Consider the following 54,872-nt stretch of genomic DNA (forward strand, 5'->3'; position numbering starts at 1 on the left):
CCTGGTCGGCGAGGAACGAGATCCAACTCGGCAGGTACGAGTACTGGCTGGCGACAAGAGCAGTGTCGCCGTCATGCACAAGTTCGATTGCCTGTGCCGCAGTGGGATTGACCCACCCCGTACCCGTCGTCGGAATGACCACGAGGACCTTGCGTTGGAAGGCGCCGGTTCGCTCCAGCTCCTTGATGACCAGATCCATACGCTCTTCGGGATCTTCGGCGCTTTCAAGTCCGGCATATACGCGAATCGGATCCATCGCAGGCTTACCGGTTGCCGCTTCGAGTTCCTGCGCGTCGAGTCCGCGCGAGACGAAGTTTCGTCCCTCGAACCCCAATGTGTCCCAGGGAGCGGCTGATTCGGGGCTACCCGATTTCATCGGATCCTGCGGTTCGACGACGCCGTCGCGAGTGGTCGAGTTCTGCAGACTGAAGATCGAGTTGGTCGCTGCATAGATTCCGCGGACCAGGACGCCGTCGACCAGCATGAAGAACAGGACGGTGACAACCAGGACACCGACGCCATTGGCCACCGACCGTGACCAGTGGAACCGCCGCATCAGCTGTCGGGCAATCAGTTTCACCAGATCGTGGAGGACCCGCCAGATCGAGATGAGCAGGCCACCGACGAGCAGGCTCAGTCCGAGGGTTCGGATGTAGCCGGAAGTGGTCGTGCCTTCGGCATCGGTCAGTGCCGCGATTTCACGTTGCCACCCGGCCGCGTAGACCAGCATGATGATCGCCGCGACGATGGACGCGACCGGAACGAAGACCTTGATCGCGGAAGGCACCGGCTCGGGCAGTGGCCACCACCGTCGCCCGCTGAGCAGGTATCGCTCGACAGCCCAACCGATCGCAGTACCGACGCCGTAGCCGATGGCCGAGTTGATTCCGCCGATCAGACCTTGGAAAAGCCAATCACGCGGCAACAGCGAAGGGGTCAACGACCAGCAGAAGAAGAACGCGGCAAACGCGATGCCGGTGAAGTCGAGTTTGAGGAGCCCCCACGCCCACTCGGTGAAGCGGTTGTCGAGCTTCTCGAGGGGTGCGGGAACAGCCAGCCGCAGGTGGTGTTCCTGCGGCTGGCTGTCAGAAGAAGTCAGTTCTCCGGAATCGACCATCTATCACCCGAACAGTGCGGGCAGCGTTCCCTCGAAGGCCTCACGGAGCTTGGCCATCGTGACGGAGAAGTGTCCCTGGACCTCGACGGAGTCGCTGCCCTCGTCGACGACCCCGATACGCGTCCACGGCAAGCCGCGGGCGGTGCACATACCGGTGAAGCGAGTCTCCTCGGTACGCGGAACTGCAACGAGGACGCGTCCCGACGATTCCGAGAACAAGGTCACGAACGGATCGGCGCCCTCGGGAATCAGGATGCGGCAACCGGTTTCGCCGGCCAGCGCGGCTTCGACGACAGCCTGGGCCAGTCCACCCTCGGAGAGGTCGTGGGCTGCGGTGACGAGACCGTCACGCGAAGAGGCGAGCAGAATGTCGGCGAGCAGTTGCTCACGGGCGAGGTCGACCTTCGGCGGCACGCCACCGAGGTGACCGTGCTCGACCTGCGACCAGATGGAGCCGTCGAACTCGTCGTGGGTGTCGCCGAGCAGGATCAGCGTCTCGCCGGGCTCGAGTCCGAGGCCCGTCGGGATGCGGCGGTGAACGTCGTCGATCACACCGAGGACGGCAACCACCGGCGTCGGCAGGATTGCCGTGGATCCGGTCTGGTTGTAGAAGCTGACGTTGCCGCCGGTGACGGGGATTCCGAGGGTGGCGCAGCCGTCGGCAAGGCCGCGAACGGCCTGCTGGAACTGCCACATGACACCCGGGTCCTCGGGAGAACCGAAGTTCAGGCAGTTGGAGACGGCCTTGGGCGTTGCGCCCGTGACTGCCACGTTGCGGAAAGCCTCGGCCAACGCGAGCTGCGCACCGGTGTACGGGTCGAGCGCGGTGTAGCGGCCCGAAGCGTCGGTGGACAGTGCGATTCCGCGTCCGGTCTTCTCGTCGATGCGGATGACACCGCCGTCGGCGTTCTCGGCCAGGACGGTGTTTCCGCGGACGTAGCGGTCGTACTGCTCGGTGATCCACTTGCGGCTGCACAGGGCAGGCGAGGCGATCATCTTCAGCAGGGTCGCTTCGAGCTCGGCGTCGGTTTCGGGACGCTTCAGTCCGGCAGTCGTATTCGCGATCAAGGCATCCTGCGTTGCCGGACGCTCGACGGGGCGGTGGTAAACCGGACCCTCGTGCGCGACGGTGCGCGGGGGAACGTCGACGACGGTCTCGCCGTGCCAGGAGATGGTGAGGTGCTCACCGTCGGTGACCTCGCCGATGTCGGTGGCCAGGACGTCCCACTTCTTGCAGACCTCCATGAACGCATCGACGTTCTCGGGCGTGACCACGGCGCACATGCGCTCCTGCGATTCGCTCGAGAGCACCTCGGCCGGGGTCATTCCGGTGGCGCGCATCGGAACCTTCTCGAGGTTGATGTGCATGCCGCCGTCGCCGGCCGCGGCCAGCTCGGAGGTGGCGCAGGACAGCCCGGCGCCGCCGAGGTCCTGGATGCCGACGACGAGGCCGGCCTTGTAGAGGTCGAGACAGCACTCGATGAGCACTTTCTCGGTGAACGGGTCGCCGACCTGAACCGCGGGCAGCTTCTTACGTCCGCCGGTGTCTCCACCCTCGTCGTCGAACGTCGCCGACGCGAGGACCGAGACGCCGCCGATTCCGTCGAGACCGGTGCGTGCGCCGAACAGGATGATCTTGTTGCCCGCGCCCGAAGCGAAGGCCAGATGCAGATCCTCGACGCGCATGACGCCGGCAGCGAGGGCGTTGACCAGCGGGTTACCTGCATAGGACTCGTCGAAGACCGTCTCGCCGCCGATGTTCGGCAGGCCGAGGGAGTTTCCGTATCCACCGACACCGCGCACGACACCGTCGACGACGCGACGGGTATCGGGGGCGTCAGCAGCACCGAACCGAAGCTGATCCATGACGGCGATCGGACGAGCACCCATGGCCATGATGTCGCGGACGATGCCGCCGACACCGGTCGCCGCACCCTGGTAAGGCTCGACGTACGACGGGTGGTTGTGGCTCTCGACCTTGAACGTGACTGCCCAGCCGTCACCGATGTCGACGACGCCGGCGTTCTCACCGATACCGGCCAGCATGTTGGCGCGCATCTCGTCGGTGGTGGTCTTGCCGAAGTATCCGAGGTGGACCTTCGAGGACTTGTACGAGCAGTGCTCGCTCCACATCACCGAGTACATCGCCAGTTCGGCGTCCGTGGGACGGCGGCCCAGGATCTCCTTGATGCGTGCGTATTCGTCGTCCTTGAGACCGAGCTCCTTGAACGGCTGAGCGGCATCGGGATCAGCCGATGCGTGCGTGACGGTATCGACCTGGTGAGCAGACACTGGAGAGTGGTCCCTTCCCTACGGGAGTCAAGAGGCAAGCCGGCGCGGAGCGGGACACCACGAATGTGCCCAACGAAAGAACGTGCCGGGGGACAGTCTATCGGTGTGGGCCGACGACTTCCGCAGACGGCAGCACCCGCAACACCTCCGGGCCTGCGAAGTATCGCCGGTCACACCCGCCCCGGTTGGGTGATCCGGTCGGTTTTCCTAAAGTCAGGGCCGGCCCACTCTCTCCCTCGAAAGGTCTCGCATGCCCCAGGATGTTCGTCAGTCCGACCTCACGGCACAGTCCCAGTCGGTGACCACTCCCCTCACTCCGGCTGCAATTTTCCTGGTCGCGACCGTAAATCCGGGTGGTGAGAACACCACACGAGAACTACTCGCCGACGTCGCCGGCCTGCAGCGCGCCGTGGGGCTGCGCGTCCCCGGATCAGGTTTGGATGTGGTGACAAGCATCGGTTCGTCGGTTTGGGATCGACTGTTCGCCGGTCCGCGCCCCGCGCTACTGCACCCGTTCGCCGCTCTACAGGGTGACGTTCACTCGGCGCCGTCGACTCCCGGCGATCTGCTCTTCCACATCCGCGCGATGAGCATGGATGCGTGTTTCGAGGTGGCTCGGCAGATCACGAAGCGACTGCACGGCGCAGCCACGGTGGTCGACGAGGTTCACGGCTTCCAGTACTTCGAGAACCGAGACCTCATCGGCTTCGTCGACGGCACCGAAAATCCGGTGGGCCGCGACGCCGTCGCCGCCGTGACTGTCGGAGACGAAGATCCTGCGTTCACCGGAGGAAGCTACGTCCATATCCAGCGCTACGTCCACAAGATGCGGGACTGGGAAGCAATCACCGTCGACGAGCAGGAACGTGTGATCGGACGCAGCAAGCTCGAGGACATCGAGATGACGTCCGAAGTGAAGCCGGCCAACTCGCACGTAGCCCTCAACGCAATCAAGGACGAGAACGGCAAGGCTCTCGAGATCCTGCGTGCCAACATGCCGTACGGGCGCCTCGGCGACGACGAGATCGGCACCTTTTTCATCGGCTACTGCCGCACGCCGGCGATCACCGAACGGATGCTCGAGAACATGTTTCTCGGCAACCCTCGCGGCAATTACGACCGTCTGCTCGATTTCTCGACGGCCGTGACGGGCTCGATGTTCTTCACTCCGAGCGCCGACTTCTTCGAGGATCTACCGGCTGCGCCCTCTACGCCCACTGGGCTCCCTGCACTTTGACTACGCGCCCTCTAACTACGCGGCGTGAGGAACGCACCGAGCGCGTCGGCATACATGCGGACATCTGCCGCGCCCATCAGCTCGCGGGCAGAGTGCATCGCGAGCTGAGGCGCGCCGACGTCGACGGTGGACAGTCCGGTGCGTGATGCCGTGATCGGTCCGATGGTGGAGCCGCACGGCAAATCGGCGCGGTGGACGTAGCGCTGCATCGGCACTCCCGCCTGATCGCACGCGAGCGCGAATTCGCCGGCACCGGCCGCATCGGTGGCGTAGCGCAGGTTCTGGTTCACCTTGAGTACCGGCCCACCGTTGATCTCGATCCGATGAGCGGGCTCGTGGCGGTCCGGGTAATTGGGGTGCGTCGCGTGTGCCATGTCGCCCGACGCGCATACCGAGCCGGCCATCGCCTGCAGGAATTCTTCGCGGCCACCACCGCGTCCCAACACGATCCGCTCGAGCACGGTGTTCAGCAGGTCCGAGAAAGCTCCGCGATCGGACATGCTGCCGACCTCTTCATGATCGAAGAGAGCAAGCACTGGGACCTGCTGACCGGGCGACTCAGCCGCGGCCAAAAGTGCTTGTGTCCCTGCATAACACGTGCCCTGATTGTCGAGCCTGGGGGCGCTGACCAATTCCTTGTCCACCCCCACGACTGCGCTGGGCGCAAGGTCGTGTGTCATCAATTCCCAGCCGAGAACCGACGACGCGGCTACACCCGCACGCTCGGCGACAAAGCCGATGAACGACTTGGGCTTCGAACCCACGCCCCAGATTCCGTTGACGTGCCTCTGCGGATCCAGCGTCACACCCTTGCGATCTTCGGACAGGTGGATAGCCAGCTGCGGAACACGAAGAATCGGGTCGTCGATGCGAACCAGCTTCTGCTCCACAGTGTTTCCCACCCGGACACTCAATCGTCCGGAGATACCGAGATCGCGGTCGAGCCAGGAGTTCAGCCACGCACCGCCATACGGTTCGAGGCCCACCATCTGCCACCCGGCCGAAGTGAGGTCGGGATGCTGTTTGACCCGCAGGTTGGGGCTGTCGGTATGACCTCCGACAATCCGGAACGGAGCGGTACTTCCCACGCCCTCGGTGCTCCAGGCGATCAGCGAACCGCCTCGCATGAGGAAGTACCGTCCGGGCTCGGCTGGCCACGACTGCGTTTCGTGGACTTCGACGAACCCGCCGGCCGTCAGCTCGGTCGCCACCGTCGCGCACACATGGAACGGCGACGGTGACGAATCGACGAAGCTGCACAAGCCGTCTGCGTCGGCCCCGGTCGGAGAAGCCGCCCCGGCCCGAGCCGTCCGAGAAGTCTGAGAAGTCATGCCTCTCATCATGCCCGAACAGGTGTCCGGGATATCAGTGGCCACGAATCAGGTGGGCACAGAATCGGTTAGCTCAGGCGTGAGGACCGGATACGCAGAACTGATTCCCATCAGGATCGAGGAGCGTCACCCAGCGGAAACCGTCCATGTTCTCGCGGTGGTGCTCGGTAGCTCCGGCCTCGACGAGCCGCGCCACCTCGGCGTCGAGATCCGGACTCCCCAAATCGAGATGGATGCGATTCTTGCCGGCGGTGGGGTCCGGGACCTTCTGGAATGCGAAGTTGGTGGCGCTGTCAGGGACCGCGACGATGTAGAACCAACCGTCGTTTTCCTCGACGATGTTTCCGCCCAACTGCGCTGCCCACCACGTTGCGAGCGGACCGGGATCGAGACTGTCGAAGGTGATCATGCCGAGTGTGAGAGTCATGCGCACACGCTAATGGAAGCCACCGACAAAGACTCTCGATCTCGGGCTGAGATGAGACGATCGTCGAATGCGACTCACAACGCTGCGCGACCGTGTTGCAGAACTACTCTTCGCAGTTTTCATCGCGACCGGCTTGCTCCTGAGCATCCTCGGAGTGCTCGCCTGGCGATTTGCCACGCCATCCACGCGAACAGAACATGTCGGAATCCAACCCCCACCACCGCCGCCGATGGAGGACGGCAAGACCGGATACATGTGGGTGATCGACGGCTACAGCTACTCTGACGCGCCACATTGGTTCCCCGCAACTGCGTGGTTTCTGACAGTCGGAACCGCTGTCGCCGTTGCCGTCTCGGCGATACTGAACGCGACGGGATGGCGGCTGGCCCGTGACACACGCGGTAGAAAATTTGCTCTTCCGTTTGCACTTTCAGCTTTCGGCACAGCCTACGGACTCGCGGTCGCCGTTGTCGGAAAAATCTGGCCGCCCACCTTCTATTCGGTGGTCCTTCCCGAACCTCGTGACCCGCAGAAGCCCTACCCCGAATCGGCCATCATCCACTTCGACCTCGAGCCGAACCTGATCACCTTCACCGCAACAGGTCTTGCCGTCGGCCTTCTCGCGGCCGCCCTGCTTTATGTCCGGAACTACTCGCTCACACGAACGAACTAGCGGGCGCGGAGATCACTCGACCGCTTCGAGTTCCGCGACACTCCCGTCCGAGATCACCCGGACGTGGCGGGTGATCTTCTCGATCGGCCAGTCCCACCATGCAATTCGCACCAACTTCTCGATGTCTTCGGCACTGAAGCGGCGCTTGATCTCCGTTGCCGGGTTGCCGCCGACAATTGCGTAGTCCGGGACGTCGCGCGTTACGACGGCGCCAGTGGACACGATCGCCCCGTGACCGATCCGGACACCGGGCATGACTGTCACGTTCCCGCCGAACCACACGTCGTTCCCGACGACGGTGTCACCGCGTGACGGCAGATCCTGCACCAAATCCATGTGCCTGGCCCAATCACCGCCCATGATCGGAAACGGGTAGGTGGAGACACCGTTCATACGATGGTTCGCGCCGTTCATGATGAAGGTGACACCGGTGGCCAGGGCGCAGAACTTTCCGATCACCAGTTTGTCGGGACCGTAGTGATGCAACACGTTTCGAGTCTCGAACTCTTCGGCGAACTCCGGATCATCGTAGTAGGTGTACTCCCCTACCTCGATCAACGGGTTGTCGATCAACGGCCTCAGCAACACCACACGCGGTTGCCCGGCCATCGGATGAACATTTGTGGGATCCGGCGCGTTCACTGCTTACTCCGATCCGTCGGCGCGGTGTCGCCGACCGCAGCAAGACTATCTGGTTCCTGCTGCGATCGACCGACAAGCGAAAACGTACCGGTGTCAGCCCAGGAGGCCCTTGGCGATATGGGTGACCTGAATTTCGTTGCTGCCCGCATAGATCATGAGCGACTTGGCATCACGCGCCAACTGCTCGACTCGGTACTCGGCCATGTAGCCGTTTCCACCGAACAGCTGCACGGCTTCCATCGCGACCTCGGTCGCTGCGCGCGAGGAGTACAGCTTCATCGCCGACGCCTCCGCCAGGCTCACTTTGTCTCCGGCTGCGGTGCGCTCGATCGCATTGAAGACCATGTTCTGCACGTTGATTCGAGCGACCTCCATCTCGGCGAGCTTGAGCTGGATGAGCTGGAACTGCCCGATCTCGCGTCCCCACAGTTTGCGGGACTTCGCGTATTCGATACTCAGACGGTGGCATTCGTTGATGATGCCGAGAGACAGGGACGCGATGCCGATGCGTTCGGCGGCAAAGCTCTCCTTGGCGCTGGATTTGCCGTCCGACTTTCCGCTGTCCTCGGTCTCGCCGAGCAGACGGTCCTTGGTGATGCGGACGTTGTCGAAGAACAGCTCACCTGTGGGTGAGGAGTTCATGCCCATCTTCTTGAACGGCGGGCTCTGGGTGAGACCCTCCATGCCCTTGTCGAGGATGAAGGCGAGCACCTTGCGATCGCGACGATCAACCGACGCATCGCCCTCGTCGAGCTTTGCGTACACGATCATCACGTCGGCGTACGGACCGTTGGTGATGAAGGTCTTGTTGCCGTTGAGAATGTAGTCGTCGCCGTCGCGGCGTACGTAGGACTTCATGCCGCCGAAGGCATCCGAGCCGGAGTCCGGTTCGGTGATCGCCCAGGCGCCGACGGTCTCGAATGTCACCAGGCCGGGGAGCCAGCGTTCCTTCTGCGCGAGTGTGCCGCGGCTGCGGATAGTTCCGGCGGCCAATCCGAGGCTGACACCCAACGATGCGACCAGGCCGAGGCTGACTCCGGCCAATTCGCTGTTGAGCACGACGCCCATGCTGCCGGCGCCGCTGAAGGCGCTCGACTTCTCACCGTCACCGGAGGGCGCATCGCCGCGCTCGCGTGCCAGCGACTTCTCGAGGCCCTCGCGTGCCATGTCCGCCAGACCGAAGGTCGAGTACAGCTTGCGAATGATGTCGAACGGCGGCAGCGCACCGCTTTCGAGCTCGTCGACGTGAGGTCGCACCTCTTTGTCGATAAAGCCCCGCAAGGCGTCGCGGAACATCAGGTCGGTGTCGGACCACTCGTACATGTGCCTGAACTCCAGTCGGTGAACGATCGAGAGACTGCCGAACGACAGCCACACACCGAATATAGAACACGTTCCAAAACCGGAACAGGATTCAGCTGATCAGTCCCATTCGCTGCGAGATCCACGTCAGCTCCTGCTCGACGCCGGCCGACCACACCGAAAAGCTGTGACCACCGGGAAGCTCGAGATACCTGGCGTCCATTCCGGCCGCTTTGGCCGCTTCGTACACCTTTTGCTGACCGGGCTTGAACTCATTGTCATCTGTTCCGACGACGAACACTCCGCCCGAGTTCGGGAACTTCCGAGTCGCCAGCAGGTCCATCGGATTCACCTTCACGAACGCCGCTTCGTCGCCGCCGAATATCTCGTCGACGGTTCGCTGTCGGTCACCGAGCGAAGGCTCCAATTGACCGGACAGATCGAGGAATGTCGGGTACACCTCGGGGTAATTGGTCGCCATCTGCAGTGAGCAGGTGCCACCGTAGGAGAGCCCGCCGATTGCCCACGCTCGCGGATTCGTGTCGATCTGGAACGCATTCGCCACCGCAGCGGGCAAGTCCTTTGCCAGATACGTGCCGACCTTGCCCTGTGACGAGTCGGTGCACAGCGGATTGGCCATCTGCGACCCTGTTCCATCGGCTATCACGACGACTGGAGCCAACCCCTCGTGATCTCGTGCAAAGGCATCCATTGTCGCGGTCAGCTTTCCGCCCTGGAGCCAGTCCTCGGGCTTGCCAGGCTGACCTGCCATGAGCACGAGCACGGGAAGAAGCGGACGCGGATTGGTGAAGTACGACGGCGGCAGATACACCTGCGCGTCGCGCGCGGAGAATCCTGAAATCGTCCCGGGGACAGGCAAAGTCGTGACCCGTCCGCGAATCGGCATGCCCTCCGGCGCTTTCCACACAGTGTCGGTGGGATCGCCGGTGACAACAGGATCGGTCGGACCGGGAACTTCACTGAGTGAGATGCGGTCGAAATCGTCGTGTCCGAACGCAATTCCCACAGTCGGATACGCGGCGAAAACCAGATTGATCTGCGTCGCGGCAGTGATGACGACCAGAACCGTCGCGATCACGGACAGGAGCGCTTTCGCGACGGTTCCGCCCGCCTTGATTCGCGGCCCGAGAAGTAGCAGCGCGTAGATACCGAGACCGATCCACACGTAGATCGACATCTCGATGGGATCGGGGAACGGCACGATCACCTTTTCGACGGTGATCCACACGGCGATCATGATCACCAGCGCAATCAGCCCCGCGATCGGCACCGCTCTGCGGTAGTACCAGCGCACGTTCGAACCGAGCAGCCACACGCCACCCAGGACCCCAAGGACAGTCAGGATCACCGGCAGCGGTCCCGAGATCAAACTGATTCGGTAGAGCCAGTCCACGTCAAACCTCTCGCGCGTAGAAATGTCGCACGCACGAGGCTAGACGACGACGCTAGTACTCTGTATCAGGTGACATTCATCAAGGTCTGTGGCCTACGCGACGTTGACACGGTCGACCTCACGGTGGGCCTGGGCGTCGACGCCATCGGTTTCGTCTTCGCCGAGAGCGTCCGCAAAGTCGACCCCACACTCGCAGTCGCTCTGCTCGCGCGAGTTCCCGATCACATCCGTGCAATCGGAGTCTTTCTCGGCAACCCGATCGGACAGATCCTCGAGATCGCGAAGATCACCGGGCTTCGCACCGTACAGGTTCACGATCTTGTCGACGCCGAGCAAGTGCAGCGGCTGCACGATGCCGGCCTCACCGTCATCCGCGCGGTCGTCTCCAGCAACGTCCGCGACGGTTACAATCTCGACCTCGGCGAGGACGAACTCCTGATCGACGGCGCAGACGCCGGATCAGGGGTGCCGTGGAACTGGGCCCAACAGCAATCGCGCCCGCAAGGCAAGTGGATCCTGGCGGGCGGACTGTCCCCGGACAACGTTCGCGACGCACTCGATGCCACCGGAGCCTGGGGCGTCGACGTCTCCAGCGGCGTCGAATCCTCCCGCGGCGTCAAGGACCACGCGTTGATCGAGAAGTTCGTGAGCGCTGTCCGGCAGACCGATCACTCGAAATAGGACGCGTAGTCACTGAAAGCGACTTGACCGGTGGGACTCGCTTTCACGGCGTCGGCAACGGCAGGCGGAATGGGAGCCCAGTGCGCAGGCATGGCCGCCGCCAGTGACGGCTTCAAGATGTAGAGCAGTGCGAAGTTCACTATCCAGAGCGGCGGTGCCATCGACATGCCGACTTCCGAATTCACATCGCCTTTGGTGTTGGCCACCAGCTGCGCTGCTCCCGAAATCTGTTGCGCTGCAAATCCGTAGACTGCCTGCACCGTGTATGCCGACTGATAGAGCGCAATCAGAGTGTGCGTTGCACCGTTGTTGCGCAACCAGGTGCCCACGAAACCGCCAGGGGCGATCAGCGTATTCACCTGTCGCGTCGGCGCATCCGCGTTGGCCGGACTCTCCAGCAATCCGTCGGGATTCACGTACAACCCGTAACTGGCCAGAACCGACGGCGTAGTGCCGGAATAGAGGGGCCGCCCGTTCGTATTGGTGAGAATCCGGGCGCATTCGTCGATCACCTCGGCATCCTCGAGATTGCCACCGACCCCACCACCGGCCATGAGGTCGCGATACTGCTCCTCGGTCAAAGCGTCGGCTGGCTCGAGTCCGATCTGCGCGGCAATCTCTTCCGCAGTCTGCTGACCGAGTGGCTGGTTGAGTTGATCCGGAGTAGTCATCTGCGTGGGCGCGACGCTCTCGTAGACCGGTGCCCCGGCAAAAGGGATCACGAACCCGGTATCGACATTCTCTGCAACCGGTTGCGCGCCGGCCATCTGAGTGGTGGCAAACGAAAGTACGCACACCCCAACCAAAGCCAGAACCGAGACGGTCCCGCGATGAGACCGTGCTCCACGTCTACAGCCCTCGCCTGAGAAAGCCTTGCCTGCAATTCCATTGCCGCGCATAGGTCAACCTCCCGGAACGCAGTCGGGCGAATCAACTCGAGCTTGCATCTCAGTCAAACGCTGTGAACAGCGCCGTGTCAAGACACAGGTCAGGTCGAGGCACGGCGACAGCTCGCTCGATACAGGCGACAGCTCGCCCGCTACAGTGATGCTTCCATCTGAAGTGACCTCACCCCATTTGAATTGCAGGACATCTCTGGAGGCGAGCAGTGTCTGACAAGCGCGGGACCGTATTGATCACCGGTGTCGGTCGGAGCAAGTCGATCGGAGCGGGCCTCGCATTGGGCCTTGCCGAGGATGGTTGGGATCTGGCTATCGGCTACTGGGAGCCTTACGACGAACGCGTCGGGTTCGGGCGCGGAGCGCACGATCCGCAAGACATTGCCGAGAAGTGTCGCGCACTCGGAAGCCGTGTCGACCTCGTTCCCGGAGATCTGGCCTCGCCCGACGTGGCCGATCAGCTCGTTGACGCTGCCGCAGCGCGGAACGACCTCCGTGGGCTGGTGCTCTCACATTGCGAAAGCGTCGACAGCTCGATCCTCGATACCACCGTCGAGAGCTGGGAACGACATTTCGCCGTCAACACTCGCGCCTCCTGGCTGCTGATCAAAGCGTTCGCTGAACGGCTTCCGGAACAGCGCGACGTCAGTCAGGTGGCCGGGCGGATCATCGCACTCACCAGCGACCATGCGGCCCACAATCTTCCGTACGGGGCCAGCAAGGGCGCTCTCGATCGCATCGTCATCGCCGCCGCAGTCGAACTTGGATCACGCGGCATACGAGCCAACGTCGTCAACCCAGGACCTATCGACACAGGATGGATGACACCCGAGATCAGACAGGCCACAACCCTCCAGACTCCTGCCGGCCGGCTGGGTACTCCCGGCGACACTGCAAACCTCGTTCGGTTTCTGATGTCCGACGCCGGAGGCTGGATTACGGGACAACTCCTTCACTCCAACGGCGGATTCAGTACGAACTGAGCCTTGGCCGGACTCAGTTCAGGCTTTGTAGGTCGGTAGCGTCTGCCCGAGCCTCTTACCCATTTCGGCAGCCAAAGCCGCGAGCCCGCTGGCCGGACGCACCATGACCTCGAAATCGACGATCTTGCCGTCCTCGTCGAATTCGACCATGTCGATTCCCTTGAGACTCTTGTCGCCGATGTTCGCACTGAATTCGAGCACGACCTGTCGACCGTTGGCTCCGGCGAACTGACGGTGGTACTCGAAGTTCTCGAACACCTGGATCACCGTATTGAGAATGAGCACAACGGCATCCGCGGACTGGTACGGCTTGAATCCCGTGGGCGATCGGAACTGCGCGTCGGGCGCGACGATCGTCGGTAGCGCCGACAGATCGCCGGTTTCGATCATGGTGTGCCACAACTTCAGTGCAGCTTCGACTTTCGGTTCGAGCGTCAATTCCGTGCTCATGCTTCTACCCTTCCCTCGACGTTACCTGCCGCTTGATCTACCGGCACTTGACTTGCGACGGACCACGCACTCAACACAGTTCGCACCCCGGTCACGAGTTGCAACGGCTGATCGATCATGACGTGATGTCCGGCTTCGGGAATCTCCGCCACGATGGCCTCCGTTCCGAACAATCCGCGCATGTGCTCCATGAGTCGATCGGACACGATGCCGTTCTCGGCTCGGAAATAGGCTACGCGGCAACGTGGTTCGCTGTCGAGGACATCTTCGGCGCCTACTCGGAGAAAGAAATTCGGATCGAACTTCCACGACCAACCGCCCTCGACTTCCTCCATCGACGTGGCCGCCACATGGTCACGCACCGCAGGCAGACCCGAATCCTGCGGCGGAACGAAGCGGAAACGGCCCATCGCGTCTTCCCTGGTGGGATAAACCTTCTTGGGGCCGAACGCATTCTGGCGTCGAGCCGCCTCCTCTTCGGGCGTACGCGCCTTGAGCGGAGAATCGATGATGACAACCCCGTCCAACAGTTCGCCATGCAGATGCGAGGCCACGAAAGAAACAATCCCACCCATACTGTGCCCCACCAGAATCGGCTTGCCGTCGATTCCCCCGGCCTCGGCCGCCGCCAGCACCTCGCGAGCCCACTGGGACATCGCGTAGGCGTCGCGAGTGTCACTGTCGCCGTGGCCCGTCAAGTCGAGAGCGACGACGCGGCGCCCCTCGGCGAACTGCGGCGCAATGTGATCCCACCAGCGACTGTGGGCTGCGCCGCCGTGAATCAGCACGATTCCCGGCCCCGCCGGCCCCCAAGCCCGAAAGTGCACCGAGGCACCCTCGACCTCCACCGACCCCGTCTCGACCGGCGCTGCCAACGCCCGAGTGAACCAACCAGGCGCGTCTTCGACCACATTGCTCATCGATCGAACATACATAGTCGTCAATCGGTTCATCCAACTCTTCCCAGTTCGTGATCCATCACCTATATTGAATCCGGCCTCAAGTTCAATTCGTTTCGCCGAAGGGGAGAGATGACCAACCGCCAAGTACGCCTCGCCGCCCGCCCGACAGGACTTCCCGACGCTTCCACCTGGGAATACGTCGATGCCGAGATCCCGTCCGCCGGACCGGGCGAGTTTGTCGTCAAGGTCGAATACCTCTCCCTCGACCCCGCGATGCGCGGTTGGCTCAACGACGTCAAGTCGTACGTTCCGCCGGTCAAGCTCGGTTCCGTCATGCGCGCCCACGGCGTCGGACGCATCACCGAATCACAGCACCCCGATTACCAGGTCGGGGACATCGTGGCCGGATCCTTCGGCGCTTCCGAGTACGGCGTTTCCGACGGTACAGACGTCACTCGGGTCGACGAATCGATCGCTCCCCTACCGACCTGGCTCGGCGCTCTCGGTTTCCCCGGCGTCACTGCGTATTTCGGATTACTCGACGTCGGAAAGCTGAAAGACGGTGACACCGTCGTCGTGTCCGGTGCCGCGGGTGCGGTCGGCAGTCTGGTCGGCCAGATCGCAAAGCTTCACGGATGCAAGGTCATCGGCATCGCCGGCGGTCCGGAGAAGTGCGCGTGGCTCACCGAGGACCTCGGCTTCGATGTCGCCATCGACTACAAGAACGAATCCGTATACAAGGCGCTCAAGTCCAACGCTCCCGACGGTATCGACGTGTACTTCGACAACGTCGGCGGAGAAATTCTCGACGCCGCTCTCTCCCGTCTGCGCCTCGGAGCTCGGGTGGTCATCTGCGGCGCCATCGCGGGCTACAACGCCACCGAACCTCAGCCAGGCCCTGCTCACTACCTGTCACTTCTCGTCAACCGCGCCACGATGGCCGGCTTCGTGGTCTTCGACTACCTCGATCGCTACGCAGAAGCACAAGAGCAGATCGGAAAGTGGATCAAGAGTGGCGAATTGACTGCTCGCGAGCACGTCGTCGACGGCGGTATCGACGCGTTCGGCGACAGCCTCAATCTTCTCTTCGCCGGAGCGAACACCGGAAAGCTGGTCTTGAAGGTCAGCTGAGTCGGCCACACACGCAGATCGGCCACCGGTATTCCGGTGGCCGATTCGCTTGGGTCAACTGACTCCGGACGGAGTGGGAACGCTGTCCTCCCCCAACCGCGGCGGGGCCGACCGATAGGTTGCCGGCGTGCCGCTCATCCGAATCGGATTGGCTACCTGCCGAGTCGGTGCATCGCGACGCGGGTCGTCGATGGACACCACCGGATCGAGATTCAGCCGTTCCGCCAGCGCTATCGCGTCGGCGATGTCGTTGAGAGGCCCACACGGAACACCTCGCTCGGTCAGTGCCTCGAACCACGAGTCCGCAGAGCCCTTGGCCAATGCAGCAGTGACGGCGTCGAACAGTTCTTCTCGATGCGCAACCCTGTCGCTGTTGGACGCGAAACGCGCATCAGCGGCAAGTTCGGAAACTCCGAGAACCTCTGTCAACGAACTGAATTGCCGATCATTGCCGACCGCGAGGACCAGCGGACGGTCCGCGGTGTCGAATACCTCGTATGGTGCGATGCTCGGATGCCGGTTGCCCATTGCCTGCGGCACCACGCCCGCGGCCACGTAGCCGGACGACTGGTTGGCCAGTGCGGACAGCAACGAGGACAACAGATTGACCTCGACGTGCTGCCCTTCGCCTGTGCGATCGCGATGGCGCAGCGCTGCAAGGATTCCCACGCTGGCATGCAGGCCGGTGATGACGTCGACCACCGCGACACCGACCTTGGTGGGAGTCTTGGGATCGGGTCCGGTGATACTCATCAATCCGCCGACCGCCTGAATCAACAGGTCGTATCCCGGCAGAGAGTTGTTGCCACCGAAGCCGCTGATCGCGCAGTAGACCGCACGCGGATTCATTTCTCGGACAGCGTCGTAGCCCAGCCCCAGACGGTCCATCGTTCCCGGCAGGAAGTTCTGCACCACGACGTCCGCATTGCGAACCAGCTCGCGTGCACTCTCCAGATCCTCGCGCTCGCGCAGGTCCAGAGTGACCGACTTCTTGTTGCGGTTCACCGACAGAAAGTAGCTCGACTCGTCCCCCACCCACGGTGGGCCCCAGCTGCGAGTGTCGTCACCGACACCCGGCCGCTCGATCTTGACGACCTCGGCACCCAGGTCGGCGAGAATCATCGTGGCGTACGGACCGGCGAGGACGCGGCCGAAATCAGCGATCACCAACCCGTCGAGCGCTCCGACAGCGTCTGCCGTCACCGGAAAGCTTCTTCACCGGTGAGAGCGCGGCCGATCACGAGCTGGTGAACCTCGGACGTGCCCTCGTAGGTGAGAACGGATTCGAGGTTGTTGGCGTGCCGAATCACGGGGTACTCGAGCGTGATGCCGTTGGCGCCCAGAATGGTTCGGCATTCACGGGCGATCTTGATGGCCTCGCGGACATTGTTGAGCTTGCCGGTGCTGACCTGCTCGGGGCGAACCGTCCCGGCGTCCTTGAGGCGCCCGAGGTGGATGGCGAGCAACTGCCCCTTGCCCAATTCGACTGCCATGTCGGCGATCTTGGCCTGGGTGATCTGATACGCGGCGAGCAACTTGTCGAAGACCTTGCGATCACGTGCATATGAGATCGCAGTCTCGAGGCAGTCACGTGCTGCACCCATTGCCCCGAAGATGATGCCGAAGCGTGCCTCGTTGAGGCAGCCGAGCGGGCCGGACAGTCCGCGAGCCTTGGGCAGCATCGCCGAGGCAGGCAGACGCACGTCCTCGAGCACCAGTTCCGAGGTGACCGACGCCCGGAGCGACATCTTGTTCTTGATCTCGGGGGCGGAGAATCCCGGAGTGTCGGTGGGAACGACAAATCCGCGCACGCCGTCGTCGGTTCGAGCCCAGACCACGGCGACGTCCGCGATGGAGCCGTTGGTGATCCACATCTTGGTGCCGTTGAGGATCCAGTCGTCGCCGTCGCGCTTGGCGTTGGTTCGCATACCGCCGGGGTTGGATCCGAAATCGGGTTCCGTGAGACCGAAGCAGCCGATGGCTTCACCCGCCGCCATTCGCGGGAGCCATTCTTCCTTCTGCTCTTCACTTCCGTTGTGGTGGATCGCGAACATGGCGAGCGAGCCCTGGACCGAGACGAGGCTGCGAATGCCCGAATCGACAGCTTCGAGTTCCTGGCAGGCCAACCCGTACGCCGTGGCGCTCATCCCGGCACAGCCGTAGCCCTCGAGGTGCATGCCCAGTACGCCGAGCGCGCCCAGTTCCTTGGCCAGCTCACGAGCCGGCAGTGCTGCCGCTTCGAACCATTCACCTACGTGCGGGCGAATGCGATCGTCGACCATCTTGCGGACCGTGTCGCGGATCGCGATCTCCTCTGCGTCCAGCAGGGTGTCGATGGCAAAAAGCTCGGACAGGGACTGCGGCGTGGTCACGGGGCCTCCAGTGTTCTCGGGCGCAATCCTTTGCGAGAACGATTGCGCAATCGTTTGCATCGCCTAGAGTAGAGCCCGGTTGCGCACCCGTCAATCCCCGAACTGCCGACCGACACCGAATCAACTCAGGACCGACGCACACCAGGAGCCACGACGCAGATGACGCCCGATCCGTCGAACCGCAGCAACGGCCGTCCGCCGACGTTGCGCGAAATCGCCGACCAGGCCGGGGTCCACATCTCGACGGCGTCGCGGGTCCTCCGTCAGCCCGAGCCCGCCGACGGCTGGTCCGACTCCGCACTCCGGGTTCGTCAGGTTGCCGAGGAACTCGGTTACCAACCGAACCTGTGGGCAGCCAGCCTGCGTACCCGCAAGACCACCACCATCGGCGTCGTGATGCCGAGACTGACAGACGTTGTAGTAGCCACCATGTTCCAAGGCATCGAGGAAGCCGCCACCGCAGCCGGGTACTCCGTCTTGCTCTCCAGCCCGCCCGACGATCTGGAAGCGCAACGCAAAGCGGTCGAGTTCCTGGTGAGCCGACAGGTCGACGGTCTCATGCTGAGCAGCATCCACCTGCCGGGTACCGATTTCGTCGACTCGCTCCCCCTGCGCTCACTGCCGATCCTGCTGCTGAACCGGCACATCGACTCGGCGACGTCATCCGTCAACCGAAGCCTTCCCTTTGTCAGCGGCGACGACCGCCTCGGCGGCTACCTCGCCGGGAAGCATCTACTGGACTGCGGCTATCGCGATCTCGGAGTGATCGCGGGGCCGGACCACGCCAGCACGTCGAGGGAACGCGTCGCGGGTTTCCGCGATGCCCTGGCCGAAGCCGGTCTGGAACTGCCGCCGAACCGAATAGTGGCGTCCGAGTTCGAAGTTCAAGGGGGTGTCGATGCGGCGGCCACACTGCTCAGCGGGAACACGCGCCCTGACGCCGTTTTCACGGTGAGCGACACCATCGCGATCGGCGTACTCGGTGTGGCCCGTGATCTCGGGTTGAGCGTTCCCGACGATCTTGCGTTGGTCGGCTACAACGACATTCCGGTTGTCTCCCAACTCCCGGTGCCCCTGACGACGGTCAGGTCCCCCGCCCGAAAGATCGGTGCGACCGGGCTCGAGCACCTACTCGCACTGATCTCCGGCAAGAGCGTCGAATCCGTGAAGCTTCCCGTCGAACTGATCGCGCGAGCCTCCACCAGAAAGCCTGCCAGTCGCAAACTCTGAGCAGCTACCAGACCTGAGATTCGTCGATGCCCAACTGTCGCGCGTAACCGGAGTTGAGTGCGTCCCAGCCGTACTCGCGCGCCCGTTCACCCACGATCGGCCCGAAGGGCTCGCCTGCCAGAAGGGCATCGAGTACGTCGAAGCACAGATGCCACCCCGCAGCGAGCGCCGACGCCATCCCCTCGGCGCGCGACCTCTGCGTCAGCACGACGCGGGTACCGCCTTCGATCGGGGTCAGGTCCCACACCAATTCGTCCGGGCCCCACTCGTGTTCGAGCCGCCGAGTGGTCTCCACGACGTGAACGGTGACCGGCAGCGACATTTCGGGGGCGCCGTCCTCGGTGAGCATGGTGATCACCGCGTCACCGGTACGGCTCAGGTTCCGATCGGCGGTGTACGGCGTCCATTGCGCCAACATCTCAGGGTCGGTGATCGCCTCCCACACCTTCTCGACGGAATACGGCAGAACCCGAGGAAAGCTGACGACTGTGTCGTCACCGTCGACGCTCACCGTGACGTCGGACAGGGCACTGGGCTGATACGGCTGAGCACTCATGGTTCGATCTCACCAGGAACCACCGACACGGGCAACCGCCCGCTGGGCGTTCAGAACGCAAACACCGCCGATGCGGCCGCGACTGTCTCCTCCACCACCGGAAATTTCACCACGGACAAGTCGTGTCGAGCTCCTTCGAACTCCACCAGACGCGCCGCGGCGGGAATCAAGGCGAGTGCTGCCCGCATCTCCTCCGTTGTCGCGAACTCGTCCTTCGAACCGTGGACGACAACGGTCGGTGTGTTCAGGTCGGGCAGGTGTTCGGTTCTGAGCTTCTCGGGCTTCTTCGGTGGATGCAGTGGATAGGAGAGAAGGACCAGGCCGTCGACAAGTCCCGGGTTCTCCGCCGCAAGCATCGACGCCTGCCGACCGCCGTACGAATGTCCGCCGAGCAGAACGGGTCCGGGCACCGAGTAGTCCTTGCGAAGAGCAGCAATCACCTCGGCAATGCCCGCGCGATCCTCTGCAGCACGCGACGGATGCGGAGGCCCCGAAGCTCGACGCACCCGAAACGCGAGATCGAAGCGCAGAACTTGCACTCCTGCAGCAGCAAAGCCGTCGGCAACAGCACGCAACAGCACGGTGTCGCAGTTACTTCCTGCGCCGTGAGTCAGTGCAAGCGTGGCGACGGGCGACGCGAAGGACACAGAAGCAGGTCGATGAAGGAAACCGTGCACCGCACCTTCGTCGACCGTTTCGACAGTAGTCATGGACGCATCCTTGTCCGACCTGCTCGGGCCTGTTCGACCGCGGCAGTCATGCTGCCCTCGTAAACCGGACCGTGTCCGGGAAACAGCACGCCGGCAGGTGCAGCGGCGATATTGTCCAACGCCTGGTCGGTCGCTTCACGATCATGATTGAAGGGGCACACCAGAAACTGTGGTCCGGCGACGCTCGACGTCGCGTGTCCGGTCACCAGAGCGTCACCCGACGCGATCACTCCTGCGTCGGGAACAAGGTAAGCGCTGTGGCCGTCGGTATGCCCATGAGTGGGAATCGGCACGATCCGACCGGGAACGTCCAGCGCACCACCGGACGCAAAGGACTGTGCCCGAGGCAGTTCCGCACCTTTCAACGCGCCGACTCCGATCACGTCGCGAAGCCATTTCGGAGCACCTCGCCGCCACAACAGCAACGGAACTCCGGCCGGCGACAACTGTTGCAGATACTCCCTCTTCGCATGCGGCACTTCCAACGGATCCATCAGGACCGGAACCTCGAGCCGAGTCACGATGTCCGCGATCCCACCGATGTGATCGATGTGCGCGTGAGTGACGAGAATTGCCCGAACATCCCCGAGCTGGTGACCGATCTGTTCGATCGAGCGTTCGACGTCGGTGCCGTTGGCCGGATATCCGCCGTCGATCAAGGTCAGATCGGACCCCTCTTCGACCAGGACCCAATTGGCGTGACCGCACCGAACCAGATGTGTGTTCTCGATCTGCGTGATCGACAGTGCCGCAGTAGTCATGCTTGGTAGTCTGCGCCACGTGTCGGAATCCGTGAAGCAGGCCAGCAGCCGCAGCATTCGAGATCGCGCCGAAGCATCCTTGGTGGCAGCCGCATTCGCACTGCCCAGCGCGGTGAAACGTCGAATCACCGGACCACCCGTCGTCATCGAGGGCAACACGCTCGACGCCGACGCACACCTTCTGCTCACGCTCGCGAAGACGCGGCCACTCCCCTCGCATTCAACCGATCCCCAGTCACTCGCCGCTGCTCGCGCCAATCTCACCCGAACCGCGATCATGATGGGCGGCAGGCCCACGCCCGTCCACACCGAGGAGATCTCCGTTTCGGGTGCCGACGGCCCGCTTCGCGCCCGGCTCTACGTCCCGACAGCCGACACCGGCGCTCTGCTCGTCTACTTCCACGGCGGCGGGTGGGTACAGGGCAGCATCGAATCCCACGATGCCCCGTGCCGCCTGTTGGCCGAAACCTCCGGCGCACGGGTCATCTCGGTCGACTACCGGCTCTCACCCGAATTCGCTTTCCCCACACCGGTACACGATGCCTACGCCGCCTACCTCGATATCGTCGACCGCGCCGACGAGTTCTGCGCAGACCCGACGCGCATCGCTGTCGGGGGCGACAGCGCGGGCGGGCATCTTTCCGCAACGGTCGCGCTGCGTGCCCGCGACGACGGCAAGACCCCACCGGCGGCGCAGCTGTTGATCTACCCCGCGACCGACTTTCACGAGAAGGCCCCCTCGCGAACGACGTTCGGTAAAGGTTTCTTCCTGACCGAGGCCAACATGAACTTCTACGAGTCCAGCTTCCTCGGCAGCAATGCCGATCGACTCGATCCGATGGTGTCGCCGCTACGCGCCCCCGACGCGACCGGACTGCCGCCGGCCATCGTGATCACGGCGGGATTCGATCCACTCCGGGACGAAGGCGAAGCCTACGCAGCTCGATTGCGCGACAACGGTGTTCACGTGACCGATCGACGCTATCGCGGGTTCATCCACGGCTTCGTCAACGTTCTGGGACCGAGCGTGGGTTCGCGCACCGCCGTCGCCGAGATCGGCGGAATGCTCCGCGTTCTACTCACCCACCCAGCAAAATCTCCCGCAACGTATCCACCAGCGGATCAACCGGCAGCTCAGGGCTGATCGCACGCTGTAGCCCCAAACCGATTCCGACGCTGAGTATGCGCAGTGCCGCGGCGTTCGGGTCCAGTGCCGGCGTCACGCCGTTGGACTCGGCAAGATGTTGCACCACTCCGGCAATCAATCCGCGCACCTGATCGGCACCCGTCGCGATCTTTTCGCGGATCTCTTCGCTGTGCCGCGATCGCACCGAGAACTCGACTTCGAGCAACGTCCATCTCTTGTCCCCGATGGTTCGCTCGGCCCATCGCGCGAACTCGGCCACCGCGTCGTCGAGCGTCGAATTGGCTCCGAGCTGTGAGGTGATCTCGCCGACCTTGGTCAACCTGATTCGGCCGAGCACCTCGGCGCACAACTCGTCCTTGTTCTTGAAGTTCGAGTACACCGCACCTTTGGAATAACCGGCATCCTCAGCGATCTGATCGAGCGACGCGGCGGCGTACCCGCGATCGAGGAAATGTTCGACGGCCGTCGCCAACAAGGTCTCGCGGGTCATCGCCTGCGCTTCCTGCCTGGTCAATCGCGCCATCGGAACCTCCTCGCGGTTCTGAGTATCGAGATTCCAACGGTAGCCGAATACCGGAAGCGCACCGCAGGCGCACTCCCGAAACCCCAATTTGGGGTACCCACGTTATTCAGATACTGATAGTCTCCGAAATATGACTTCAGAAGTGACCGGCACCACCGCGCCCGGGTCCGGACGACACAGCGCGCCTAGACGGGGATTGGCAATCGGATGCGGCGGCACCCTCGGCTTCGCCTGGACCGTTGCTGCCCTCGCCTCGGTTCGGGACGCCCTCGACTGGGATCCCCGCGAAGCCACCGCCATCATCGGCACGTCCGCCGGAGCCGAGTTCGTGACAATGCTCGGCAGCGGAGTCGGCGTCGACGAGTTGGTAGCCATGCAACTCGGAGAGCCCGCCGCACGTCCCGAACTCCTCGCCCACACAGCATCGGCGCCCGGAAGAATCCCGCCACTTCCGAGTTTGGGGATCGGCAATCCACGACTGGTGACGCGTCGAGATCTTCCCGTTCTGAGCCGGATGAGCGGTATCGCACCGCGTGGTGGCGGCGACCCGTCCTGGCTCACCACGCTCGCCGAATCTCTTGCCCCTGGCGATTCGTGGCTCCCACATCCGTGCGCGTACATGGTATCCATGGACTACAGAACCGGGCGACGGGTCGCGTTCGGGGCACAGGGGGCTCCGAAAGCGACAGTCGGTGAAGCGCTTCGAGCGTCTTGGGCGATTCCCGGCTGGTTCCCACCTGTCACCATCGACGGCGTCAGGTACATCGACGGCGGCGCGGCGTCCACGGCATCGGTAGACCTCCTGCTCCCCCTCGAACTCGACGAGCTGGTTGTACTGGCGCCCATGGCATCTCGAACACTGAAGCCGGCGCGCGGCGCCGCCCGTATCGAACGCGGCGCCCTGCGGAACTCCATGTCCAAGGGCCTCGACCGGGAAATCGAACTGGTGCGCGCTGCGGGAACCAGGGTCTTGCGCATAGACGCCACCGACGACGATCTCGCCGTCATGGGCGCCAACTTCATGGACGGCCGACGGCGGCTCGCCACCTTCGAATCATCCCTACGTACAACACGTGCGAGCGTGAAACGCGAACTCGATGCGCGCCCATTCCACTCCACCCCGTCCCACCAGTGAAAGCGCAGACTCAGTGAACAACAGAACTGACCACTTCGAGGTCGTGATCATCGGTGGCGGGATCTCCGGGATCGGTGCAGCAATTCACCTGCAGCGCCTCGGGATCGACAATTTTGTCCTGCTCGAGAAAGCGGACTCCCTCGGCGGCACCTGGCGCGCCAACACCTATCCCGGTTGTGCCTGCGACGTCCCGTCCGGCCTGTACTCGTATTCCTTTGCCGCCAATCCGGATTGGACCCGACTGTTCGCGGAGCAGCCGGAGATCCGCGAGTACATCGAGGACACGGCCGTCCGCCACGGGGTCGACAAGCACGTTCGCTTCGGGGTAGAAATGCTCTCCGCACAGTGGGACGCATCGCAATCACTCTGGGAGATCACAACTTCCAGCGGTGAACTCACTGCTCGTTTCGTGATAGCCGCCGCCGGCCCGTGGAACGAACCCTTGACGCCGGCGATCCCCGGGCTGGAAACGTTCGAGGGCGAGGTGTTTCATTCCTCGCAGTGGAATCACGACTACGACTTGACCGGAAAGCGCGTCGCCGTCGTAGGTACCGGCGCTTCCGCAGTCCAATTCGTGCCGCGCATCGTCTCCGACGTGTCCGCCCTTCACCTTTACCAACGCACCGCTCAATGGGTCCTTCCCAAACCCGATCACTACGTACCGCGGATCGAAAGGTCCGTCATGCGATTCGTACCGGGAGCGCACAAGGCTCTACGCAGCATCGAATACGGAATCATGGAAGCGCTTGGATTGGGGTTCCGCAATCCGTGGATCCTGCGTATCGTGCAGAAACTCGGGTCGGCCCAATTGCGCTTGCAGGTGCGCGATCCGAAGCTACGCAAGGCGCTGACTCCCGACTACACCCTCGGTTGCAAGCGACTACTCATGTCGAACTCGTACTACCCGGCCCTCGGCAGACCCAACGTGACCGTCCATGCCAACGCAGTCGAAGAGATCCACGGCAACACCGTGATCGGAGCCGACGGAGTGGAATCGGAAGTGGACGCGATCATCTTCGGAACGGGCTTCCACATCCTCGACATGCCCATTGCATCAAAGGTATTCGACGGAGAAGGTCGATCACTCGACGATCATTGGCAGGGAAGCCCGCGGGCGTACTTCGGTTCCGCCGTCAGCGGATTCCCCAACGCGTTCATTCTGCTGGGCCCGAGCCTCGGCACCGGACACACGTCGGCCTTCATGATTCTGGAAGCCCAACTGGTCTATGTGGCACAGGCGATCGGCCACGCTCGTCGGCACGGCTGGAAAACCATCGACGTGCGCCCGGAAGTACAGGCAGCCTTCAACTCTCAAGTTCAGGAGGCATTGGGTACCACGGTCTACAACGCCGGTGGTTGCGAAAGCTATTTCTTCGACGTCAACGGCCGCAACAGCTTCAACTGGCCGTGGTCGTCAGGAGCCATGCGTCGACGGCTACGGGCCTTCGATCCATACGCCTACAACCACACGCTGTCCGACAACCCTGCGTCAGACGACACCCCCGCTGAGCCCACCACCACCCCCGAACCGGAGTACACCACATGAGCCTTTTCGGCACCACCTACCCGCCGATCGATCTCGACGGAGCAGTCGTCGTCATCTCCGGAGGTGGCCGCGGAATCGGCCGGGCCACAGCGGAGTTGTTCGCAGCTCGCGGCGCACTCGTCTGCGTCGGCGACCTCGACGAGGAGACGGCCGTCGACACCGCCGCATCCATCGGCGCACGGGCCCGCGGGTACGCTCTGGACGTCACCTCACGCGAATCCTGGGATGTGTTCGTCTCCACAGTGATCGGCGAATTCGGTCACATCGACATTCTGGTCAACAATGCGGGCGTGATGCCGCTCGGCAGCTTCCTCGACGAGTCCGACGCCACCAGTCGAGTAACCCTCGACGTCAATGTCTGGGGCCCGATTCACGGGATGCGCACCGTGCTGCCCGGCATGGTGGATCGGCGACGCGGCCACGTCGTCAACATCGCATCCATGGCAGGCAAGCTACCGGTGCCAGGAATGGCCGTGTACAACGCAAGCAAGTTCGGTGCGGTGGGCCTTTCCGCCTCTGCTCGTGTCGAATTCGCAGATTCCGGCGTCAGCGTCAGCGCCATCCTGCCCAGCGCGGTGCGCACCGGGCTCTCCTCCGGTGTGCCACTCGGAAAGGGCATGCCGACGGTTGAACCCGAGGTCGTGGCCAAAGCTGTCGTCGACACGGTCGCGCACCGGCGAGCCGAAACTACTGTTCCGCGTTACCTTGCGGGCTGGGACCTCATCGACGCTGTAGTACCCGAATGGATGATCAACATCGGACGCCGGGTGATCGACGATCGCCGCGCGCTGACATCGGTAGATCCGAACGGGCGTGCGGATTACGAAAAGCGAGTGGCACGTCAGGCCGAAAACGAGGAGCACGATCGGAGATGAAGCGGGTAGTTTCGTGGCCATGTACATCCGCCGCGAAACTTCTTCCGACCGTGACGCAATCTATTCACTGCTCGGGGCGGCGTTTGCCGACCAAGCGCCGCCCGGCGAGTCTCCCTACGAGATCGAACTGACACGTCAGCTCTTCGCCTCGAACGACTACTTACCGAAGTTGTCCCTTGTCGCCGTCGCCGGTGATGAGATCGTTGGTTTCGTGATCGGAACACGCGGATGGGTCGGTCCCGTTGAGGCGGTTGGCCTCGGCCCGTTGGCAGTCACACCGGACAACCAACGCAGCGGCGTCGGTTCGGCGCTGATGCACGCGGTGATCGGTGCGTCCGACGCTCTGGACGTGCCACTGCTCGCCCTCCTGGGCAGCACCGAGTACTACCCGCAGTTCGGGTTCGTCACCAGCACGGACGCCGGGATCGATTCTCCGGAAGCCGAGTGGGGCGAGCACTTTCAGATCAGGACCCTCACCACGCACCGCCCCGATCAGACGGGGAAGTTTTCATACGCAGCGCCTTTCGGGGTCGCTTGACCCTCAGCGCGATGTAAGAGTTCTTTGACATCCAGCGCACGTAGACCTACGCTCAGGCATGTCAAAGAACTCTTACACCTGGGAGGCTTCATGAGCACCACGGCACGGTGGAGCCTGATCATCGGTATCGGCGTCGCAGCAACGCTAGCCTTCAGCTTTTTCGCAGCATTGACCGCCAATGATCGGAAGACGTTGGCCTTCATCGTCTTCGCAATCGTCATGGCACCGGCTTGTATCGGGTCGGCGTGGGCCCTTTTTCCATCGGATAACGACAAGGCCCCCGCCTACCCCGAGGACACCGTCGAAACAGAATGGAGTCGCAAGGCCGGCTTCGGCGCGTTCACCGACTTGATCACTGCCATGGGGATCGCGCTGATCGCGCACAATGTCTTCGGCGCTCCCGAACTGCCGCTCGTAATGTTTACAGCCCTCGGTCTGGCCGACTTCGGAATCCGGTACTGGGCAGTGTCGAGGGACCGCACCCCACATTCGAGATCTGACGAGATCTGATGCGCAACAACCTTCAAGAACTTCGTACGGCAGCCGGATTGTCACAGCAAGCGTGCGCCGACGCGCTCGGCATCACACGCCAGACCGTCATCTCGATCGAGAAGGGACACTTCGACCCGCGTCTCTCACTGGCGTTCCGAATCGCCGAATACTTCGACAAACGCGTAGACGACATTTTCTCCAGCTGACGCCGTCTCGAACTGACGGAAGATCAGTCGAGCTGCGGTTTCAGTCGAGCTGCGGTTTCAGTCGAACAGAGTTGGCGATCCGTTTTCGTCCTTCCCGTCTTCGACGGCCGTTGCCTTCTTGCCCGAACCCTTGCGGACGACGGTCAACGTCGTCGTTCGACGCGACAACCTGTGCCCGTCACTGTGTTCGAGCAGCGCCATCCCCTGGCGAACTTCGACTACCGTCCACGGACCCGCATGGCCGGCTGCCTGCACGAGGTCACCGGACTCCACCTCAGTTGCCATGACCACTCCTTGTTCGTCGTGTCCTGCACGTTCTCCTTCCCATTATCGACGCGGCCACCTGGTAGTCGACGCGCAGGGTACCTACGCTGCAGCTGCAACCTTGACCGCATGGCCGACTTCGGCTCGGAATGCCGCGTATTCGGGTGAGCCTCGGAGATCGTCGGGATCGACGCCGGTTCGTGGCAGATCGATTTTCAGGTCGAGCGCGACCTTGCCCGGTCGGCTTGTCAGAACTACGACGCGGGAGCCGAGAAAGGCCGCCTCGTCGGCACTGTGAGTGACGAAGACACTTGTTCGCCCCGATTCGGCACTGACACTGCGCAGGTCCTCCTGCAGACGCTCGCGAGTGAGGGCGTCCAGCGCGGCAAAGGGTTCGTCCAACAGGAGCAACGACGTTTCGGCCGCCAAGGCACGAGCAATTGCCACCCGCTGCTGCTGCCCGCCGGAGATTTCCCAGATACGCCGGTCCGCAGTGCCGACCAGACCGACGCGGTCGAGAAGCTCGTCACGCCTTTGCCCGCGTTCGCTCTTCGCAACGCCGGCGTATTTGAGTGCCAGATCGATGTTGCCGCCCACCGATTTCCACGGAAAGAGCCGTGGCTGCTGAAACACCACTCCCGCACTCGACCCGGGAATCGGGTCGGATCCGGAGACCTGAACCGTTCCACTGGAAGGATTTTCGAAACCCGCGATCAGGCGCAGCAATGTGCTCTTGCCGCAACCCGACGCTCCGACGAGAACCAGAAACTCACCAGGTGTGACGTCGATCGATACGGGCCCGAGTGCCGTGACGGACTCTCGACCGTGGCCGTACCTGTGCGAGACGGTGTCGATTCGGATCGCGCCCGGGCGGTCGGGGGCGAATCCTCCCGAGGCCTGCTGTGCGGTCACGCTACTGGTCAAGGACATCGGGAAGCCCCTTCACATAGAGAGCATTCTGAAAGACCGCCAGATCAGGCACACTGTCGATCTGCTTCTGCTCGGCCAGGAATTGCGCTGCACTCTGCAGGTTCACTGCCAGATTCCCGGGAGCGCCCTCGGTGCCCAACCATTCCGGCGAGGAGATCTGCTCCGGAGTGAGGAACACACCCTGTTTCAACTGCGCTGCCGCGTCGTCCTTCGAGGCGCCTAATTGTGCGGCAACAGCTTCCGCTGCCGCGTTCGGATCAGTGGCGATCGTCGTGAGCGCGCGGGCCTGAACCTGGCGCCAGGTGTCGACGATCTCGGGGTGATCCTTGGCAAACGCAGTCGACACCACACCAAGATCGAGTGTCGGCTTTCCTGCTGTCGCGAGCTCACGGCTGGCGATCAACTGTGTTCCGTCCTTACGGAGTTCGTCGAGCGTGGGCAGCCAGGTGTAGACGGCATCGATGTCACCGCGCTGCCAGGCTGCGAGGGATGCTTGCGGCTGGAGATCCACCAACTGGACGTCGTCGGCACTGAGTCCGGCCTGGTTCAGCGATGCCAGCAGACTGTAGTGCGCGGTCGAGGAGAATGCCGTGGCCACTTTCTTGCCGCGCAGATCTGCGACGGTCTTGATTCCGGTTGCGTTGCGCGCCACCAGGGCTTCGTTGTCGCCGGCCACGTCGAGAACAAACGCGACCTGGTACGGAATGTTCAGCGGTGCCGAGAGGCCACGAGCAACCGGGCTCGAACCGATTGCGCCGAAATCGATTTCACCGGCGATGAAGGCGGTGTTGATGTCGGCTCCCGAATCGAACTTCGTCCACTTCACGTTGTATTCGGGCAGCGCGTCTTCGAGCCAGCGATTGTTCTTGACGATCAAGTCGCCGCTCGGGAACGACTGGTAAGCGATACGGATTGTTTCCTTGGACGAATCCTGGCCCGAATGATCCACTGAGCACGCACCGAGAACAAGGGCAAGGACGCCGATCAGCACCGTGAACGCCGTCCGGGAAGCCCTTCCTTCATTGCGCGTCGAATTACTGCTGCGCTTCAGATTGCTGCTGGCGTGTTTCTGATTGTCAGTCATACTTTTCCCCTCCAGGGAACGGCGCGGCGCTCTGCAGCCCGCAGCAGTCCGTCGATGATCAGGCCGGAGAATCCGATGGCAAAGATCCCCACCAGCACGACCGGTGTGTTGTTGTAATTGCTTGCATCCTTGACCATTCCGCCGATTCCGGGGATGCCGTTGAACAGTTCGGCCGCGACCACCGACGAGTACGCCATACCCACCGACAGCCGAATGCCCGTGAAAGTTTCCGGTAAGGCCGACGGGACGACGACGTCCCGGATCACCTGCGCCCGTGAGGCTCCCAGGGCCCTGGCCGCTTCGACCAGTCCGACCGGCGCCGCGACCACAGCAGCTGTGGTGGCCACCGCTGCCGGCGGAAGAGCAGCGAGCGCCAGCAATGTAATCTTCGGCGCCTCGTCGATTCCCAGCCAGATCACCAGCAGGAAGAAATACGCCAGGGGCGGCAGTGCGCGCAGGAACGTCAACCACGGTTCGAGCAGGCTCCGCAGCCATGTCACCGATCCCATGGCCAAACCGAGGATCACGCCCAATCCGACGCCGATGATCACACCGACCAGCACCCGTCGCAGCGTCATGTAGAGGTGCTCCCAGAGCAGGTAGCCCTGGTAGCCGCGCACTCCGTCGTGCGTGGTCATCGTGTTGACGAAGGCATGCCAGACCGTGCTCGGGAACGGCACGAAGGTCTCACTCCAGGTTGCGCTCGCGGCAGCGACCTGCCACAGGGCCAAGAATGCGATCACGGAAAGCACCGGCAGTCCGACAGTGGTCGCACTCGAAGTCCACGGCCGACGCGGCTCACGGTTCGGTTCCGTGACTGATGTTGGTTCTATTGCTTCGACAGGAGTCGACATCGCTGTTCTTCCTCGACGTACGGAAAATTCCGGCACACATGCAGCAACGGGCGCATATGCAGGGGCGAAGGCGCACAGAGCGGCGCCATTCTCACTCAGGAGAGTCGGAAGGAATCAACAGCAACAGCAGTTGGCACCAAGACGGCACAGGTCGACGGCGATGCGTCGTGTCAGTGGCGTCGAGGGCATGGGGGTAATTACTACCTGTGTCTGCAATTACCCGCAAATGCGGGGGAAATAGGCGTCAGTCGGCCAAGCGAACCGACAGCGAATACATGAGCGGGATCTCGGGTCGTCCGGCCGGGACTCCCCAACGCTTGCCGCCGAGTTCAGCCATCTCCTCGAATCCTTGCCAACCGTTGGCGTACGGGTACTCGTCGAAGGACTCGAGCGTCAATCCGGCGCGCCGCAAAGCTCCTAGCACTTCGGAAATGGACCAGTTGAATTCACATGAGGGGAAAGGATTTTCGAAGTTCTCGACTCCGTTTCCCTCAGCGCCTGGCAAGATGAGATCGGCCGAATCTGCCACGTAGTCGCCCACGCCACGGGGTTCGGTCACGGGAGTCCCGCCTCCGTACGGGTATGTCAGCGACCACTTCTCGTCGAAACACATGGCAAACGGATGAAACTCCACCAGAACGAATCGACCGTTCGGCGCCAGAACACCGGCAATCCCCTCGGCCCACTCGTCGAGATCGGGTAACCAGATCACCGTTCCGTACGAAGAAAAGACTCGGTCGAACTTTCTCTGGCCAGCGGCAGCAGCGCGGAGCCACGCAGATACATCGGCACGCTCGAAATCGGCGGCAATATCGGATTCCGCGGACAAGGTTCGGGCGAAGTCGATCGCGGAATCCGCGATGTCGACGCCGGTCACCGCGGCACCGATAGCGGCCAAACTCAACGAATCCTGACCGGAATTGCACTGCAGATGAAGAATCGAGGAGCCGTCGATCTCGCCGAGCAGCGCCAGTTCTTCCGGATACAAGGTCGACCCGCCGTTGCGAAAGAACTGTGCCTGGTCTCCTTTGTGACTGTTGTGAGCGACGGTCGCCGCATTCCACGACAACCGATTCATCTCCGCTGCATCCATCACTACTGCATCCACTTCTCGACCCACAACAAGTCCGCCCGAGTTCACCACGTCCCCGGTCACGTCGGCAATCGATTTACTGGGCTGGAAACCTATCCGAACGAAGATGCAACAGGTTACAGTTTTTCGACGGACCATCGAAGGAGAACCAGTGCGCTACGGACTCAGCCTGTTCACCAGTGATCGCGGCATCCGCCCTGCCGATGCAGCAAAGGCTGCGGAGGCGAATGGATTCGACGCCTTTTACGTTCCGGAGCACACTCACATCCCCGTCTCGAGGGATTCCGATCACCCCGGAACCCAGTCGGCAGAATTGCCCGACGACCGTTACATGCGCACACTCGACCCCTGGGTTGCCCTCGGCACCGCCGCGTCGGTCACGAACACCATCCGATTGGGCACCTCCGTGGCCCTCCCCCTCGAACACGATCCGATCACTCTCGCGAAAACCATCGCATCGCTGGACCATCTTTCCGGCGGACGCGTGGTCTTCGGCGTCGGATTCGGCTGGAATGCAGAGGAACTCGCCGACCACGGCGTACCGCCCAACAAACGCCGGACCGCACTCCGCGAGTATCTCGAAGCCATGGGCGAACTGTGGTCGAAGGAAGAAGCGTCGTACGACGGCCAATTCGTGAAGTACGGACCCAGCTGGGCGTGGCCCAAACCAGTTCAGAAGCCCCGTCCTTCTATCCTCTTGGGCGGCGGCGGCAACGAGAAGACTTTCAAGTGGATCGCAAAGTCTGCCGACGGGTGGATCACCACACCCATCGAGCAGGAGATCGACGGAAACGTGGAACTGCTCCGAAAGATCTGGGCCGAAGCAGGTAGAGTCGGCGAGCCTGAAATAACCGTCCTGGCAGGCAAACCCGATCCGGAGAAGCTCGCCCACTGGGCAGACATCGGTGTCACCGAAGCAATGTTCGGCACTCCGGACAAGAGCCCCGAAGAGGTTGTCGGATACATGGAACGTCTGGCAGCCAAGCTCGGACGGTGAGGTCCGCCACAGCATCTTGACCTCAACTGCACTCGAGGTTTTAACGTCGGTATTGCACAAGACAGTGCAACGGCAGCAAAACCCGAGACAGAAGAGGGGCGAGGAGTGACCACAAAACTGGTTGGCACCCAATCTGTTTCGGACGACTCTGTTGATGCGGAGCCGTCCATCCGAAACTCCTTCGTCGAGGCGTTCCGGAACCATCCCGCCGGCGTCTCGATCATTACCGCAACGGGCGATGACGGCCCGGCCGGCATCACGTCGTCGTCGGTGATCTCGATCAGCGCCGATCCGGCAGTTCTGGCGTTCTCACTGCAGTCGTTGCGTGGTTCTGCGAGCGTCATTGCTTCCGCCCGCAGTTTTGTTGTTCACCTGGCAAATTCGGCGAACGAACGACTGGCTTCCACGTTCGCAACCCGCGGCGCTGTGCGCTTCGGAGACGATATGCCCTGGTCGTTTCTCTCGACGGGTGAACCGTTCCTACATGGGACAGGCCACGCCCTGCGTGCGGTTCCCTTGAATGCCACTACATGTGGCGCCGCAGTGATCGTCACTGCACGCGTCGTCGACGTCATCGATCCGCAGCACGTGTCAGCGCCGCTCGTCTATCACAATCGAACCTATCGAAATCTCTCGACTCACAACATTTCCTCAAAGGAAGGCATGTCACATGACTGAATACGTTCTCCCCGAACTGGATTACGACTACGCCGCTCTCGAACCGCACATCTCCGGCGAGATCATGGAACTGCACCACAGCAAGCACCACGCCACGTACGTGGCGGGCGCCAACAGCGCAATCGAGCAGTTGGCTGCTGCGCGCGAAGACGGCACGATCACCGCGAAGGCGCCGCTGCTCAGCAAGAACCTCGCCTTCCACCTCGGCGGCCACACCAATCACTCCATCTTCTGGAAGAACCTCTCCCCCAACGGCGGTGAGCGGCCAGAGGGCGAGTTGGCAGCCGCAATCGACGAGCACTTCGGCACCTTCGACGCATTCGTCAACCACTTCTCCGCTGTAGCAACCACTTTGCAGGGGTCCGGCTGGGCGGTACTGGCCTACGACACGGTCGGGCAGCGCCTGGTCATCGAGCAGCTCACCGACCAGCAAGGCAACATCAGCATCGGTATCGTTCCGTTGCTCATGCTCGACATGTGGGAGCACGCCTTCTACCTGCAGTACAAGAACGTCAAGGCCGACTACGTGAAGGCCTACTGGAACGTCATCAACTGGGAAGACGTTGCACAGCGATACGCGACGGCCACAGCCTCGACCGGCTTGATCGTCCCCGCCTGATCGTCCCCACCCGATCACTGCCATATCACCCCGATCAGCCCAGCTCGGCACGGTGGCTCCGTTGCCGAGCTGGGTTTTTACACCCCCGAGATCGATGTATGTGAAGGCAGGTAACATACACCGAGCGCGGCTGACTCGGCCGTCCGCCGATTCGACTCCGAGGGGAACCAGTGCTCGATATCAGTGGTTTGATCGCGACGTGGCGTCCGACGCTGGACACCGCAGCACGCAATGCATGGGGACTCTCGTTCGGCGACGGTGTCGAGAAGACCGAACGCACCCCGTCCGTACTGATCAGCGAAGGTCCACACCGCGATCTGTATCGCTTCGGCGCATTGTGGAGGCCAAGAGGTAATCCGGTTCTCCTCGTACCGCCCCTCGCGGTTTCAGCCGACTGTTACGACCTTCGTGCGGGCCAAAGCCTCGCCGCGCACCTACTGGATGGGGCGAACACGCCCTACCTCCTCGACTACGGGACCATGCGGTACTCCGACCGCGGGATGGGTTTCGAGGCCTGGGTCGACGACATCATCCCGGAAGCGATCCGTACGATCTCGGACCTACATGACGGCGCACCGGTTTCGCTGATCGGGTGGAGCCTCGGCGGGACCATGTCTCTGCTCACGGGCTCCGCTCACTCCGACCTGCCGATCGCATCGATCACGGCAATCGGAACGCCAATCGATTACACGAAGATTCCCGCTATCAGCCCCTTGAGGCTGATCGGCAAATACACGGGTGACACCCCACTCACGTCCGCGACCAATCTTGTCGGCGGACTACCTGCTCCACTCGTTCAGGCGAGTTACAAGGTGACGGCGTTGCAGCGCGAAGTTCTCAAGCCATGGTTCATCATGCGCAACCTCCACAACACCGAGACACTGGCTCGCATGGAATCGATAGACAAGTTCATGGCAGCCATGCCTGGATACCCTGGCAAGGCTTTTCAGCAGATCTGCGAACAACTCATGCTCGGCAACAATCTCTACAACGACGCCGTCACGCTTGCCGGACGCGAGATCAAACTGTCAGCTCTGAGCGTTCCCGTTCTCGCGGTCGGCGGCACCACTGACGTGATTGCACCCATCGCTTCGGTGGAAGCGATCACGTCGGTCCTCACCGGCGCGCCGTCGGTCCGGTTCGAGAAGGCGCCGGGAAGTCACCTCGGGCTCGTTGCCGGCCCCACCGCGAGAGACTCCACCTGGGCGCACATCGACGAATTCTTGAAAGAGAATGCACCGCAGTTGGTTTCGACCAGCTAAATCACGGCGTTGTGATGCCCGCGGCTACAGCTGCCTTGTGCCAATCCGGGAATTCACTCAGCAAACGGGTGTACAACTGGGCGTCGTCGACGGTGTCGATGTCGTCCAGCGCGAAGAATCCGGCATTGTCGACCACCCTGCCGTCGAGGTCGTCGAGCTTCTCCAGCACTCCGTAGTTGGCCTTGCCGATTCCGACGAACTGCCAAAAGGCCGGGAGCCCAGACGCTTCGCGCATCAATTTCGTGATTTCCTTGCGCTCGCTGAAGCCACCGTCGGTGAAGAACAGGACGAGCGTCGGCGCCGAACCACGTGTCAGGCCGGAAAGAATCTCAGTCATGATCGGCACTTCACGATTTGCGGCGCCGATCTTGTCATAGTTGAATCCGCCGTGCGAGCCGCGCAAGTGCAGGTAGGTATCCGACCACTCTTCCGCGTCATGGACAGAGATCTCGGGGAGTTTGACGAAGCTGACTGCATACAAGTACGGCTCCAGCTTGCCGTCGTCATCGAGTTGGATCGCAACGGGAATCATGCGTTCGACAACACGATGCACCACTCTGGTGCGGTACTGCTTGGCCATACTTCCGGTTTTGTCGATCACCAGGACCACCCGTGCCCGAATTCCGTTGCCACCCTTGGTCAGCAGGACCTTGGCCACTTCGCCCTTTCGGAGGTCCAGCTTCTCCCGCTTCACCATGGAGAGTTTGGCTTCGTCGGGCACGGTCCGGATACCGCCTGTCGATTCAGCAGAGCCGGCGGGTCGAGCCGGCGGTTCCTCGTCGACCGAAACGCCGAATGCTGTTACCAGGTCCGCCAATCCGCTGTCCCAGCCAGCTGACACGTTTCGCAGCTTCCAGCCCGTGCCGCGGCGATAGATCTCGACGAGAACCGCTGCTCTCTCACTCGTCAACCCCAAAGCCTGAGCCGCGATGGCGGTGGAACCAACCTGCTCCACCACGACCCCAAGGCCCCCGACAGCAGACAGGGTTCCGTTTGCCGCCGCATCAAGTGCCACGGCAACACTCAGCTGATGGATGTCAGCGGGCAACCTCGCAATGTCGATTTCGATGACGCCGCCGGACTCCAAGCGCACCGCGCCTTCGGGTGAGACCGGCTGATTGAAGAAGACAAAATCTGCGTCGTCCCGTACTTCGTTCCGTTCGTCGAGCTGGAACACCATCAGGTCTACCGTGCCCGGGGCGCTACCGTTCACCGCCACCTTCAGCGAAGTTCCCTCAACGACTGTGTTCGCTCCACGCGCCAGCTCCATACCGGAAGATTAGCTGGCCACCAAAGAATCAACGGCCCCGCGGTCGGAAGAATCACAGCACACTTTCAGCAATCGCGAGGATTCTCGAGGCAGACTGTTCGTGGAAGATTTGTCGCACGCGGGACCAAGAGCCTGAACATCGACAGAATCCTAGGGTCGATCAGGAGGTCAAAATGCCGCACGGCCAGACGCGCACCATCCCGATGTTGCCACTCTTGCCACCTTTGACGAATTTCGACGACGCAAGTCGCTCGGTCGTGTCCTACCTCGACGAATATCTTCCGCTGGCACTGTGGTCGATCACGCGGTTCGACGGGTCCAATCAAATCTTTCTCACCGTCTCACCCAACCCACTCCACATCGAAGTCGGCGAGACCCGGGCTTGGCCAAACACCATGTGCAGCGAGGTGGTACTCGGAAATGCGCCGCCAGTCTCTTCGAATCGGGCGCTCGTGCGCGCACTGTCCCGTGATGGCAGGTGGGAAGGCATTGGCGCATACGTCAGCATCCCAATCCTCCACAACGACGGCAGTCTCTTCGGCACTCTGTGTGGCGCCGACCCGAGTGCGGGCGACTCCGCACTCGAGGACAACCTGGCCCTCCTCAATCTCCTGTGCCGACTTCTCGGAACCATTCTCGATGTCGACTATCAGCGCGCGCAGTCAGTCCGACTGGCCGAAACTGCGCAACTCGATGCCGAGACCGACCCGTTGACAGGTCTTCTCAATCGGCGCGGGTGGAATCGCATCCTCGAGGCCGAGCAAACTCGGTACCGCCAATTCGCCGATCCGGGAGCTATCATCATCGTCGATCTGGACGGCATGAAGACCATCAACGACGAACTCGGCCACGCCGCGGGCGACGAATACGTTCAAAGGGCCGGCAAGATCTTGGCAGCGTGCGCGCACCCTGGTGCGGTGGTTTCACGGTTGGGCGGAGACGAGTTCGGAATCGCTCTGCCCGATACACAGCCGCGCGCCGTCGACTACCTGCTCGAGTGTTTGGAGAGGGCGTTCCGGAATGCCGACGTCTGTTGTTCGATCGGTCGAGCCGACTTTTCCATGACCCAAAGCCTTTCCGAGACTTGGGATACGGCCGATGCGGAGATGTACCGCCACAAGCGCTCGAAGCACTGATTCGACTCCTCCACGGCCGGTTGGCACCGCATCGAGGTCTCCTTCGATGCGGTGCTCGGTCCGTGTTCTGTTGTCGCCAAAGAGGTTTGACCTCTCAGGTTTTGAAGGTGGTGTTCGCCGGCCTGGGTTGCTGTCCGGGGTCGATCGAGGGCGGCGGGATGAACCAGGGTTTGTTGTCGACTCCGATTCGGATTTCCCATTTCCCGACGAACCCTGATTTTCGGTGCATCAGCCGGTGGTGTGAACGGCACAGCAGGACCAGGTTGTTCATCACCGTCGGGCCACCATTCGCCCAGTGCCGGATATGGTGCGCATCGGTCCACGCCGGTACACATGTGCAACCCGGGAACGCACAGCCTCTGTCTCGGGCAATCAACGCAGTCCGTTGTTCGGCGGTGACCAACCTCTTCCCTGGTTTCGCATCGAGCGGCGCCCCGTGACCGTCGAGCAGAACGGTCGACAGGAAACAGTCGCAGCCGAGAAGCCTGCTCTGCGACACCGACAGCGGTCCCAGCCACGGCATGTGCCCGACATCAAGATCAGACGGAGACTCTTCACCATCGGAGGGCGCGGCGGCGCAATCTCGATGCTCAGCGAGATCACGCGCGTTGATGTGCACGTTCACGTGCGGGCGCTGGCCACCATCGGTTCCGGTCTTGGCACAGTCCAGATAGCGGCGGATCAGTTCGCTGAACCCGTCCGCCGTGCGTTTCGCCGCCGACCTAGAATCCGGGGTTCCGTCCGGCGCCGGGGTCGGCATCGTCAGATTCGACAACGCCGACAACAACATTTCACCGGTGAGGGCATCGAAATCACCGCGCACCACCACCCGACCGTTCAATGTCGACGCGATCCGCAACTCGTTGAGATCGACATCCTCGGCGGGCGGGATCTCATCGGACTCGAACAACCGCTCCAAGGTCGCGATCACGTTCCGCACCTTCGTGGTCGTCGCCTCCACCCCCGATGCCGCAGCCAACAACAAATCGATGCACTTCGGTAGCGCCTCCTCCGGCATCCCCTTCGGCGGTGACTCACAGAACGCCACGATCAACACGGCATGCTCGAACGAGCAATCCCCGCCATCGAACCGAGCAGCCACCGCCGGAAACGGCCGCAAAGCTGCACCCAGGGCGGCGATCTTCTTCCCGTCCCGAACCTGCAGCATCGTGTTCGCCGCCAACCACGCACCCACACCGCGGCTCGCAATCACCTGATCATCCGGGCGCAACGACAGTTCGTCGACCACCGCCACACGAACGGCTTCCAGGCGCAGAATCTCCGCACTCGCCGACACCGCAGCAGCGCGCAACTCAGCAGCAGTCAACCGCCACAACCGTCCGCGTAACCCCACCGCAGAACCAGACACCACGTCCGACAGACAAACACTCATTGAATCCCCCGATCCCCTCCCCAAATCATACTCGAACATGCGTTCGAGTCAATACCTCGCTACCAGCGCAAATAAGAGCAGGGAATAGTTCGACCGTCACACGCGTATTATTTGAGTAAGCAATACTTGCGGTCGCAAATAAATGGAGGGCGTCACCGATGACAACTGATGAACACGTACGTGGTCGTGTGTGGCGCGACCTCGTCGTCTCCCACAGCGTCATCCTCGGCAAGATGGAGGCGGACCTTCGAACCACCACCGGACTCACCCTTGGCCAGTACGACGTTCTGCTCCGACTGCACGAAGCTCCGGGAAACACGATCCGAATGGGCGATCTGGCCGAACTGGTCCTGGTCACCACCAGTGGCGTGACGCGCGTCGTCGATCGATTGGTCGAGGCCGGATTAGTGGAGCGCGTTAGACCGGACAACGATCGACGCGTCGTGACGGTATCGATGACGCCTGCGGGCAAGAAGACGCTTCGAAAAGCGTCCGCCATACACACGCGAGGGATCGCCGAATACTTCTCCGATCTCATTGAAACCGAGGAGCTTCCGGTACTCGAACGCTTCTTCTCCCGACTTGCCACACATCACACGAATCAAGGCGGCGCATGCGATGCGCACGTAGAACAGCTTTCCATCACCCCCACGAACAGATAGCGAGAAACAACATGGCTTTCGAATTGGGCGTCTACCATTTCGGTGAACTCACCCCAGACCCCACCACCGGCGCGATGATGAATCCCGGTGTCCACCTTCGTCATTTGGTGGAGCAGGCAACCGTTGCCGATCAGGTTGGACTCGATGTCTTCGGCGTCGGCGAGCACCATCGCACCGACTTCGCAGTCTCAGCCCCTGCCGTTGTGCTCGCGGCAATGGCTCAGGCTACCGACAACATCAAGCTGTCCAGCGCCGTAACCGTACTCAGTTCCGACGATCCCGTACGTGTGTTCCAACAGTTCGCGACAGTCGACCTGCTTTCCGAAGGCCGTGCCGAGATCATTGCCGGCCGAGGTTCGTACACGGAGTCATTTCCGCTCTTCGGGTACGACTTGTCCCAGTACAACGAACTCTTCGCCGAAAAGCTTGATCTACTACTGAAACTGCGCGACGAGAACCCGATCAACTGGGAAGGACAACTTCGCCCACCACTGATCGACGGTGACGTGACGCCCCGCCCGGACCGTCAGATTCCGGTGTGGATCGCAGTCGGAGGTACTCCGGCCTCTGTCGTCCGTGCCGCGAAACTAGGCCTGCCCCTCTCACTGGCCATCATCGGTGGAAGTTACCAACAGTTCGAACCGTTCGTCGATCTATACCGCAGGGCTGCAGCGGAGTTCGGACACGATCCGAAGAAACTGGCTGTCTCGATTGCTTCGCCAGGATTTGTCGATACCTCGAAGCAAACAGCACTCGACACGTCGTACCCGTACTTCCAGGCCGGGTGGATGCAGAATCATCATCAGCGCGGAAACGGAGTTCCCATGCCGCGCAGGGCATATGAAGCGCAGGCAACCACCGCGGGTGCGTTCTTCCTCGGCGGCCCGCAGGAAATCATCGACAAGACGATGGCGCAGTACGAACTGTTCCATCATGACCGGATCATGATCCAGATGGGGTTCGGCAACGTGCCACAGAGGGACATGCTGCGTGCGATCGAGATCCTCGGCACCGAAGTAGCCCCCGTTGTGCGTAAGGAAATCGAATCACTGAAGTCGTCCCAAAAATAGGAGTTTCGATGAGCACACCGCTCAAAATTGTTGCCGTTGTCGGCAACCTTCAAAAACCCTCCAAGACTCGTGCCCTCGTCGACCTGATCGTCGAAACCTTGGGAGACTTCGAGCAGATCGACACACGAGTTTTCGAGATCGTGGATCTGATTCCAGGTCTTGCATCTGCTCTGGATCGCGATCACGTCGACTCAGTGACCGCCGAAGCGCTGGCAGCAGTCGAGTCCGCCGATATCGTCATCGCGGCGTCACCGGTGTTCCGCGGTTCGTACACGGGAATGTTCAAGCATTTTTTCGATCTCGTCGACCAGTACGCGCTTGCCAACACTCCGGTGATTCTTGCCGCTACAGGTGGTAGCGACCGCCATGCTCTCGTGTTGGATCATGCCCTGCGGCCACTGTTCGCTTTCTTCCAAGCGCTGACCGCTCCGGTCGGAATCTATCTCAGCTCAGGTGATTTCGACGGAACGACCATCCTCAATCCCGAGGTATTCGAACGTATCGAGATGGCAGCAAAGGACGTCCTGCCGGTAGCGAGGATGCTCGCGGAGCGGCATCGAGTTGCGCTGACGTGAACGCCCCTCGTCTGCACAACAATGACCCGGAACCACCACCAGCGGTCACGACTGGCAATGCGGCTGATCCAGCACACTTACGCCGCTGATCCACATCGCATCACCGAACACCGTTTTTCAGTGATTCTTCAGCTCCATCGCAGTAGCGTCGAAAGGGCCACCTCATGTCAGGAGCCCCCATGACCACCCCGGATCAACCCACTGTCCAGCAATCCGTTCCTCAGCACCCGATTCGACCACCCGTCAATGCGGGCTGGGCAGTGGTCTCGCTGCTGTTCTTCTGGCCGCTTTCCTTCTCCGCTTTCACGCACGCCTTCAACGTGTATCCGCTGTGGGCTGACGGCGATGTGGCCGGGTCGCGGTATGCGTCCGATCGAGTGAAACGGCTCGGTCAGATCTCGCTGTGGATCGCAGGCGGCCTACTACTCCTGGTCTGCATCCTGTACGCGATTGCGGCAATCGTGTGGTTCGCCAACGGTGGCCACGATTACGGTCCGCGGCGTATGCGCTGAACAGCCACCCTGGACAACCACACCACCAGGACATCACCTCATCAATCGATCGACGAACGCCATGGTCTGGTCCATCGAAGCGACCGTCGTTTGACCGTGGCTGATTCCGGCGAGTTCTTGATACTCGAACTGCGTTCCCCGCGAACGCATGTCGACCAGTTGCGCCCAGGTAAGGGCGACAGGAACCGTTGTGTCCGACACGCTCTGCACCACGCGCAGTGGACGGTCGTAGCCGTCGACCGGCACCTGCATCATCTCGCGGAACAGGTCGTACATGCGCGGCGTCCATACCGACCGAGAAAACAACGAGCTCAACTGGATTCGTTCGGCTCGAATGTGTCGGCCGAGATCTCCGGCGCACAGTGTCCGAGCCTTTTCCATCCACTCGATCCCCTGCGGCGAGAGAACCTCGCGAATGTTCTCTTCGGGTCGTTGATCGTCGATCCCGGCCAGGACGTACAGCGCATATCCCACCAGCCCGGTGATACCGATGTCGGGAAACAGCGGGCCGCCCAACGGAAACAGCCCTTCCATGTGTGTGGGGCCTGCGACGACGACCGAGCCACGGAAATCCAATTCCGGTGCACGAGTGGTGGCATCGTGTCCCGCGAAGTACGCCGCATGACCACCTTCGGACAAACCCGCGACCATCCACCGCGGACTCAGCACATTGCCGTACAACTCGTGCGCGGCCCGCACGATGTCGACGGCATTCGCCCCGGCGGCATGTCCGTCGAGATAGGCCAGCACCCCGTCGGTACCAACTCCCGAGTAGTCGGTAGCGACCACCGCGTACCCCTGCTCCAACCAGCGTTCGATCGGTTCGATCTCGCCCGGACCGAATCCGGTCGACGAGGGTGCACACTGATCCGCACTGCCCAAAGTTCCGTGGGCATAGGAGATGACGGGCCAACCGCCCGCCGGTGGGGCGCCTTCCGGCAGAAACACGGACCCTGACGACTCTCCCCATCTGTCAGCGGTACGCAGAGTTCGATAGACGACCCGCTGCGTCTCACCGGCGCCGACCGGAAACACTGCGGCCGAGAGTTCGCCATAGGACTCCAGCGCGCCCGCGACTTCCGGTTCGTCCGCCGTCGCCACTGCAACACCTGACCCCCACCCGAGACCCGACAACAGAATGCTCGCCACCACGGCCGCAACAAAGGTTCTACCCGAACGACTCACCACGCCAACCCCTCCCGACCTATGCAGAGCATGATGTCGATATGCAGATCATCATCACCGGTCACAGCCTGCCCGGACGTGAGTGTTCCGAAACCGCAACCTTCGAAGAGCGCAGCAACATCCACGTCGGCGTTCAGCGCCGAGGCAAGCCACACGAAATCCTCGACCTCGTACCGGGAGATACCGAGACAGTGCGATGGGAACTGACAGCGAGTCTGGAGCGAAAGTCCGGTGCCTGGGACTTACTCGGTCCATACATCCAGGGTCCACCTCGCGGACGCTTCATCTACCTGTCCTGGGTGACGGTATCCGATGACCAGACGTTCGAGATGTTTCGGCGCGCAAAGCTGATGCTCGACGCGATCCCCGAGCACATCGCCGAGGAGGCCGACGCTTCCGGCATGCTCCACGGAGACCTCGGCCTCACCGACGCCGCAGGTAAACCACTGTGTGCGGCTATCCGACCGCCGACGATCACATGGTCATCCTCGCCTTACTGAGCATCGTTCAGTAGTGTGGAGATCGAACACTTAGTCTGCCCGGTGGCCCCACACGATCGATACGGAGTCCGAACTGATGAGCACCGAACACCTCGATGTCCTGATCGTCGGCGCCGGCTTGTCCGGCATCGGTGCTGCGTATCGACTCCAGACCGAGCTTCCCGGCAAGTCGTACGCAATCCTCGAGGCCCGTGCGAACAGTGGCGGAACCTGGGACCTCTTCAAATACCCTGGCATCCGATCGGATTCCGACATGTTCACGCTCGGCTACCCGTTTCGGCCGTGGACAGATGCCAAAGCAATCGCCGACGGTGATTCGATCCTCCGGTACGTGCGCGACACCGCGCGAGAGAACGGGATCGACAAGAAGATTCGGTACAACCGGAAGGTGACGGCCGCATCATGGTCGTCAGCGGACTCGACGTGGACGGTCACTGTCACGACCGGTGACGAAGATGAAACCCTGACCTGCAACTTCCTCTATCTGTGCAGTGGTTACTACAGCTACGAAGGCGGATACACCCCCGACTTCCCTGGACGTGAATCATTCAGCGGCGACGTAGTGCACCCGCAGTTCTGGCCCGAAGAACTCGATTACTCCGACAAGAAGGTCGTTGTGATCGGAAGCGGCGCCACCGCAGTCACATTGGTCCCCACGATGTCACGGGACGCAAGCCACGTCACGATGCTCCAGCGATCACCGACATACATTCTGGCTCTGCCGTCCAGCGACAAATTATCGGACACCATTCGCGCAGTACTGCCGAATCAACTCGCGCACAGCATCGCTCGATGGAAGAGCATCGTAGTGAACCTGAGTTTCTACCAACTGTGCCGGCGCAGTCCTGCGCGTGCAAAGCGGTTGCTGAACCTCGCGATCAGTCGCCAACTCCCGGAAGAGATCCCACTCGATCCTCACTTCACACCCACCTACGATCCCTGGGATCAACGCTTGTGCGTCGTACCGGACGGCGATTTGTTCAAAGCCCTCCGATCGGGCAAGGCCTCGATCGAGACCGATCGCATCGACACTTTCACCGAGACCGGAATTCGTCTCGCGTCAGGTCGCGAACTCGAAGCTGACATCATCGTCACTGCAACAGGATTGAAGATGGAAGCGTGCGGCGGGATGTCGATCGAAGTGGACGGCGAACCCGTCACCCTCGGTGATCGTTACGTCTACAAGGGCATGATGATCAGCGACGTACCGAACTTCGCGATGTGCGTCGGCTACACCAACGCCTCGTGGACTCTGCGAGCAGATCTCACGTCGATGTACGTCTGCCGACTGCTGACGGAGATGGACAAGCGCGGCTATTCGAAGTGCGTGCCGCACGCGAGCGAAGAGATGGACCAGCGGCCGATCCTGGACCTGGCGTCGGGGTACGTCATGCGTGCTGTGGAACAGTTCCCGAAGCAGGGATCGAAGTCACCGTGGAACATGCGTCAGAACTACATCCTTGATCGTCTTCACTCGACGTTCGGGAGCATCAACGACCACATGACGTTCTCGAAGGCGCCAGCTCGACATTCGACACCGGTACCGAGCAAGAGTTGAGCGGACCACGAACAACCAGGTAGAGCAATCGGGCGAAGCCACCAATCGATCCGACGACAAAGAACACACCCGAACCTGCGACTACTGCACAGAGCGCACCGAGAACGATGATCGCCGACGCCTCTACCATTCGACCGGCGGACTCCGATCCGAGAACGTGTATTTCATCAACTCCTTCGTCCATAAAACTATTTTCAGCCAACCGTCCAGCCGGTTTGTAGGGACTTTAGTCGCGAGTCGGATCAAAATGGACTCATAATTGCAGGTCAAGCGTTCAGTTGGCCATTCCGGCCGGATGATCTCCAGTCCGTTCCGTTGTGATGGTCGGCAACAGAGTGCTGGTCGAATACATGGACGATTCACGAATCGACACGGTCGTATCAAATCTCCGTGCCTCTCCACCCACTCTTACGCAGGGTGTGGCCCAGCAGCGTGACCACCAGTGAAAACATCGGCAGGGCAATGATCACCCTCGCGGCAAACACCCCCGATCTTCCCGGCCGCGTCCTTCGCAGCGACAAGATCAACGAACTCGCGCAGGCCTGACAGCTTGACCTCGAAAGACGAAACCGCGGGCGACGAGTTCCAACGCCACGGCCACCGAGCAGGTTTGTGCCAACAACAACCCTGCCAATACAAGAATTTGCACAGCACCGGCCTGAACGGCCGATCCCGTCGCGAGCAACACACCGACAAAGGCTCCGGGCAATGTCACGAGGCCGACGGTGCGCGTCTGGTCGACTCCAGGCAGCAGAGCATCGGAGGCAGCGGTGCGGGCTACCTCCCACCGCGCATCGCGTTGGGAAAATCCAAGGCTCAGTGCTGCTTCCACTTCCCCGTACCGGTCGTCGACGGCGTCGAGTCCGCGTTTGGCTGCCATCGATGTTGCAGTCATCGCGCCACCCAGAACAATGCCGCCGATCGGCACCAGAGCGACGCCTTGCAGCGGAACCACTCCGGACAGCAGCATCAGTGGCAGAACCACACCGATTCCCGACGCCAACGCGATGGTCAGCCAAACTCCGGACGTCCCCGCGTTCGAGCGTCGTGCCGCGGTGAAAGACGCTGCAACGAACATGCCGACGAGCACGAGGAGCGCCGACCAGATGTGGGCCAAGGCGGCGGCAAGGATCAACGAAATCGCGGCCAACTGAAGAGCGCCACGAGCGAGGGCACCGGGGACCACCCGAACGCTACCGAGATAGGTGAATCGGTAGACGAGCGTGGCGACGAGTGCCATGACGATGCAGAGCACAGCCAGACGGATGCCGGAGTCGGCTATCGAAAGGCTCATGGGTCTCAGTGTTCCCTACGAGCCGAGTCCGATCCGAATTCGAGAACCGCTCAGAACACCCAACCGCGAAGGGCGACGAATCGCAGGCCACCGACAATTCCGCTCACGGCGATCACAAGCCCGGCTTGAAGAAGCCCGTCGGCGCCTGGGAGAAGGAAGCCGAGCGCACTGATGGCGGCAGAACTGGCGATCAACCCGACCAGTGCGAGTCCACCGCCTTCCCACTGCGCGGTGAACCAGTTGACGCGATCCGCGGCGTGGAAGGTGAGCCGGCGATGCAGTTCGTTGGCCAGAATGGTGCTCAAGACCGCACCAACTGCGTTGGCGACCAGCGCTCCGTCACCGCGCAGCGCCAGAAAAGCGGCAAAGTACAAGATGTTGCTGGCTCCGCCGACGAGGGCAAAACGAACGAGCTGAGCAAAGGCGCCGTCGCCGGCAAGGGCGCGAAGCCTCGTTGCCGCGAAACCTGCACTCCGCGTACCCACCATCGAGATCGGATTGCTCCCGACCCAGATGTCAGACGTGCTCATATCGGCTTCTCTCATACGGACAATCGGAACCACACGTTCCGCTTAGTAATATAGCACTAACGGAATCGATCATTCCGCTTAGTGCCGTAGACTGTGAGGATGCCGACAACACACCCCGACGCTTCTCATGCGGGGACCTCGGCCGACTGCTCACAGCCGCGCCTTCGGTCCGACGCCAAGGCCAACCTCGAGCGCATCCTCAACTCCGCTCGCGAGGTGTTCGCTGCCCAAGGACTCGACGCCACGCTGGCGGACGTCGCGAAGCACGCCGGCGTCGGCGTCGGCACCGTCTATCGCCGGTTCGCCAGCAAGGACGAACTGATCCAGGCACTGTTCGACACGCGGTGTTCCGAGATCGAAACGATCGCCGCCACCGCCCGAGAGATGCCCGACGCCTGGGAAGGTCTTGTCTACTTTCTCGACGTGATCTCTCTGCGCATGGCAGACAACCGCGGATTCGGCGATCTCCTGATGGACGGACGCTTCACGTCCGACACCTTCGCTCGCGCGCGCGCCGGGATCGCTCGACACACTGCGGTACTTGTCAATCGCGCCAAGGAACAGGGCACCCTGCGCAGCGACTTCGAAGTCAACGACATTCCACTTCTCATGCAGGTCGTCAAGATGGCCCAGAAGTTCGGTGGCGACGAGGCCCCTCAGGCTTACCGCCGCGCACTCGGGTTCATGATCGACGGACTCTGCGCGTCCCGCACCGACCATCGGGAACTGCCCGTGCCGGCGCTGTCCTCCGAGCAACTCGATCACGTCCTTCATCGATTTCAGGCAACGCCCGGGAAGAACTGCTGAGTCGATTTCGGGGTCGACGCCATTGCGGCGTCGACCCCGAAATTTGCTGTCAGTGGGCGATTACCGGTTCACCTTCCGGCGAATCCGGAAGCAGTCCACTCCGAAGAACCAGTCCGGTCAAGACCGCACCGACCGCGAATATGCCTGCGGCCCAATAGAACGTCGTGGTGTAACTCTCGACGGCGGCCTGCGCCTGAGTCAGCGGATTCATCTCGCGGCCCACCAGGTAGTTGGTGGAAGCCGAGGCGGCAATCGTGCTGAGCAGTGCAGTTCCGATCGAGCCGCCCACCTGCTGCATCGTGTTGACCGTGGCAGATGCGACGCCGGCATCTTCGTGATGCACGCCTGAAGTTGCTCCCTGCATCGACGGGGCGAAAATGCTGCCCATGCCGAGTCCGGTGACGACGAGCCCCGGCAGAATGTGGACTGCATAGGTGCTGTCCACCGAGATCTGGGCCAGCAGAGTCATTCCGATCGCCGCGATGACCATTCCGCTCACGATCAGCACTCGCGGACCGACGCGCGGCAGCAAAACCGCTGTCGAAAGCGTTGCCGCTGTCACGATTCCGAACACCATCGGCATGAATGCGAGGCCGGTCATGATCGGGCTGTACCCGAGGATCAGCTGCATGTAGTACGTCAGGAACAGGAAGACTGCGAACATGCCTGCGCCGGAAAGGAAGATCGCCAGGTACGAGCCCGCCCGGATTCGGTCGAGGACCACCCGCAGCGGAAGAAGTGGGTGCTCGGACTTGGTCTGCCAGTAGATGAACGCCGCCATGAACACGACGCCGGCAACGAGCCACGAGATAGTGGGAGTTGCACTCCACCCGTCCGACTCGGCCTTCGAGAATCCGAAGACGATGCTGAACAAGCTGATCGACACCAGGATCGTTCCGGGGATGTCGAGTTTGGGTCGCGAGTCACTGGTGTGCGGCGCGAGCAACAGGACTGCTCCGACCAGGGCGATCGCCGCGAAGAAGAGATTTACGAAGAGGCACCAGCGCCAGTCGACCCACTCGGTGAGTGCGCCGCCGAGCAGCAGTCCGATGGCGCCACCACCGCCGGCAACGGCACCGAAGATACCGAACGCCTTGGCACGCTCACCTGGATCCGTGAATGTCACGGACAGCAGCGACAGGGCTGCCGGGGCAAGGAGCGCACCGAATACGCCTTGGCCGGCACGAGCGGCAACAAGCATTTCGAAGTTGACGGCTGCGCCACCGATGGCGGAAGCGACTGCGAAGCCGATCAGGCCGACGATGAAAGTTCGCCTGCGCCCGAACAAGTCGCTCAATCGACCGCCGAGTAGCAGCAAACTGCCGAACGCCAATGCGTATGCCGTGATGATCCACTGGCGGTCCGAATCACCGAACTCCAGTGAGCGCTGCGCAGCAGGCAGCGCGATGTTGACGATGGTGGCATCCAAGACCACCATCAGCTGCGCAATTCCCAGAACCGCGAGAACCAGCCACCGCTTTGCGTGGTTGTCCCCTGAAGGCGCTGAGGACTGCTCGAATTCAGTCCGTTCAGCAATGTCTGACATAGTCCCTCGCCCAACCTATGCGGAGATGGCTTCTCCGGTTAGCAAAAACGCTACACGAAAACGGAGAGGCTGTCTCCACTTGGCGGGTAGAGTGGGGACATGAGTACCGCAATGGAGCGCCCCCTTCGCGCCGATGCTGCACGTAATCGGCAGTTGATCATCGACGCCGCACGTGAATTGTTCGCCGAAGAAGGGATCGACGTCACACTCGACGACGTCGCCCGGCGCGCGGGGGTCGGCGTCGGAACGGTCTATCGGCGGTTCGCCAGCAAAGAAGAATTGATCGACGGAGTCTTCCAGCAGAACTTCGCCGACATGGCAGCGGCCGCGGACGCGTCACTTGCCAATCCGGATCCGTGGGACGGACTTGTCACCTTTGCCGAATTCGCCTGCAGCCGTATGTCGGTCAACCGCGGACTCAAAGACGTCCTGAACGGAACCGACGAGGGATGCGAGCAAGTCGCATGCCAACGATCCATCATCGAACCGTCGGTCGAGAGGATCTTCTACCGGGCCCAGGAGGCCGGGATGCTGCGCACCGACGCCGTACCGACGGACCTGTTCGGCCTCATCTTCATGGTGGGCGCAGTCACCGAATTTGCTCAGCCCGTCAACCCGACCGTGTGGCGTCGATACCTCTCGGTAATGCTCGACGGCCTACGCACGGAGGGCTTGCACCGTGACGCACTGCCCCTTCCTCCACTGAGTTCGGAGGAATTGCACGAGGCCAAGCAATGCCTGAAAGACCGCCGCCGTTGAGCGGTTCGGTCAGATCTGCTCACGAGGAATGAAAATCCACATCACGATGTAGATCAGAAACTGCGGGCCGGGCAGCAGGCACGAGAGTACGAACAGCAAGCGGACTGTCGACGACTTCCAACCGAAGTACCGAGCGATTCCGGCGCACACCCCACCGAACATTGCTCCCGAGCGGGCGCGGGTGAGCTTGCGGGTATTCATCGGGGAGGTCATGTGTTGTTTCCTTTCAACGGAACTCGCGGTTCATCCGCGTCGACCTCCACTATCCGCTGCCGATCCACCTGTGCGCATCAGGCCATGGACCCATCTTTTCCGACGCGGTGTGTCCTCAGGTACGAGTCCGTCCCCGCGTCAGACTCAGGGTTCTCCCCCACACCCCGGCCTCGGACCTCAGCCTCGCACCTCAGCAGGGAAACATGCGTCGAAGCCGTTTCGGAGCCGCAAAAGGTTGCCAGTTGTCGACGTCCTGCGCCAGACGATCGGCAACGGTCCACAACGCCGACGGGTTGTGGGTCAACCCCATGTGACTGCCTTGCACCGCAATGCTTTCCGACAGGCCTGCCGAGGTTTCACAGCACGCTTGCCATGGAACGATACCGTCGTGCCTGGAGTAGACCGACGTGGCGGGAACGGAAATAGGCGATCCCTGTTCGGATTCGATGCCGTCGACCGGAGGCAGTATCGCGTGATTGCCGGACAAACGAGCGTAGAGAGATCCGACTCTCGTCTGCTCCAGACTGGTGAGACCGAAAGGACTTCCCAGTGTCACTACCTGACGCACCGAATCCGGCAGGTCCCTCGCCAGCTTTCGAGCGTAGATACCGCCCAGACTCCAGCCAATTACCGACACCTTCTGCTCGTATCGATCTGCTACCTCGGCCAATGCGGCAGGCAGTCCGTCGACCACCGTCGCCGTCGGACCGGTGTTCAGACCCAGATTCCAACCGTGAACCCGGTATCCGAGAAAGCTGAGGTATGTCCTCAAGGCGAGAGTCGAAACGTCCGAAGTCAGCAATCCGGGGAGAACGAGGACCGGATGCCCGTCCCCACGCGGCGATCGAAGCAACCACGGAGCCGCGAGAAGCAGTGAAGCGATGTCGACCAGTCCGCGGGTCGGTTCGCTCAGACACATCGCCAAGGATGGTGGCCCCGGAACGAGTGGGTCGACTTCACGAATCAGCGTCGATCGCTGCGCCCAATCGAATTCGGTCTCCGCGAAATCGATCGCCGGGACTTCCGCAACTACGGACACCTGAACTCCTGTCGGCCGGTGCCCTCGTCGGGGCGTGTGGTGGGGCGGTTCCGCGAGCTGTGTGCTCAACCCGCGGAACCTTGTCCTCATCCACCACCGGTAGCGAACCAGGACCCGTTCTGCCCACAGATTCGTGACCAAAGGCCTCTCGACCAGACGAACACTGTGTGATCCAGAACACTAGTTTTGGTTACGTTGCATCTACGTTGCGTAGATGTTTCGTCGCTTCCTACGAGATTTCGTCCCACAGAAGCGCGACCCACGCGGTCGCGGCGCCGGCGTCCTAGCGAGCGCTCAGTTCGAGCAACTCTCGGGTGGCAGATTTTCGGCGGCCCACGTTGTCAGTTCACTGAGAGCGGGGAGCAGCGCCTGCCCCGACGCTGTGAGTTCGTACTCCACGGCGATGGGCGGACCTGCATCGACGCTCCTCGTCACCAGGCCTGCCCCTGCCAACTCCGTCAGGCGTTCCGAGAGCACCGAATCACTGATCCCGCCCACCGCGCGCTTGAGTTCGGAGAATCCCGCCGGCCCGTTCAGCAGCGTGCCGAGAATGACGCCGTTCCACCGTTTGCCCAGGAAGCCGAACGCGCGGGCCAGAGCCCCGTCACATGCGCGGGGCTCGTGTCCCGCTTCGCTCTTGCTTGCCACCCCACCATCCTAGCCACAGTGCTAACGTATCCGTAGGCACTATTTTTTTACTAGCAACTAGCTTTACCGGGTGATGCTCGGTCGAGCTACCACGGAACGGAAACCCCCGATGTCTCTCGACGCAGCCACGCCATTCACCGCCCAGCAACTCGACGAAGCCGGCCGCGAACTCCTCTTCACTGCGGCTCGCACCGCCAACTCCTTCTCGAACGAACCTGTGACCGACGACGAACTGACTGCGATCTGGGAGCTCGCGAAGTGGGCACCGACCGCGGCCAACACCAATCCGCTACGTGTGCTGTTCGTCCGTACCGAGGAAGGCAAAGCACGCCTCGTCGAGCACATGGCAGACGGCAACAAAGCCAAGACCGAGGCCGCTCCTGCAGTTGCCGTTCTGGCGGTGGACACCGAGTTCTACAAGCACATCCCCAACCTGTTCCCCATTCGCCCGGAGATGAAGGACTACTTCGAATCCGACGAGGCTGCCGCCAGTTCGACGAGTCGGTTCAATGCCGCACTTCAGGCCGGCTATGTGATCCTCGCGATTCGCGCACAGGGTCTGGTCGCCGGCCCGATGGCCGGGTTCGACGCCGACGGCATCGACGGCGAATTCTTCGCAGACGGACGTTTCAAGACGATCCTCGTGGTGAACATCGGCCATCCCGGTGAGAACCCCTGGTTCGATCGTCTGCCGCGCCTTTCCGATGAGGATGTGCTCAGCTGGGCCTGAGGCCAATTCGGACAAATCAAGCAATGCGGGAGAGTTCTGCGGAACTCTCCCGCTTTGCCATCTCCAGCGCGTTTCAACTCTGCTCGCAGTGGGTACATACCCGCGTCTCGCAAAATCTCACGTCCAGAACAACATCCGACACGCTGCAATCGGAATTAGTTGCAGTATCTCAGTTTTTGGACGACAGTCGAGGGAAACCCCTCGGCCTACGGAGGCTGTGGGGAAAGCCCTTGTGCGCCGGTCGGTGTCGAGGGAAGACGTTCGAGCGAGCAGAAGTCCGAAGAAAGTGGGTTCGGAAATATGGGCGCGCTATGGGATTTTGTCGTTGCACGACGACAACAGTTGTTGACCGACTCGTACCTTCATGTTTCAGCAGTTATCCAGTCCGTGATCATCGCGACGATCGCCGCCGTGATCATCGGCATTCTCGTCTACCGGAGCCCGGCGGGATCCTCCATCGCTACGGCGTTGGCCAGCACGATCCTGACGGTTCCTTCATTCGCCCTCCTCGGACTGCTCATTCCGATTCTCGGTCTCGGCGTCGCTCCCACGATCACCGCGTTGATCTTGTATGCCCTGCTCCCGATCATTCGGAACACGATCATCGGTCTGGATGCAGTCAACCCGGCGATCACGGACGCAGCCCGCGGTGTCGGAATGAATCGCATGCACGTACTGAGTCGAATCGAGCTACCGATCGCGTGGCCGTCGATCCTCACCGGCATGCGGGTCAGTACACAGATGCTCATGGGCATCCTCGCCATCGCGGCGTACGCCAAAGGTCCTGGTCTGGGAAACCTGATCTTCTCCGGACTCTCGCGTGTCGGTAGCCCGAATGCTGTTCCGCAAGCGCTGGTCGGCACCGTACTGATCGTCATTCTCGCTCTGATTCTCGACGGAATCTACGTCGTCATCGGTCGTCTCACTACTTCGAAGGGGCTGCAATGACTGAAACCATTCCGTCTGACGTATCCACAGATCAGAAGGTATCCGGGGTCGAGATCGTCCTGGAGTCCGTCACCAAGCGGTACCCGGGCCAGAAAGCTGCAGCGGTGGACAATGTTTCGCTGACTGTTCCGGCCGGTGAAATCGTGGTCTTCGTCGGACCTTCGGGTTGCGGCAAGACGACGACGATGCGCATGATCAACCGCCTGATCGAACCTACCTCCGGCAAGATCACCATCGACGGCAAGGACGCGCTGTCGATCGACCCGGACAAGCTCCGCCGTGGCATCGGGTACTCGATCCAGCAGGCAGGCTTGTTCCCGCACTTCACGATTGCGAAGAACGTCGCGACTGTCCCGGGTCTGATCGGTTGGGACAAGAAACGTATCGCAGCGCGCACCGACGAGATGCTCGACCTCGTAGGCCTCGATCCCGATACCTATCGCGACCGCTACCCTCGCCAATTGTCCGGTGGGCAGCAACAGCGTGTGGGCGTGGCGCGGGCGCTGGCTGCCGATCCTCCGGTGCTGTTGATGGACGAACCTTTCGGTGCCGTCGATCCGATCACCCGCGGCCTGCTCCAGGACGAACTGATGCGTCTGCAGTCGGAGTTGGGTAAGACCATCGTCTTCGTCACGCACGATTTCAACGAGGCAGTCAAACTCGGTGACCGTATTGCCGTGCTGGGCAATCAATCCAGCATCATGCAGTACGACACTCCGGAAGCGATTCTCGCCAATCCCGCAAACGACATGGTCGCCGGATTTGTCGGGGCGGACGCCTCGCTCAAGCAGCTGACCCTGACACGCGTGCGCCAGATCAAACTCAAGCAGTGCCTCACCGCCCGCGAAACCGATTCGGTCGATGATTTGAGAACCGCACTCGCAGCGCGTAAGTGGAAGTGGGCCCTGATTCTCGATCAGCGCGGACGGCCGCTTCGCTGGGTCTCGCCCGGCCACCTCGCCCATGCGTCGACTCTTCGAGGTGTCGGTAACGAGATCGGCGAAGCCGTGTCCATCCAGTCCACCCTGCAGGATGCGTTGGAAGCTCTTCTCGCAGAGAGCAATGCGTCCACCGTGGTCACCGGACGGCGTGGCGAGTACGTCGGTCTCATCACCATCGACACACTGGTCAGCCATCTCTCCGA

At 61.9% G+C, this 54,872-nt stretch carries 59 protein-coding genes (2 of these 59 cut by a window edge); 29 read left to right on the forward strand and 30 right to left on the reverse strand.

What is annotated here, in order from left to right:
• Together GN300_RS04595 and purL are read right to left on the reverse strand one after the other, a co-directional pair.
• Positions 1 to 1,117, reverse strand: partial view of an alpha/beta-hydrolase family protein gene (locus GN300_RS04595; protein ID WP_003940273.1) — the 5' portion only. 668 nt of this gene lie to the left of the window's left edge; the window shows 1,117 of its 1,785 coding nt (coding positions 1-1,117); the start codon lies at positions 1,115 to 1,117; its stop codon lies beyond the left edge, outside the window.
• 3 nt (positions 1,118 to 1,120) lie between these two features.
• A complete protein-coding gene (gene purL, locus GN300_RS04600; protein WP_003940379.1) occupies positions 1,121 to 3,409 on the reverse strand; it encodes a phosphoribosylformylglycinamidine synthase subunit PurL in 2,289 nt (762 codons plus the stop codon).
• A gap of 250 nt (positions 3,410 to 3,659) precedes the next feature.
• On the opposite strand from purL, the gene GN300_RS04605 reads away from it, so the two are divergent.
• Positions 3,660 to 4,646, forward strand: coding sequence for a Dyp-type peroxidase (locus GN300_RS04605; protein WP_063315842.1), 987 nt, complete (start codon positions 3,660 to 3,662; stop codon positions 4,644 to 4,646).
• An 11-nt stretch (positions 4,647 to 4,657) separates the two neighbouring features.
• Here the strand turns inward: GN300_RS04605 and GN300_RS04610 are convergent, their stop codons facing one another.
• Positions 4,658 to 5,977 carry a M18 family aminopeptidase gene (locus GN300_RS04610; protein ID WP_063315841.1) on the reverse strand — a complete coding sequence of 440 codons (1,320 nt, stop codon included), beginning with the start codon at positions 5,975 to 5,977 and terminating at the stop codon, positions 4,658 to 4,660.
• Positions 5,978 to 6,050: 73 nt separating this feature from the next.
• Positions 6,051 to 6,404: a VOC family protein gene (locus GN300_RS04615; RefSeq protein ID WP_020970627.1), complete on the reverse strand. Its 354-nt coding sequence runs from the start codon at positions 6,402 to 6,404 to the stop codon at positions 6,051 to 6,053.
• A 67-nt stretch (positions 6,405 to 6,471) separates the two neighbouring features.
• Between GN300_RS04615 and GN300_RS04620 the strand changes: the two genes are divergently transcribed.
• Positions 6,472 to 7,077: a hypothetical protein gene (locus GN300_RS04620; protein ID WP_063315840.1), complete on the forward strand. Its 606-nt coding sequence runs from the start codon at positions 6,472 to 6,474 to the stop codon at positions 7,075 to 7,077.
• A 12-nt stretch (positions 7,078 to 7,089) separates the two neighbouring features.
• Here GN300_RS04620 and GN300_RS04625 read toward each other — a convergent pair whose 3' ends face one another.
• The 3 genes from GN300_RS04625 to GN300_RS04635 all read right to left on the reverse strand — a co-directional run bounded on the left by GN300_RS04625 (position 7,090) and on the right by GN300_RS04635 (position 10,435).
• Entirely contained in the window at positions 7,090 to 7,686 is a 597-nt protein-coding gene (locus GN300_RS04625; protein WP_042451521.1) for a CatB-related O-acetyltransferase, read from the reverse strand.
• Between the two features lie 126 nt (positions 7,687 to 7,812).
• Positions 7,813 to 9,042: an acyl-CoA dehydrogenase family protein gene (locus GN300_RS04630; protein WP_007733810.1), complete on the reverse strand. Its 1,230-nt coding sequence runs from the start codon at positions 9,040 to 9,042 to the stop codon at positions 7,813 to 7,815.
• A gap of 91 nt (positions 9,043 to 9,133) precedes the next feature.
• Positions 9,134 to 10,435, reverse strand: coding sequence for an esterase family protein (locus GN300_RS04635; RefSeq protein ID WP_030535234.1), 1,302 nt, complete (start codon positions 10,433 to 10,435; stop codon positions 9,134 to 9,136).
• Between the two features lie 69 nt (positions 10,436 to 10,504).
• Here GN300_RS04635 and GN300_RS04640 point away from each other — a divergent pair, with 69 nt between their 5' ends.
• On the forward strand, positions 10,505 to 11,116 hold the full coding sequence (locus GN300_RS04640) for a phosphoribosylanthranilate isomerase (protein WP_058037744.1): 612 nt from the start codon (positions 10,505 to 10,507) through the stop codon (positions 11,114 to 11,116).
• Here GN300_RS04640 and GN300_RS04645 read toward each other — a convergent pair.
• Positions 11,104 to 12,015, reverse strand: a complete 912-nt coding sequence (locus tag GN300_RS04645; protein ID WP_058037743.1) for a hypothetical protein — start codon at positions 12,013 to 12,015, stop codon at positions 11,104 to 11,106. The genes GN300_RS04640 and GN300_RS04645 overlap by 13 nt on opposite strands.
• 209 nt (positions 12,016 to 12,224) lie before the next feature.
• Between GN300_RS04645 and GN300_RS04650 the strand changes: the two genes are divergently transcribed.
• Positions 12,225 to 12,998: an SDR family oxidoreductase gene (locus tag GN300_RS04650; RefSeq protein ID WP_058037742.1), complete on the forward strand. Its 774-nt coding sequence runs from the start codon at positions 12,225 to 12,227 to the stop codon at positions 12,996 to 12,998.
• Positions 12,999 to 13,016: 18 nt separating this feature from the next.
• On the opposite strand, the gene GN300_RS04655 is transcribed toward GN300_RS04650, so the two are convergent.
• Positions 13,017 to 13,448: a nuclear transport factor 2 family protein gene (locus GN300_RS04655; RefSeq protein WP_003940510.1), complete on the reverse strand. Its 432-nt coding sequence runs from the start codon at positions 13,446 to 13,448 to the stop codon at positions 13,017 to 13,019.
• Positions 13,445 to 14,368 carry an alpha/beta fold hydrolase gene (locus GN300_RS04660; protein ID WP_058037741.1) on the reverse strand — a complete coding sequence of 308 codons (924 nt, stop codon included), beginning with the start codon at positions 14,366 to 14,368 and terminating at the stop codon, positions 13,445 to 13,447. The genes GN300_RS04655 and GN300_RS04660 overlap by 4 nt, the downstream gene beginning before the upstream one ends.
• 111 nt (positions 14,369 to 14,479) lie before the next feature.
• Here GN300_RS04660 and GN300_RS04665 point away from each other — a divergent pair, with 111 nt between their 5' ends.
• Complete coding sequence (locus GN300_RS04665; RefSeq protein ID WP_003939765.1) at positions 14,480 to 15,481, forward strand: NADP-dependent oxidoreductase; 1,002 nt, start codon at positions 14,480 to 14,482, stop codon at positions 15,479 to 15,481.
• A 54-nt stretch (positions 15,482 to 15,535) separates the two neighbouring features.
• Here GN300_RS04665 and GN300_RS04670 read toward each other — a convergent pair whose 3' ends face one another.
• Together GN300_RS04670 and GN300_RS04675 are read right to left on the reverse strand one after the other, a co-directional pair.
• A complete protein-coding gene (locus GN300_RS04670; RefSeq protein ID WP_063315838.1) occupies positions 15,536 to 16,684 on the reverse strand; it encodes a CaiB/BaiF CoA-transferase family protein in 1,149 nt (382 codons plus the stop codon).
• Positions 16,681 to 17,853, reverse strand: a complete 1,173-nt coding sequence (locus tag GN300_RS04675) for an acyl-CoA dehydrogenase family protein (RefSeq protein ID WP_063316044.1) — start codon at positions 17,851 to 17,853, stop codon at positions 16,681 to 16,683. Before GN300_RS04675 ends, GN300_RS04670 begins: the two co-directional genes overlap by 4 nt.
• Before the next feature lie 159 nt (positions 17,854 to 18,012).
• On the opposite strand from GN300_RS04675, the gene GN300_RS04680 reads away from it, so the two are divergent.
• Positions 18,013 to 19,083, forward strand: coding sequence for a LacI family DNA-binding transcriptional regulator (locus GN300_RS04680; protein WP_063315837.1), 1,071 nt, complete (start codon positions 18,013 to 18,015; stop codon positions 19,081 to 19,083).
• Between the two features lie 4 nt (positions 19,084 to 19,087).
• Here GN300_RS04680 and GN300_RS04685 read toward each other — a convergent pair whose 3' ends face one another.
• Genes GN300_RS04685 through GN300_RS04695 form a run of 3 tightly spaced genes read right to left on the reverse strand, consistent with a single transcriptional unit; the run spans position 19,088 to position 21,110 of the window.
• Complete coding sequence (locus GN300_RS04685) at positions 19,088 to 19,639, reverse strand: SRPBCC family protein (RefSeq protein WP_003940599.1); 552 nt, start codon at positions 19,637 to 19,639, stop codon at positions 19,088 to 19,090.
• A gap of 50 nt (positions 19,640 to 19,689) precedes the next feature.
• Positions 19,690 to 20,349 (reverse strand): alpha/beta fold hydrolase, encoded by a 660-nt coding sequence (locus GN300_RS04690; RefSeq protein WP_050654791.1) that lies wholly within the window; start codon positions 20,347 to 20,349, stop codon positions 19,690 to 19,692.
• A complete protein-coding gene (locus GN300_RS04695; protein ID WP_003940355.1) occupies positions 20,346 to 21,110 on the reverse strand; it encodes an MBL fold metallo-hydrolase in 765 nt (254 codons plus the stop codon). Before GN300_RS04695 ends, GN300_RS04690 begins: the two co-directional genes overlap by 4 nt.
• A 19-nt stretch (positions 21,111 to 21,129) precedes the next feature.
• Here GN300_RS04695 and GN300_RS04700 point away from each other — a divergent pair, with 19 nt between their 5' ends.
• Positions 21,130 to 22,254, forward strand: a complete 1,125-nt coding sequence (locus GN300_RS04700; RefSeq protein ID WP_233405570.1) for an alpha/beta hydrolase — start codon at positions 21,130 to 21,132, stop codon at positions 22,252 to 22,254.
• Here GN300_RS04700 and GN300_RS04705 read toward each other — a convergent pair.
• Positions 22,190 to 22,780 (reverse strand): TetR/AcrR family transcriptional regulator, encoded by a 591-nt coding sequence (locus GN300_RS04705; protein WP_030535226.1) that lies wholly within the window; start codon positions 22,778 to 22,780, stop codon positions 22,190 to 22,192. The genes GN300_RS04700 and GN300_RS04705 overlap by 65 nt on opposite strands.
• 130 nt (positions 22,781 to 22,910) lie before the next feature.
• Here GN300_RS04705 and GN300_RS04710 point away from each other — a divergent pair, with 130 nt between their 5' ends.
• The 6 genes from GN300_RS04710 to GN300_RS04735 all read left to right on the forward strand — a co-directional run bounded on the left by GN300_RS04710 (position 22,911) and on the right by GN300_RS04735 (position 27,572).
• A complete protein-coding gene (locus tag GN300_RS04710; RefSeq protein WP_042451435.1) occupies positions 22,911 to 23,915 on the forward strand; it encodes a patatin-like phospholipase family protein in 1,005 nt (334 codons plus the stop codon).
• A 13-nt stretch (positions 23,916 to 23,928) separates the two neighbouring features.
• Positions 23,929 to 25,461 (forward strand): NAD(P)/FAD-dependent oxidoreductase, encoded by a 1,533-nt coding sequence (locus GN300_RS04715; protein WP_063315835.1) that lies wholly within the window; start codon positions 23,929 to 23,931, stop codon positions 25,459 to 25,461.
• On the forward strand, positions 25,458 to 26,336 hold the full coding sequence (locus GN300_RS04720) for an SDR family oxidoreductase (protein ID WP_007733788.1): 879 nt from the start codon (positions 25,458 to 25,460) through the stop codon (positions 26,334 to 26,336). Before GN300_RS04715 ends, GN300_RS04720 begins: the two co-directional genes overlap by 4 nt.
• Positions 26,337 to 26,355: 19 nt before the next feature.
• Positions 26,356 to 26,874 carry a GNAT family N-acetyltransferase gene (locus GN300_RS04725; RefSeq protein ID WP_050654796.1) on the forward strand — a complete coding sequence of 173 codons (519 nt, stop codon included), beginning with the start codon at positions 26,356 to 26,358 and terminating at the stop codon, positions 26,872 to 26,874.
• A gap of 90 nt (positions 26,875 to 26,964) precedes the next feature.
• The gene (locus GN300_RS04730; RefSeq protein ID WP_050654797.1) at positions 26,965 to 27,384 is read left to right on the forward strand and encodes a hypothetical protein; all 420 of its coding nucleotides are present in this window, start codon (positions 26,965 to 26,967) and stop codon (positions 27,382 to 27,384) included.
• Positions 27,384 to 27,572, forward strand: coding sequence for a helix-turn-helix transcriptional regulator (locus GN300_RS04735; protein WP_003940277.1), 189 nt, complete (start codon positions 27,384 to 27,386; stop codon positions 27,570 to 27,572). The genes GN300_RS04730 and GN300_RS04735 overlap by 1 nt, the downstream gene beginning before the upstream one ends.
• A 57-nt stretch (positions 27,573 to 27,629) precedes the next feature.
• Here the strand turns inward: GN300_RS04735 and GN300_RS04740 are convergent, their stop codons facing one another.
• The 5 genes from GN300_RS04740 to GN300_RS04760 form a co-directional block, all read right to left on the reverse strand.
• On the reverse strand, positions 27,630 to 27,857 hold the full coding sequence (locus GN300_RS04740; RefSeq protein WP_030535223.1) for a hypothetical protein: 228 nt from the start codon (positions 27,855 to 27,857) through the stop codon (positions 27,630 to 27,632).
• An 81-nt stretch (positions 27,858 to 27,938) separates the two neighbouring features.
• Positions 27,939 to 28,766 (reverse strand): ABC transporter ATP-binding protein, encoded by an 828-nt coding sequence (locus tag GN300_RS04745; protein WP_081558371.1) that lies wholly within the window; start codon positions 28,764 to 28,766, stop codon positions 27,939 to 27,941.
• The gene (locus GN300_RS04750; protein ID WP_063315833.1) at positions 28,750 to 29,850 is read right to left on the reverse strand and encodes a glycine betaine ABC transporter substrate-binding protein; all 1,101 of its coding nucleotides are present in this window, start codon (positions 29,848 to 29,850) and stop codon (positions 28,750 to 28,752) included. Before GN300_RS04750 ends, GN300_RS04745 begins: the two co-directional genes overlap by 17 nt.
• Complete coding sequence (locus GN300_RS04755; RefSeq protein ID WP_063315832.1) at positions 29,847 to 30,704, reverse strand: ABC transporter permease; 858 nt, start codon at positions 30,702 to 30,704, stop codon at positions 29,847 to 29,849. The genes GN300_RS04750 and GN300_RS04755 overlap by 4 nt, the downstream gene beginning before the upstream one ends.
• A gap of 244 nt (positions 30,705 to 30,948) precedes the next feature.
• A complete protein-coding gene (locus GN300_RS04760) occupies positions 30,949 to 31,860 on the reverse strand; it encodes a bifunctional 2-polyprenyl-6-hydroxyphenol methylase/3-demethylubiquinol 3-O-methyltransferase UbiG (protein WP_063315831.1) in 912 nt (303 codons plus the stop codon).
• A gap of 88 nt (positions 31,861 to 31,948) precedes the next feature.
• Here GN300_RS04760 and GN300_RS04765 point away from each other — a divergent pair, with 88 nt between their 5' ends.
• From GN300_RS04765 to GN300_RS04780, 4 genes are all read left to right on the forward strand, one after another.
• A complete protein-coding gene (locus GN300_RS04765; protein WP_063315830.1) occupies positions 31,949 to 32,794 on the forward strand; it encodes an LLM class F420-dependent oxidoreductase in 846 nt (281 codons plus the stop codon).
• 105 nt (positions 32,795 to 32,899) lie between these two features.
• The gene (locus tag GN300_RS04770) at positions 32,900 to 33,472 is read left to right on the forward strand and encodes a flavin reductase family protein (protein WP_003940431.1); all 573 of its coding nucleotides are present in this window, start codon (positions 32,900 to 32,902) and stop codon (positions 33,470 to 33,472) included.
• Positions 33,465 to 34,091, forward strand: coding sequence for a superoxide dismutase (locus tag GN300_RS04775; protein WP_003940303.1), 627 nt, complete (start codon positions 33,465 to 33,467; stop codon positions 34,089 to 34,091). The genes GN300_RS04770 and GN300_RS04775 overlap by 8 nt, the downstream gene beginning before the upstream one ends.
• Before the next feature lie 170 nt (positions 34,092 to 34,261).
• A complete protein-coding gene (locus GN300_RS04780) occupies positions 34,262 to 35,353 on the forward strand; it encodes an alpha/beta fold hydrolase (RefSeq protein ID WP_042922316.1) in 1,092 nt (363 codons plus the stop codon).
• A 1-nt stretch (position 35,354) separates the two neighbouring features.
• Here the strand turns inward: GN300_RS04780 and GN300_RS04785 are convergent, their stop codons facing one another.
• Complete coding sequence (locus tag GN300_RS04785; RefSeq protein WP_063315829.1) at positions 35,355 to 36,623, reverse strand: VWA domain-containing protein; 1,269 nt, start codon at positions 36,621 to 36,623, stop codon at positions 35,355 to 35,357.
• A 173-nt stretch (positions 36,624 to 36,796) separates the two neighbouring features.
• Here GN300_RS04785 and GN300_RS04790 point away from each other — a divergent pair, with 173 nt between their 5' ends.
• The gene (locus GN300_RS04790) at positions 36,797 to 37,759 is read left to right on the forward strand and encodes a sensor domain-containing diguanylate cyclase (protein ID WP_063315828.1); all 963 of its coding nucleotides are present in this window, start codon (positions 36,797 to 36,799) and stop codon (positions 37,757 to 37,759) included.
• A gap of 94 nt (positions 37,760 to 37,853) precedes the next feature.
• Here GN300_RS04790 and GN300_RS04795 read toward each other — a convergent pair whose 3' ends face one another.
• Positions 37,854 to 39,152, reverse strand: coding sequence for an HNH endonuclease signature motif containing protein (locus GN300_RS04795; RefSeq protein ID WP_063315827.1), 1,299 nt, complete (start codon positions 39,150 to 39,152; stop codon positions 37,854 to 37,856).
• A gap of 158 nt (positions 39,153 to 39,310) precedes the next feature.
• Here GN300_RS04795 and GN300_RS04800 point away from each other — a divergent pair, with 158 nt between their 5' ends.
• From GN300_RS04800 to GN300_RS04815, 4 genes are all read left to right on the forward strand, one after another.
• A complete protein-coding gene (locus GN300_RS04800) occupies positions 39,311 to 39,814 on the forward strand; it encodes a MarR family winged helix-turn-helix transcriptional regulator (RefSeq protein WP_007731489.1) in 504 nt (167 codons plus the stop codon).
• An 11-nt stretch (positions 39,815 to 39,825) separates the two neighbouring features.
• On the forward strand, positions 39,826 to 40,884 hold the full coding sequence (locus tag GN300_RS04805) for an LLM class flavin-dependent oxidoreductase (RefSeq protein WP_063315826.1): 1,059 nt from the start codon (positions 39,826 to 39,828) through the stop codon (positions 40,882 to 40,884).
• 8 nt (positions 40,885 to 40,892) lie between these two features.
• Entirely contained in the window at positions 40,893 to 41,459 is a 567-nt protein-coding gene (gene msuE / locus GN300_RS04810) for an FMN reductase (protein WP_007731485.1), read from the forward strand.
• Positions 41,460 to 41,638: 179 nt separating this feature from the next.
• Positions 41,639 to 41,971 carry a CD225/dispanin family protein gene (locus GN300_RS04815; protein ID WP_007731480.1) on the forward strand — a complete coding sequence of 111 codons (333 nt, stop codon included), beginning with the start codon at positions 41,639 to 41,641 and terminating at the stop codon, positions 41,969 to 41,971.
• Between the two features lie 33 nt (positions 41,972 to 42,004).
• Here GN300_RS04815 and GN300_RS04820 read toward each other — a convergent pair whose 3' ends face one another.
• The gene (locus GN300_RS04820; protein ID WP_063315825.1) at positions 42,005 to 43,159 is read right to left on the reverse strand and encodes a lipase family protein; all 1,155 of its coding nucleotides are present in this window, start codon (positions 43,157 to 43,159) and stop codon (positions 42,005 to 42,007) included.
• Between the two features lie 38 nt (positions 43,160 to 43,197).
• Between GN300_RS04820 and GN300_RS04825 the strand changes: the two genes are divergently transcribed.
• A complete protein-coding gene (locus GN300_RS04825; protein ID WP_042452701.1) occupies positions 43,198 to 43,656 on the forward strand; it encodes a DUF5990 family protein in 459 nt (152 codons plus the stop codon).
• Positions 43,657 to 43,732: 76 nt separating this feature from the next.
• A complete protein-coding gene (locus GN300_RS04830) occupies positions 43,733 to 45,214 on the forward strand; it encodes an NAD(P)/FAD-dependent oxidoreductase (RefSeq protein ID WP_054827128.1) in 1,482 nt (493 codons plus the stop codon).
• 523 nt (positions 45,215 to 45,737) lie between these two features.
• Here the strand turns inward: GN300_RS04830 and GN300_RS04835 are convergent.
• Both GN300_RS04835 and GN300_RS04840 read right to left on the reverse strand, forming a co-directional pair.
• Complete coding sequence (locus tag GN300_RS04835) at positions 45,738 to 46,508, reverse strand: ABC transporter permease (RefSeq protein WP_042452705.1); 771 nt, start codon at positions 46,506 to 46,508, stop codon at positions 45,738 to 45,740.
• A 50-nt stretch (positions 46,509 to 46,558) separates the two neighbouring features.
• Positions 46,559 to 46,996, reverse strand: coding sequence for a GtrA family protein (locus GN300_RS04840; RefSeq protein ID WP_020908979.1), 438 nt, complete (start codon positions 46,994 to 46,996; stop codon positions 46,559 to 46,561).
• A gap of 141 nt (positions 46,997 to 47,137) precedes the next feature.
• Here GN300_RS04840 and GN300_RS04845 point away from each other — a divergent pair, with 141 nt between their 5' ends.
• Positions 47,138 to 47,845 (forward strand): TetR/AcrR family transcriptional regulator, encoded by a 708-nt coding sequence (locus GN300_RS04845; protein ID WP_007731468.1) that lies wholly within the window; start codon positions 47,138 to 47,140, stop codon positions 47,843 to 47,845.
• Between the two features lie 49 nt (positions 47,846 to 47,894).
• Here the strand turns inward: GN300_RS04845 and GN300_RS04850 are convergent, their stop codons facing one another.
• Positions 47,895 to 49,391 carry an MFS transporter gene (locus GN300_RS04850; RefSeq protein WP_003940566.1) on the reverse strand — a complete coding sequence of 499 codons (1,497 nt, stop codon included), beginning with the start codon at positions 49,389 to 49,391 and terminating at the stop codon, positions 47,895 to 47,897.
• Positions 49,392 to 49,490: 99 nt separating this feature from the next.
• Between GN300_RS04850 and GN300_RS04855 the strand changes: the two genes are divergently transcribed.
• Positions 49,491 to 50,150: a TetR/AcrR family transcriptional regulator gene (locus GN300_RS04855; protein WP_080712681.1), complete on the forward strand. Its 660-nt coding sequence runs from the start codon at positions 49,491 to 49,493 to the stop codon at positions 50,148 to 50,150.
• Positions 50,151 to 50,159: 9 nt separating this feature from the next.
• On the opposite strand, the gene GN300_RS04860 is transcribed toward GN300_RS04855, so the two are convergent.
• From GN300_RS04860 to GN300_RS04870, 3 genes are all read right to left on the reverse strand, one after another.
• Entirely contained in the window at positions 50,160 to 50,363 is a 204-nt protein-coding gene (locus GN300_RS04860; protein ID WP_003939828.1) for a PspC domain-containing protein, read from the reverse strand.
• Between the two features lie 190 nt (positions 50,364 to 50,553).
• Complete coding sequence (locus GN300_RS04865; RefSeq protein WP_063315824.1) at positions 50,554 to 51,402, reverse strand: alpha/beta fold hydrolase; 849 nt, start codon at positions 51,400 to 51,402, stop codon at positions 50,554 to 50,556.
• A gap of 294 nt (positions 51,403 to 51,696) precedes the next feature.
• The gene (locus tag GN300_RS04870) at positions 51,697 to 52,050 is read right to left on the reverse strand and encodes a helix-turn-helix domain-containing protein (RefSeq protein WP_007731459.1); all 354 of its coding nucleotides are present in this window, start codon (positions 52,048 to 52,050) and stop codon (positions 51,697 to 51,699) included.
• A gap of 109 nt (positions 52,051 to 52,159) precedes the next feature.
• On the opposite strand from GN300_RS04870, the gene GN300_RS04875 reads away from it, so the two are divergent.
• The 3 genes from GN300_RS04875 to GN300_RS04885 all read left to right on the forward strand — a co-directional run.
• On the forward strand, positions 52,160 to 52,780 hold the full coding sequence (locus GN300_RS04875) for a malonic semialdehyde reductase (protein ID WP_063315823.1): 621 nt from the start codon (positions 52,160 to 52,162) through the stop codon (positions 52,778 to 52,780).
• A gap of 300 nt (positions 52,781 to 53,080) precedes the next feature.
• Positions 53,081 to 53,728, forward strand: a complete 648-nt coding sequence (locus tag GN300_RS04880; RefSeq protein ID WP_054187726.1) for an ABC transporter permease — start codon at positions 53,081 to 53,083, stop codon at positions 53,726 to 53,728.
• Positions 53,725 to 54,872, forward strand: partial view of an ATP-binding cassette domain-containing protein gene (locus GN300_RS04885; protein WP_007731456.1) — the 5' portion only. Its footprint extends 64 nt past the window's final position; the window shows 1,148 of its 1,212 coding nt (coding positions 1-1,148); the start codon lies at positions 53,725 to 53,727; the stop codon falls past the right edge of the window. Before GN300_RS04880 ends, GN300_RS04885 begins: the two co-directional genes overlap by 4 nt.

It is taken from the genome of Rhodococcus sp. Ni2 (assembly GCF_021352185.1).
Taxonomy (GTDB): domain Bacteria; phylum Actinomycetota; class Actinomycetes; order Mycobacteriales; family Mycobacteriaceae; genus Rhodococcus_F; species Rhodococcus_F qingshengii.

What these genes read in the sequence shown, in the direction of transcription:
- GN300_RS04605 (WP_063315842.1), top strand. Translation starts at nt 3,660, where the DNA reads ATGCCCCAGGATGTTCGTCAGTCCGACCTCACGGCACAGTCCCAGTCG.
- GN300_RS04610 (WP_063315841.1), bottom strand. Translation starts at nt 5,977, where the DNA reads ATGACTTCTCAGACTTCTCGGACGGCTCGGGCCGGGGCGGCTTCTCCG.
- GN300_RS04615 (WP_020970627.1), bottom strand. Translation starts at nt 6,404, where the DNA reads ATGACTCTCACACTCGGCATGATCACCTTCGACAGTCTCGATCCCGGT.
- GN300_RS04620 (WP_063315840.1), top strand. Translation starts at nt 6,472, where the DNA reads ATGCGACTCACAACGCTGCGCGACCGTGTTGCAGAACTACTCTTCGCA.
- GN300_RS04625 (WP_042451521.1), bottom strand. Translation starts at nt 7,686, where the DNA reads ATGGCCGGGCAACCGCGTGTGGTGTTGCTGAGGCCGTTGATCGACAAC.
- GN300_RS04630 (WP_007733810.1), bottom strand. Translation starts at nt 9,042, where the DNA reads ATGTACGAGTGGTCCGACACCGACCTGATGTTCCGCGACGCCTTGCGG.
- GN300_RS04645 (WP_058037743.1), bottom strand. Translation starts at nt 12,015, where the DNA reads ATGCGCGGCAATGGAATTGCAGGCAAGGCTTTCTCAGGCGAGGGCTGT.
- GN300_RS04655 (WP_003940510.1), bottom strand. Translation starts at nt 13,448, where the DNA reads ATGAGCACGGAATTGACGCTCGAACCGAAAGTCGAAGCTGCACTGAAG.
- GN300_RS04660 (WP_058037741.1), bottom strand. Translation starts at nt 14,368, where the DNA reads ATGAGCAATGTGGTCGAAGACGCGCCTGGTTGGTTCACTCGGGCGTTG.
- GN300_RS04665 (WP_003939765.1), top strand. Translation starts at nt 14,480, where the DNA reads ATGACCAACCGCCAAGTACGCCTCGCCGCCCGCCCGACAGGACTTCCC.
- GN300_RS04680 (WP_063315837.1), top strand. Translation starts at nt 18,013, where the DNA reads ATGACGCCCGATCCGTCGAACCGCAGCAACGGCCGTCCGCCGACGTTG.
- GN300_RS04685 (WP_003940599.1), bottom strand. Translation starts at nt 19,639, where the DNA reads ATGAGTGCTCAGCCGTATCAGCCCAGTGCCCTGTCCGACGTCACGGTG.
- GN300_RS04690 (WP_050654791.1), bottom strand. Translation starts at nt 20,349, where the DNA reads ATGACTACTGTCGAAACGGTCGACGAAGGTGCGGTGCACGGTTTCCTT.
- GN300_RS04695 (WP_003940355.1), bottom strand. Translation starts at nt 21,110, where the DNA reads ATGACTACTGCGGCACTGTCGATCACGCAGATCGAGAACACACATCTG.
- GN300_RS04705 (WP_030535226.1), bottom strand. Translation starts at nt 22,780, where the DNA reads ATGGCGCGATTGACCAGGCAGGAAGCGCAGGCGATGACCCGCGAGACC.
- GN300_RS04710 (WP_042451435.1), top strand. Translation starts at nt 22,911, where the DNA reads ATGACTTCAGAAGTGACCGGCACCACCGCGCCCGGGTCCGGACGACAC.
- GN300_RS04720 (WP_007733788.1), top strand. Translation starts at nt 25,458, where the DNA reads ATGAGCCTTTTCGGCACCACCTACCCGCCGATCGATCTCGACGGAGCA.
- GN300_RS04725 (WP_050654796.1), top strand. Translation starts at nt 26,356, where the DNA reads ATGTACATCCGCCGCGAAACTTCTTCCGACCGTGACGCAATCTATTCA.
- GN300_RS04730 (WP_050654797.1), top strand. Translation starts at nt 26,965, where the DNA reads ATGAGCACCACGGCACGGTGGAGCCTGATCATCGGTATCGGCGTCGCA.
- GN300_RS04735 (WP_003940277.1), top strand. Translation starts at nt 27,384, where the DNA reads ATGCGCAACAACCTTCAAGAACTTCGTACGGCAGCCGGATTGTCACAG.
- GN300_RS04740 (WP_030535223.1), bottom strand. Translation starts at nt 27,857, where the DNA reads ATGGCAACTGAGGTGGAGTCCGGTGACCTCGTGCAGGCAGCCGGCCAT.
- GN300_RS04745 (WP_081558371.1), bottom strand. Translation starts at nt 28,766, where the DNA reads ATGTCCTTGACCAGTAGCGTGACCGCACAGCAGGCCTCGGGAGGATTC.
- GN300_RS04750 (WP_063315833.1), bottom strand. Translation starts at nt 29,850, where the DNA reads ATGACTGACAATCAGAAACACGCCAGCAGCAATCTGAAGCGCAGCAGT.
- GN300_RS04755 (WP_063315832.1), bottom strand. Translation starts at nt 30,704, where the DNA reads ATGTCGACTCCTGTCGAAGCAATAGAACCAACATCAGTCACGGAACCG.
- GN300_RS04775 (WP_003940303.1), top strand. Translation starts at nt 33,465, where the DNA reads ATGACTGAATACGTTCTCCCCGAACTGGATTACGACTACGCCGCTCTC.
- GN300_RS04785 (WP_063315829.1), bottom strand. Translation starts at nt 36,623, where the DNA reads ATGGAGCTGGCGCGTGGAGCGAACACAGTCGTTGAGGGAACTTCGCTG.
- GN300_RS04790 (WP_063315828.1), top strand. Translation starts at nt 36,797, where the DNA reads ATGCCGCACGGCCAGACGCGCACCATCCCGATGTTGCCACTCTTGCCA.
- GN300_RS04795 (WP_063315827.1), bottom strand. Translation starts at nt 39,152, where the DNA reads ATGAGTGTTTGTCTGTCGGACGTGGTGTCTGGTTCTGCGGTGGGGTTA.
- GN300_RS04800 (WP_007731489.1), top strand. Translation starts at nt 39,311, where the DNA reads ATGACAACTGATGAACACGTACGTGGTCGTGTGTGGCGCGACCTCGTC.
- GN300_RS04805 (WP_063315826.1), top strand. Translation starts at nt 39,826, where the DNA reads ATGGCTTTCGAATTGGGCGTCTACCATTTCGGTGAACTCACCCCAGAC.
- msuE (WP_007731485.1), top strand. Translation starts at nt 40,893, where the DNA reads ATGAGCACACCGCTCAAAATTGTTGCCGTTGTCGGCAACCTTCAAAAA.
- GN300_RS04815 (WP_007731480.1), top strand. Translation starts at nt 41,639, where the DNA reads ATGACCACCCCGGATCAACCCACTGTCCAGCAATCCGTTCCTCAGCAC.
- GN300_RS04825 (WP_042452701.1), top strand. Translation starts at nt 43,198, where the DNA reads ATGCAGATCATCATCACCGGTCACAGCCTGCCCGGACGTGAGTGTTCC.
- GN300_RS04830 (WP_054827128.1), top strand. Translation starts at nt 43,733, where the DNA reads ATGAGCACCGAACACCTCGATGTCCTGATCGTCGGCGCCGGCTTGTCC.
- GN300_RS04835 (WP_042452705.1), bottom strand. Translation starts at nt 46,508, where the DNA reads ATGAGCCTTTCGATAGCCGACTCCGGCATCCGTCTGGCTGTGCTCTGC.
- GN300_RS04840 (WP_020908979.1), bottom strand. Translation starts at nt 46,996, where the DNA reads ATGGTGGGTACGCGGAGTGCAGGTTTCGCGGCAACGAGGCTTCGCGCC.
- GN300_RS04845 (WP_007731468.1), top strand. Translation starts at nt 47,138, where the DNA reads ATGCCGACAACACACCCCGACGCTTCTCATGCGGGGACCTCGGCCGAC.
- GN300_RS04850 (WP_003940566.1), bottom strand. Translation starts at nt 49,391, where the DNA reads ATGTCAGACATTGCTGAACGGACTGAATTCGAGCAGTCCTCAGCGCCT.
- GN300_RS04855 (WP_080712681.1), top strand. Translation starts at nt 49,491, where the DNA reads ATGAGTACCGCAATGGAGCGCCCCCTTCGCGCCGATGCTGCACGTAAT.
- GN300_RS04860 (WP_003939828.1), bottom strand. Translation starts at nt 50,363, where the DNA reads ATGACCTCCCCGATGAATACCCGCAAGCTCACCCGCGCCCGCTCGGGA.
- GN300_RS04875 (WP_063315823.1), top strand. Translation starts at nt 52,160, where the DNA reads ATGTCTCTCGACGCAGCCACGCCATTCACCGCCCAGCAACTCGACGAA.
- GN300_RS04880 (WP_054187726.1), top strand. Translation starts at nt 53,081, where the DNA reads ATGGGCGCGCTATGGGATTTTGTCGTTGCACGACGACAACAGTTGTTG.